This is a genomic window from Novosphingobium sp. BW1, assembly GCF_008107685.1.
GTDB lineage: Bacteria > Pseudomonadota > Alphaproteobacteria > Sphingomonadales > Sphingomonadaceae > Novosphingobium.
On the sequence record NZ_VIRF01000092.1, the window covers coordinates 1 to 56,131 of the forward strand.

Annotated in this window: 53 protein-coding genes, 1 tRNA gene and 1 other RNA gene (1 of these 55 cut by a window edge); 31 read left to right on the forward strand and 24 right to left on the reverse strand. The window is 64.9% G+C overall.

The window, feature by feature from the left end:
• On the reverse strand, positions 1-885 hold an 885-nt coding region (locus FMM79_RS19290; protein WP_371710965.1), incomplete at its 3' end, for a tetratricopeptide repeat protein.
• 274 nt (positions 886-1,159) lie between these two features.
• Between FMM79_RS19290 and FMM79_RS19295 the strand changes: the two genes are divergently transcribed.
• Complete coding sequence (locus FMM79_RS19295; protein ID WP_039391344.1) at positions 1,160-1,879, forward strand: ParA family protein; 720 nt, start codon at positions 1,160-1,162, stop codon at positions 1,877-1,879.
• Positions 1,880-1,919: 40 nt separating this feature from the next.
• Positions 1,920-3,311, forward strand: a complete 1,392-nt coding sequence (locus FMM79_RS19300) for an SPOR domain-containing protein (protein ID WP_148629137.1) — start codon at positions 1,920-1,922, stop codon at positions 3,309-3,311.
• Positions 3,312-3,577: 266 nt separating this feature from the next.
• Here FMM79_RS19300 and FMM79_RS19305 read toward each other — a convergent pair whose 3' ends face one another.
• Together FMM79_RS19305 and FMM79_RS19310 are read right to left on the reverse strand one after the other, a co-directional pair.
• Positions 3,578-4,825, reverse strand: coding sequence for a dihydroorotase family protein (locus FMM79_RS19305; protein ID WP_148629139.1), 1,248 nt, complete (start codon positions 4,823-4,825; stop codon positions 3,578-3,580).
• Entirely contained in the window at positions 4,822-5,802 is a 981-nt protein-coding gene (locus tag FMM79_RS19310) for an aspartate carbamoyltransferase catalytic subunit (protein ID WP_148629141.1), read from the reverse strand. Before FMM79_RS19310 ends, FMM79_RS19305 begins: the two co-directional genes overlap by 4 nt.
• A 147-nt stretch (positions 5,803-5,949) precedes the next feature.
• Between FMM79_RS19310 and sppA the strand changes: the two genes are divergently transcribed.
• Entirely contained in the window at positions 5,950-7,863 is a 1,914-nt protein-coding gene (sppA, locus tag FMM79_RS19315; protein WP_148629142.1) for a signal peptide peptidase SppA, read from the forward strand.
• An 8-nt stretch (positions 7,864-7,871) separates the two neighbouring features.
• Here sppA and FMM79_RS21500 read toward each other — a convergent pair whose 3' ends face one another.
• Entirely contained in the window at positions 7,872-8,030 is a 159-nt protein-coding gene (locus FMM79_RS21500) for a hypothetical protein (RefSeq protein ID WP_162853568.1), read from the reverse strand.
• A gap of 188 nt (positions 8,031-8,218) precedes the next feature.
• Between FMM79_RS21500 and FMM79_RS19320 the strand changes: the two genes are divergently transcribed.
• From FMM79_RS19320 to clpX, 4 genes are all read left to right on the forward strand, one after another.
• Positions 8,219-8,303 (forward strand) — tRNA-Leu (locus FMM79_RS19320).
• A gap of 93 nt (positions 8,304-8,396) precedes the next feature.
• A complete protein-coding gene (tig, locus tag FMM79_RS19325) occupies positions 8,397-9,977 on the forward strand; it encodes a trigger factor (RefSeq protein WP_148629144.1) in 1,581 nt (526 codons plus the stop codon).
• A 698-nt stretch (positions 9,978-10,675) separates the two neighbouring features.
• Positions 10,676-11,341, forward strand: coding sequence for an ATP-dependent Clp endopeptidase proteolytic subunit ClpP (gene clpP / locus FMM79_RS19335; protein WP_039391357.1), 666 nt, complete (start codon positions 10,676-10,678; stop codon positions 11,339-11,341).
• A gap of 111 nt (positions 11,342-11,452) precedes the next feature.
• A complete protein-coding gene (gene clpX, locus FMM79_RS19340) occupies positions 11,453-12,751 on the forward strand; it encodes an ATP-dependent Clp protease ATP-binding subunit ClpX (protein WP_148629148.1) in 1,299 nt (432 codons plus the stop codon).
• Between the two features lie 247 nt (positions 12,752-12,998).
• Here clpX and FMM79_RS19345 read toward each other — a convergent pair whose 3' ends face one another.
• Both FMM79_RS19345 and FMM79_RS19350 read right to left on the reverse strand, forming a co-directional pair.
• Complete coding sequence (locus FMM79_RS19345; protein ID WP_148629150.1) at positions 12,999-13,601, reverse strand: nuclear transport factor 2 family protein; 603 nt, start codon at positions 13,599-13,601, stop codon at positions 12,999-13,001.
• Positions 13,602-13,725: 124 nt separating this feature from the next.
• Positions 13,726-14,724, reverse strand: a complete 999-nt coding sequence (locus FMM79_RS19350) for a cation diffusion facilitator family transporter (RefSeq protein WP_148629208.1) — start codon at positions 14,722-14,724, stop codon at positions 13,726-13,728.
• A 351-nt stretch (positions 14,725-15,075) separates the two neighbouring features.
• On the opposite strand from FMM79_RS19350, the gene FMM79_RS19355 reads away from it, so the two are divergent.
• Positions 15,076-17,580 (forward strand): TonB-dependent receptor, encoded by a 2,505-nt coding sequence (locus FMM79_RS19355; RefSeq protein WP_148629151.1) that lies wholly within the window; start codon positions 15,076-15,078, stop codon positions 17,578-17,580.
• A gap of 252 nt (positions 17,581-17,832) precedes the next feature.
• Here FMM79_RS19355 and mtgA read toward each other — a convergent pair whose 3' ends face one another.
• From mtgA to FMM79_RS19380, 5 genes are all read right to left on the reverse strand, one after another.
• The gene (gene mtgA / locus FMM79_RS19360) at positions 17,833-18,498 is read right to left on the reverse strand and encodes a monofunctional biosynthetic peptidoglycan transglycosylase (RefSeq protein ID WP_148629209.1); all 666 of its coding nucleotides are present in this window, start codon (positions 18,496-18,498) and stop codon (positions 17,833-17,835) included.
• A gap of 99 nt (positions 18,499-18,597) precedes the next feature.
• A complete protein-coding gene (locus FMM79_RS19365) occupies positions 18,598-19,905 on the reverse strand; it encodes a diguanylate cyclase (protein ID WP_148629152.1) in 1,308 nt (435 codons plus the stop codon).
• On the reverse strand, positions 19,824-20,363 hold the full coding sequence (locus FMM79_RS19370) for a hypothetical protein (protein WP_162528562.1): 540 nt from the start codon (positions 20,361-20,363) through the stop codon (positions 19,824-19,826). The genes FMM79_RS19365 and FMM79_RS19370 overlap by 82 nt, the downstream gene beginning before the upstream one ends.
• A 147-nt stretch (positions 20,364-20,510) precedes the next feature.
• Positions 20,511-21,416: an RNA polymerase sigma factor RpoH gene (rpoH, locus tag FMM79_RS19375; RefSeq protein ID WP_148629156.1), complete on the reverse strand. Its 906-nt coding sequence runs from the start codon at positions 21,414-21,416 to the stop codon at positions 20,511-20,513.
• Between the two features lie 98 nt (positions 21,417-21,514).
• The gene (locus tag FMM79_RS19380) at positions 21,515-22,459 is read right to left on the reverse strand and encodes an RluA family pseudouridine synthase (RefSeq protein ID WP_148629158.1); all 945 of its coding nucleotides are present in this window, start codon (positions 22,457-22,459) and stop codon (positions 21,515-21,517) included.
• 18 nt (positions 22,460-22,477) lie between these two features.
• On the opposite strand from FMM79_RS19380, the gene FMM79_RS19385 reads away from it, so the two are divergent.
• From FMM79_RS19385 to rnpB, 4 genes are all read left to right on the forward strand, one after another.
• Positions 22,478-22,894: a M67 family metallopeptidase gene (locus FMM79_RS19385; RefSeq protein WP_148629161.1), complete on the forward strand. Its 417-nt coding sequence runs from the start codon at positions 22,478-22,480 to the stop codon at positions 22,892-22,894.
• A 99-nt stretch (positions 22,895-22,993) separates the two neighbouring features.
• A complete protein-coding gene (locus tag FMM79_RS19390; RefSeq protein ID WP_148629163.1) occupies positions 22,994-23,650 on the forward strand; it encodes a histidine phosphotransferase family protein in 657 nt (218 codons plus the stop codon).
• A 70-nt stretch (positions 23,651-23,720) separates the two neighbouring features.
• A complete protein-coding gene (locus tag FMM79_RS19395) occupies positions 23,721-24,425 on the forward strand; it encodes an N-acetylmuramoyl-L-alanine amidase (RefSeq protein WP_148629165.1) in 705 nt (234 codons plus the stop codon).
• A 9-nt stretch (positions 24,426-24,434) separates the two neighbouring features.
• An RNA gene (gene rnpB / locus FMM79_RS19400) (RNase P RNA component class A) lies at positions 24,435-24,899 on the forward strand.
• 28 nt (positions 24,900-24,927) lie between these two features.
• Here the strand turns inward: rnpB and FMM79_RS19405 are convergent.
• Positions 24,928-25,731, reverse strand: a complete 804-nt coding sequence (locus FMM79_RS19405; RefSeq protein WP_148629167.1) for a metallophosphoesterase — start codon at positions 25,729-25,731, stop codon at positions 24,928-24,930.
• 239 nt (positions 25,732-25,970) lie between these two features.
• Here FMM79_RS19405 and FMM79_RS19410 point away from each other — a divergent pair, with 239 nt between their 5' ends.
• From FMM79_RS19410 to FMM79_RS19435, 6 genes are all read left to right on the forward strand, one after another.
• On the forward strand, positions 25,971-26,405 hold the full coding sequence (locus tag FMM79_RS19410) for a VOC family protein (RefSeq protein WP_148629169.1): 435 nt from the start codon (positions 25,971-25,973) through the stop codon (positions 26,403-26,405).
• Between the two features lie 143 nt (positions 26,406-26,548).
• Positions 26,549-28,003, forward strand: a complete 1,455-nt coding sequence (locus tag FMM79_RS19415) for a glycosyl transferase family protein (protein WP_240339317.1) — start codon at positions 26,549-26,551, stop codon at positions 28,001-28,003.
• A complete protein-coding gene (locus FMM79_RS19420) occupies positions 28,000-29,235 on the forward strand; it encodes a hypothetical protein (protein ID WP_148629171.1) in 1,236 nt (411 codons plus the stop codon). The genes FMM79_RS19415 and FMM79_RS19420 overlap by 4 nt, the downstream gene beginning before the upstream one ends.
• Before the next feature lie 81 nt (positions 29,236-29,316).
• The gene (locus FMM79_RS19425) at positions 29,317-30,231 is read left to right on the forward strand and encodes a sulfite exporter TauE/SafE family protein (protein ID WP_148629173.1); all 915 of its coding nucleotides are present in this window, start codon (positions 29,317-29,319) and stop codon (positions 30,229-30,231) included.
• On the forward strand, positions 30,228-30,992 hold the full coding sequence (locus tag FMM79_RS19430; protein ID WP_148629175.1) for a TIGR02186 family protein: 765 nt from the start codon (positions 30,228-30,230) through the stop codon (positions 30,990-30,992). The genes FMM79_RS19425 and FMM79_RS19430 overlap by 4 nt, the downstream gene beginning before the upstream one ends.
• A gap of 131 nt (positions 30,993-31,123) precedes the next feature.
• The gene (locus FMM79_RS19435) at positions 31,124-32,812 is read left to right on the forward strand and encodes an ATP-binding protein (RefSeq protein WP_371710966.1); all 1,689 of its coding nucleotides are present in this window, start codon (positions 31,124-31,126) and stop codon (positions 32,810-32,812) included.
• A 70-nt stretch (positions 32,813-32,882) separates the two neighbouring features.
• Here FMM79_RS19435 and FMM79_RS19440 read toward each other — a convergent pair whose 3' ends face one another.
• Both FMM79_RS19440 and FMM79_RS19445 read right to left on the reverse strand, forming a co-directional pair.
• Positions 32,883-34,310 carry an MATE family efflux transporter gene (locus tag FMM79_RS19440; RefSeq protein WP_148629179.1) on the reverse strand — a complete coding sequence of 476 codons (1,428 nt, stop codon included), beginning with the start codon at positions 34,308-34,310 and terminating at the stop codon, positions 32,883-32,885.
• 42 nt (positions 34,311-34,352) lie between these two features.
• Positions 34,353-35,096: a 7-carboxy-7-deazaguanine synthase QueE gene (locus FMM79_RS19445; protein ID WP_148629181.1), complete on the reverse strand. Its 744-nt coding sequence runs from the start codon at positions 35,094-35,096 to the stop codon at positions 34,353-34,355.
• A 251-nt stretch (positions 35,097-35,347) separates the two neighbouring features.
• Between FMM79_RS19445 and FMM79_RS19450 the strand changes: the two genes are divergently transcribed.
• Positions 35,348-35,941 carry a twin-arginine translocation pathway signal protein gene (locus FMM79_RS19450; protein ID WP_148629183.1) on the forward strand — a complete coding sequence of 198 codons (594 nt, stop codon included), beginning with the start codon at positions 35,348-35,350 and terminating at the stop codon, positions 35,939-35,941.
• Positions 35,942-35,946: 5 nt separating this feature from the next.
• Here the strand turns inward: FMM79_RS19450 and FMM79_RS19455 are convergent, their stop codons facing one another.
• Positions 35,947-36,222 (reverse strand): allantoate permease family MFS transporter, encoded by a 276-nt coding sequence (locus FMM79_RS19455; RefSeq protein WP_148629185.1) that lies wholly within the window; start codon positions 36,220-36,222, stop codon positions 35,947-35,949.
• 254 nt (positions 36,223-36,476) lie between these two features.
• Positions 36,477-39,203, reverse strand: coding sequence for a valine--tRNA ligase (locus FMM79_RS19460; protein WP_148629187.1), 2,727 nt, complete (start codon positions 39,201-39,203; stop codon positions 36,477-36,479).
• 217 nt (positions 39,204-39,420) lie between these two features.
• Here FMM79_RS19460 and FMM79_RS19465 point away from each other — a divergent pair, with 217 nt between their 5' ends.
• From FMM79_RS19465 to FMM79_RS19485, 5 genes are all read left to right on the forward strand, one after another.
• A complete protein-coding gene (locus FMM79_RS19465) occupies positions 39,421-40,533 on the forward strand; it encodes an MlaE family lipid ABC transporter permease subunit (RefSeq protein ID WP_148629190.1) in 1,113 nt (370 codons plus the stop codon).
• The gene (locus FMM79_RS19470; protein WP_148629192.1) at positions 40,530-41,408 is read left to right on the forward strand and encodes an ABC transporter ATP-binding protein; all 879 of its coding nucleotides are present in this window, start codon (positions 40,530-40,532) and stop codon (positions 41,406-41,408) included. Before FMM79_RS19465 ends, FMM79_RS19470 begins: the two co-directional genes overlap by 4 nt.
• Before the next feature lie 9 nt (positions 41,409-41,417).
• Positions 41,418-42,356, forward strand: coding sequence for an MlaD family protein (locus tag FMM79_RS19475; protein ID WP_148629193.1), 939 nt, complete (start codon positions 41,418-41,420; stop codon positions 42,354-42,356).
• A 19-nt stretch (positions 42,357-42,375) separates the two neighbouring features.
• Entirely contained in the window at positions 42,376-43,026 is a 651-nt protein-coding gene (locus FMM79_RS19480) for an ABC-type transport auxiliary lipoprotein family protein (RefSeq protein WP_240339318.1), read from the forward strand.
• Positions 43,027-43,552: 526 nt separating this feature from the next.
• On the forward strand, positions 43,553-44,143 hold the full coding sequence (locus tag FMM79_RS19485) for an outer membrane protein (RefSeq protein ID WP_148629194.1): 591 nt from the start codon (positions 43,553-43,555) through the stop codon (positions 44,141-44,143).
• Between the two features lie 227 nt (positions 44,144-44,370).
• On the opposite strand, the gene FMM79_RS19490 is transcribed toward FMM79_RS19485, so the two are convergent.
• The 6 genes from FMM79_RS19490 to crcB are packed head-to-tail and all read right to left on the reverse strand — an operon-like array spanning position 44,371 to position 48,506.
• Entirely contained in the window at positions 44,371-45,135 is a 765-nt protein-coding gene (locus FMM79_RS19490) for a hypothetical protein (protein ID WP_148629195.1), read from the reverse strand.
• A 31-nt stretch (positions 45,136-45,166) separates the two neighbouring features.
• Positions 45,167-45,871 carry an ATP12 family protein gene (locus FMM79_RS19495; RefSeq protein WP_148629196.1) on the reverse strand — a complete coding sequence of 235 codons (705 nt, stop codon included), beginning with the start codon at positions 45,869-45,871 and terminating at the stop codon, positions 45,167-45,169.
• Between the two features lie 6 nt (positions 45,872-45,877).
• Positions 45,878-46,129, reverse strand: coding sequence for a hypothetical protein (locus tag FMM79_RS19500; RefSeq protein ID WP_148629197.1), 252 nt, complete (start codon positions 46,127-46,129; stop codon positions 45,878-45,880).
• A complete protein-coding gene (locus tag FMM79_RS19505; RefSeq protein ID WP_148629198.1) occupies positions 46,126-46,776 on the reverse strand; it encodes an HAD-IA family hydrolase in 651 nt (216 codons plus the stop codon). The genes FMM79_RS19500 and FMM79_RS19505 overlap by 4 nt, the downstream gene beginning before the upstream one ends.
• A 59-nt stretch (positions 46,777-46,835) precedes the next feature.
• Positions 46,836-48,098 (reverse strand): RluA family pseudouridine synthase, encoded by a 1,263-nt coding sequence (locus tag FMM79_RS19510; protein WP_148629199.1) that lies wholly within the window; start codon positions 48,096-48,098, stop codon positions 46,836-46,838.
• A gap of 3 nt (positions 48,099-48,101) precedes the next feature.
• Positions 48,102-48,506, reverse strand: coding sequence for a fluoride efflux transporter CrcB (gene crcB, locus FMM79_RS19515; protein WP_148629200.1), 405 nt, complete (start codon positions 48,504-48,506; stop codon positions 48,102-48,104).
• Between the two features lie 268 nt (positions 48,507-48,774).
• On the opposite strand from crcB, the gene rpsU reads away from it, so the two are divergent.
• The 7 genes from rpsU to FMM79_RS19550 all read left to right on the forward strand — a co-directional run bounded on the left by rpsU (position 48,775) and on the right by FMM79_RS19550 (position 55,192).
• On the forward strand, positions 48,775-48,981 hold the full coding sequence (gene rpsU / locus FMM79_RS19520; RefSeq protein WP_039391404.1) for a 30S ribosomal protein S21: 207 nt from the start codon (positions 48,775-48,777) through the stop codon (positions 48,979-48,981).
• 233 nt (positions 48,982-49,214) lie between these two features.
• Positions 49,215-49,739 carry an FKBP-type peptidyl-prolyl cis-trans isomerase gene (locus FMM79_RS19525; protein WP_148629201.1) on the forward strand — a complete coding sequence of 175 codons (525 nt, stop codon included), beginning with the start codon at positions 49,215-49,217 and terminating at the stop codon, positions 49,737-49,739.
• A 16-nt stretch (positions 49,740-49,755) separates the two neighbouring features.
• A complete protein-coding gene (locus tag FMM79_RS19530) occupies positions 49,756-50,292 on the forward strand; it encodes an FKBP-type peptidyl-prolyl cis-trans isomerase (protein WP_148629202.1) in 537 nt (178 codons plus the stop codon).
• A gap of 263 nt (positions 50,293-50,555) precedes the next feature.
• Positions 50,556-50,858: an Asp-tRNA(Asn)/Glu-tRNA(Gln) amidotransferase subunit GatC gene (gene gatC, locus FMM79_RS19535; RefSeq protein WP_148629203.1), complete on the forward strand. Its 303-nt coding sequence runs from the start codon at positions 50,556-50,558 to the stop codon at positions 50,856-50,858.
• Between the two features lie 106 nt (positions 50,859-50,964).
• On the forward strand, positions 50,965-52,449 hold the full coding sequence (gene gatA, locus FMM79_RS19540) for an Asp-tRNA(Asn)/Glu-tRNA(Gln) amidotransferase subunit GatA (RefSeq protein WP_148629204.1): 1,485 nt from the start codon (positions 50,965-50,967) through the stop codon (positions 52,447-52,449).
• A 1-nt stretch (position 52,450) separates the two neighbouring features.
• On the forward strand, positions 52,451-53,947 hold the full coding sequence (gatB, locus tag FMM79_RS19545) for an Asp-tRNA(Asn)/Glu-tRNA(Gln) amidotransferase subunit GatB (RefSeq protein WP_148629205.1): 1,497 nt from the start codon (positions 52,451-52,453) through the stop codon (positions 53,945-53,947).
• 846 nt (positions 53,948-54,793) lie between these two features.
• Positions 54,794-55,192, forward strand: coding sequence for a VOC family protein (locus FMM79_RS19550; protein WP_148629212.1), 399 nt, complete (start codon positions 54,794-54,796; stop codon positions 55,190-55,192).
• A gap of 338 nt (positions 55,193-55,530) precedes the next feature.
• Here the strand turns inward: FMM79_RS19550 and FMM79_RS19555 are convergent, their stop codons facing one another.
• Positions 55,531-55,830, reverse strand: coding sequence for a hypothetical protein (locus FMM79_RS19555; protein WP_148629206.1), 300 nt, complete (start codon positions 55,828-55,830; stop codon positions 55,531-55,533).
• Between the two features lie 20 nt (positions 55,831-55,850).
• The coding region annotated (locus tag FMM79_RS19560) for a pitrilysin family protein (RefSeq protein ID WP_148629207.1) crosses the window boundary (this coding region is incomplete at its 5' end): on the reverse strand, positions 55,851-56,131 show 281 of its 1,397 nt. The annotated region continues 1,116 nt past the right edge of the window.

Here is a 56,131-nt window from a genome sequence, read left to right on the forward strand (position 1 = left end):
GGTCGGAGGTGCGGGGGTGTTTGATCCGAACGCGACGCGGGGGGCTGGCCATGCGTTGGTTGCAGGTGCAGGGGGGGTGCTCCCGGCGGCCGGGCGCGTGTAGTCGGCGCCCGCCTCGGCGGCGCTTGCGCCGCGGGCGCGTGTGGCGGCTTGTACGAGAGGATCGGGCTCGCGGGAGGCGGTTTTCGCCCTTGGAGCGGTGTCCTGCGAAGGGCCAGCAAGTTCGTTCGCGGCGACCTGACGTGTGCGCTCGGCCCGGCTCACCTGCGCGAGCTCCTGCGCGCGCGCGATGCCTTGTTGGCGCTGTTCGAGCGGAATGTACCCGTCCATCTGCGCGAGGGCCTTGGTTGCCTGGGGGAGCCCGTCCTGGCGGGCCAGTGTCAGCAGGGCATAGGCCTCGACCCAGTCCTTGGACACAAAATCGCCGTTGAAGTGGGCAATGCCAAGGACGTACTGCGCGCGCGGATCGCCGCGCCTCGCGGAAGCCTCGATGTAAGGCAGGGCTGCCTCGCGTTCGCCCTCCTGGAAAAGGAGCAGGCCATAGATGTCGGCGGCCTGGACATGGCCAAGCGCGGCGGCACGCCCATAGAGACTACGTGCTTGGTCAAGGTCCTCGGGGACGCCGCGTCCCAGCTTGTAAGCCTGGGCGAGGTTGAACAGGGCGTCGGGATCGTTCTGGGTGGCGAGGGGCTGCCACAAGGCGACGGCCTCGGCGTAGTTTCCGGCGGACCAGGCATCGACGCCTGCCTTGACGTCTGCGCGTGCCGCATCGTCTGTGCCCTGCGCCGCGTTCGCGGACGGGCTTGCGGCGAGCAGCGCCAAAGCGGCGAATCCTCCCGCGAGCGCGCGACGAAGCGGAAAGTCGGGGCGGCGACGGTTGATCAAGGCTGGTCCCTTCACGAATCTCATGGCGCAAGCATAGGAGGGCGCGCGACTTTTGTCCTCGCCTGCGAAGCCGCAAGGTGCTGCAGGCAATCTGTATGGGGCCGGTATAAGGCCGGGTTAGAAGAAAAGTCCGCGACAAAAGCCGCGTAAAAGCCGGGCTGCACAGGTCAAGTGTGCAAAATTTACGCTAATTAACGGTAAATTAGGAACGGTCTGCGATTCCAGTTCCGACATTCTTCAGACCCTGCTTCGGGGTTTTCGTGGGGGACCGACTTTGCGAGTACTGGCACTGGCTTCACAGAAGGGCGGATCGGGCAAGACGACTCTGTCCGGTCACCTTGCCGTTCAGGCGCAGCGTGCCGGCGCAGGGCCGGTCGTTTTGATCGACATCGACCCGCAGGGTTCGCTCGCCGACTGGTGGAACGAGCGCGAGGCCGAACTGCCCGCTTTTGCGCAGACCACCGTTGCGCGCCTCGCCAACGATCTCCAGGTGCTTCGCCAGCAGGGCTTCAAGCTCGCGGTGATCGACACCCCGCCTGCCATCACCATGGCGATCCAGAGCGTCATCTCGGTGGCCGAGCTGATTGTTGTCCCGACCCGTCCCAGCCCGCACGACCTTCGCGCCGTGGGCGCGACGGTCGATCTGTGCGAACGGGCCGGCAAGCCGCTGATGTTCGTGGTCAACGCGGCGACCCCCAAGGCGCGCATCACCGCCGAAGCCGCGGTTGCGCTCTCGCAGCACGGCACGGTTGCCCCGGTCACGCTGCACCAGCGCACCGACTTCGCGGCCTCGATGATCGACGGGCGCACAGTGATGGAAGTGGACCCCAACGGACGCTCCTCGCAGGAGGTGGGTGCGCTGTGGAACTACATCGCCGACCGTCTGGAAAAGAACTTCCGCCGCACCGTCTTCGCTGCGCCTGGCCAGAGCGCTCCGGCGCAGGGCATGGCTCGCCCGGTCGGTGGTTTCGGTCGCCGCGTCGCGGGCTCGTAAGAGCGCCCGCACCCGCGACTCATCGACGAGGAACTGCCGGATGTCCCGAGTGAACCTTACCCCGCGCCAGGCTGGCCTTGCCGCTTGTTCCGCGCTTGCCGCGTCCTTGCTGGGCGGCTTCGTCAGCCACGCCGCGCTTGCGCGCAGCGAGGCGGAAACCGTGTCGAGCGAGGCTTACGTCGCAGAGGTTTCCAAGGACATCCTCAAGGCCGAGAAGCGGGTCGAGCGATCGTTTGAATCGGCCTCGCGACGCAGCGACCTTGCGCACACCTATCTGGCTGCAGGGCGCTTCCTCTCAGCCGAGATGACCTTCCGCGACGCGCTCGCGCTGGGCGATGAAGACCCGCGCACCGCGCTCGGCCTCGTTCTTTCCAGCATTGGTGCAGGACACAACGCCGATGCGCTGCGCGTTCTGGCGCAGTGGCGTGACCGCATTCCGGCCAGCGATCTTGGTCTGGCCGTCGCGCTGGCCGGGCGTCCGAGCCAGGGGGTCGCGATTCTCACCGATGTCGTGCGCGGGGGAGAGAATACCCCCAAGTCGCGCCAGAACCTGGCCTATGCCTACGCTCTGAGCGGTCAGTGGGCGCAGGCGCGGATCATCGCCTCGCAGGACGTTCCGGGGCACCAGCTTGATGCGCGACTGGGCGAATGGGCTCGCCGCGCACGCGATGCCGACAGCGGCCTGCGTATCGCAGGACTGTTGGGCACGCCGCTCGATGTGCGCGATCCCGGCCAGCCCGTGGCGCTTGCCCTGAACGGCCGTTCCGAGGGCGCGACTCTCGCCGAGGCAGACGCGGTTCCGCGGTCGCTGGCGATGAAGGACACGCCGGTCAAGGCAAAGGACACGCCGGTCAAGGCAGAGGCGGAGCTTCCGGCTCTCGCGGCAGCCGCGCCGGTAGCTCCGACCTTGCGTGCCCCGGCCAAGGCCGACATCGAATCCATTCCGGCTCCCAGGACCGAGGCCGTGCTTGCCGTCGCGCCCGAGACCGCCGGTTCGGTCCGCTTCGTGTCGACGCCTGTCGTTCAGCGTTTGCCCGAAGTGCGTATGGGCGGTTCGGTTTCGGCCAAGGCTCCTGCCGATGTCTCTGCCCCGGTCCGCACCGCGTTGGCGGACAAGGCAAGTGCCGAGGGCACGCACCTCATTCAGCTTGGCTCGTTCCGCACGATGGAAGGCGCCGAGCGCGCCTGGGGCATTTTTGTGGCGCGCGATCCGCGCCTCAAGAACCACACCATGCGCATCACCGAGGCCGAAGTCGCCGGGCGCCGCTACTTCCGCGTGGCTGCGGAAGGTTTTGACGGGCGCGCGGCCAAGTCGATGTGCGCGGCGGTAAAGAACCGCGGCGGTGGCTGCTTCGCCTACGCCGAGACGCGCCCGCTGCCCGGAGCGCTCCTCGCTCGCAATTCAAGCGCTGTGCGCCACGCGCGCCGCTAATCTGTTTCAACCAGTTCCATGTGAACCTGAAGGCCATCGCTCCCCCCGGGGGGCGGTGGCCTCTTTTTTGGGGCTGCTAACGAGATCGGGAGGGAAGTTGCCGACTTTCAAGGGCGCATCGCCCCTTGCCCCCGGAATCGGCGACCTCACGCTTCCTGGTCACCTTGGCGCGCGGAAGGTGAGGTAGGCAGTTCGGAGAACCCGAGGGCGATGGCCCTCGGATCAGTTTTTACGTTTTCGTGCCTGTTCGGCTCCGTGGAGAAGGCTTAGGCCACCTTGGTCTTGAGCGTCATGCCGCCCTTGAACAGCGCGAGAACGCGGCCCTGGACCGGCTGCTTGTCGAAGGGGGTGTTGCCCGCCGTCGCGGCCATCTTGTCCGAATCAACGATCCAGGGGCGGTCGGGATCGATCACCGCGATGTCGGCCTCGGCGCCCACTTCGAGGCGTCCAGCAGGCACGCCCAGGAGCTTTGCGGGGGTCGCGGCGAGGAGATCGAAGGCACGGGCCATGTCGATCACGCCGTCGCGCACCAGGTTCATGGTAAGCGGAAGCAGCGTTTCGGCCCCGGCGGTACCGGGCGCGGAATCGGCAAAGGGCAGGCGCTTATCCTCCGAGCCGCGCGGGTCGTGGCCCGAGGCGATCACGTCGATGGTGCCATCACTGATGGCCGCGATCACGGCCTTGCGGTCCTCCTCGCAGCGCAGCGGCGGGGAGAGGTGGGCGAAAGTGCGGAACTGCGCAACGGCGAGGTCCGAGAGCATGAAGTAGCCGGGCGACACGCCCGCGGTGACCTTGAGGCCGCGGGCCTTGGCTGCACGCATGAGGTCTAGCCCCCCGCGCGTGGTCACATTGCGAAAGTGGATGGCCGCGCCTGCCAGTTCGGCAAGGGCGACGTCACGCGCGATGGCGATGGCTTCGGCTTCGGCCGGGGCACTGGGCAGGCCAAGGCGCGTCGCGATCTCTCCCGCAGTCGCCACGGCCTTGCCGGTGATCCCGGCGTCCTCGGCGTGGGCGATCACGGTCATGCCCAGCATCGAGCAGTACTGCAGAAGCCGCAGCATCGTACCCGAATCGCCGATCCAGCGGCGCCCGGTGGCCACGGCTTTCGCGCCCGCATCGCGCATGAGCGCGATTTCGGCGAGCGCTTCGCCTTTCAGTTCACGCGTCGCGCCGCCCAACGGGTGGACCCAGAAGTCCGGCTTTCCCGAAAGCGCGGCGAAACGCACACGCGAGGGAATGTCGAGCGGGGTCGGCTGGTCGGGCATCAGCGCCGCGCGGGTGATCCCGCCGAAGTGGAAGGCGGGCTTGTCGATGGCAAAGACGCCCAGGTCGACGAGGCCAGGGGTGACGAGACGCCCGCGCGCATCGTGGACGGTGTCGCCCTCCCGCGCGGTGACGTCCGGGCCCATCTCGGTGATAAAGCCGCCCTCGGCGCGCAGGGTGCCCTCGGCAATGGTGCCGTCAGCGTGGAGGATGCGCCCGTTGCGGATCGTCAGTGGTGCGTGCTGGCTCATGCCCAACCCTCCATCTTGCGTCCTTTGCGGGTGAGCACTTCGAGGCAGGCCATGCGCATGGCAACGCCCATCTCGACCTGGGTGGTGATCTGCGAGCGGTCGATCATGTCGGCAACGTTGCTTTCGATCTCGATGCCTCGATTCATGGGGCCGGGGTGCATGACCAGCGCGTCGGGCTCGGCCAGCTTGAGACGCTCCTGCGAGAGGCCGTAGAGGTGGCGGTATTCGCGCGGCGAGGGGATGAACTGACCCTCCATGCGCTCCATCTGGAGGCGCAGCATCATGACTACGTCCGAGCCTGCCAGCGCGGCGTCGAAGTCGTGGAAGACCTTGACGTTCATGCGCTCGATGTCGGCAGGCATGAGCGCGGGCGGGGCGCACACACGTACGTCCGCGCCCAGCGAGGTCAGGCACAGGATGTTCGAGCGCGCGACACGGCTGTGCAGGATGTCGCCGCAGATCGTCACGCGAAGGCCGTTGAAGGCGCGCTTGGCGTGGCGGATGGTAAGGGCATCGAGAAGCGCCTGCGTCGGGTGTTCGTGCTGCCCGTCGCCTGCGTTGAGGACCGGGCAGTCGACCTTGTCGGCGATGAGCTGCACCGCGCCGGAACTGGAGTGGCGGATAACGATGGCATCGGCGCGCATGGCGTTGAGCGTCATGGCGGTGTCGATGAGGGTCTCACCCTTCTTCACGCTCGAGGTGGCCACCGCCATGTTTACGACGTCGGCGCCCAGGCGCTTGCCCGCGATCTCGAAGCTGAGCAGAGTGCGCGTCGAATTCTCGAAAAAGGCGTTGATGATAGTCAGCCCCGACAGGACATCGCGGCGTTTTTGCGCTCCCCGGTTTAGTTCGACCCACTGTTCCGCCTCGTCGAGGAGGAACCAGATCTCATGGGGCGCAAGGCCGGCGATACCGACAAGGCCGTCGTGCGGGAACGCGGCGCGGCCTTCGGGATAGGTATATTCTGAAGCTGTCATCGAAGACAGGGCCTTAGGCCCGCTCCTGGTCCCACTCAAGCCCCATTCGCACGACGCTGGTCGGTGTGTGTCGGACACCGGGCGAAGAGGCCCTTTCGCAGCGGCGGTCAGGGCGCTAGGTTCGGTCGATTTTATCCGGGAGTTCCAATGCAATTCGCCTCCAAGGTGTGGAAGCTGCTGGTCGGCATCAAGGACGCGCTCGTCCTCCTTTTGCTGGTCGGCTTTTTTACGGTGCTGTTCGGCGCGCTGAGCCTGCGTCCGACGCCGGCAAAGGTGGAGGGCGGCGCGCTTCTGCTCCAGCTCGATGGTGTCCTGGTCGAGGAAAAAAGCACGCCCGACCCCTTCCAGCTGCTGCTCGCGCAGCAGGCGCCGGTGGGCGAATACCCGGTGCGCGATGTCGTGCGCGCGCTGGAGAGCGCGGCAAAGGATGAACGGATCACCGCAGTCGTGCTCGACCTCTCGCGCTTTCTGGGGGGCGGGCAGGTCCACGAACGCGCGGTGGCCGCCGCCATCGACGAGGTGCGCGCGGCCAGGAAGCCGGTGCTCACCTTTGCCAACGCCTACGCCGACGACGGGGTGATGCTGGCCGCGCACGCGAGCGAGGTCTGGGTAGATCCCATGGGGGCGACCTTCGTCTCCGGGCCGGGGGGAAACCACCTGTTCTACAAGAACCTGTTCGACCGCTTCGGCGTGAAGGCCCACGTCTACCGCGTGGGTACCTACAAGAGCGCGGTGGAGCCCTACCTGCGCGCCGACATGTCGGAGGCGGCCAGGGCCAACTACGAGGACATCTACGAGGCGCTGTGGGACGGCTGGAAGGCCGATCTCGCCAAGGCGCGTCCCAAGGCGTCGGTCGCGCAGATGACGCAGGACCCGGCGGCCTGGATCGCGGCGGGCAAGGGGGATCTGGCCGATGCCTCGAAGGCGGCAGGGCTTGTCGATCGCATTGGCGACAAGACCGAGTTCGAGCAGCGCGTGGCGAAGATTGTCGGCGAGGCGAAGGGCACGGACAAGGCCGACCATGCCGCGCGCTACCGCCACACCGCGCTTGGGACATGGCTCACCGCCAATCCCGCTCCCACGAAGGGGGAGGCGATCGGGGTGGTCACGGTGGCGGGCACCATCGTCGATGGCGATGCGGGGCCTGGTACTGCGGGGGGGGATCGCATTGCGCGCCTGCTCGATGACAATCTCGACAAGGGTTTCAAGGCGCTGGTGGTGCGGGTCGATTCCCCGGGCGGATCGGCCATGGCCTCCGAGCGCATTCGCCGCGCGATCCTGCGCTACCGCGCGAAGAAGATCCCGGTGGTCATCTCGATGGGCAACCTGGCCGCGAGTGGGGGCTACTGGGTGTCGACGGCAGGCGAGAGGATTTTTGCCGAGCCCGACACGCTCACAGGATCGATCGGAGTCTTCGCGGTCGTCACAAGCTTTGAGAAGACGCTGGCGGACCTGGGCATCACATCGGACGGCGTGAAGACCACGCCGCTGTCGGGCGAACCGGACATCCTGGGCGGTTTCTCGCCGGAAGTGGAGGCGCTTCTGCAAGGCTCGGTCGAATCGACCTATGCCAAGTTCCTGGGCGTTGCCGGCAAGGCGCGCGACATGTCCCCCGAAGCCGTTGACGCCGTGGGGCAGGGCCGGGTCTGGACGGGGCGCGAAGCGATGGAACGCGGTCTTGTTGATGAAATGGGCGGACTCGATGCTGCGCTCGCCTATGCCGCGAAAAAGGGCGGCCTGGGCAACGAGCCCTGGCATGCGCAGTACCTCGCCGAGCCTGTTGATCCCTTCGATTCGCTCCTGGCGCAGGTCCTCGCCCGTCCTTCGGGCGAAGAGGCGGCGATCTCGGACTACGCCGCGCTGGCCGCGCGGGTCCATGCGCGGCGGATGGAGCAGGCGGGCCGGGCGGTCCAGGCGCTTGCCGGGACCAGCGGCATACAGGCCTACTGCCTTTCCTGTACTGCGGTGGATGGCGCGCTTTCCGGCCCGCCGGGGCCCACCCTGACGGCTGGATCGGGCGGGCTCGGCAGCTGGCTGCGGATTCTCACGGCCGGGTCGTAAGAGGGCTTCTAAAGGCTCGGCAATTCGGCTGGCCCTGTGTCCGGGGCGTCGGTGTCGGGCCCGGGAAGGGGAGCCTCATCGGGCACGGGCGCAGGGCCTGGGTCGCTGGGTACGGGCGGGGTTTCGGGCGGTGTCTGGCCGGGCGTATCGTCGGGACGGGTTGCCATCTGGACCTCCTCGCTATGGCCTCGCCACGCACGGCGAGACTTGTCTCCTCGAAGTGGGGAGGGGGGATTTAGCCTGCAAGGCCCCCTCTTTCCGGAGATGCGCCGTGGCCAATGCGACTCGCGGAGCTTGCCCTTTTGCGCGTGGCCTTATAAGGGCACGTCCCTTGAGTTTTAGGCTTCATCCGAATGCGGGCGTGGCGGAACTGGTAGACGCGCCAGATTTAGGTTCTGGTATCGCAAGATGTGGGGGTTCGAGTCCCTTCGCCCGCACCAGTCCGTCGCGCATGGCCGGATGTGGCATGCGAATCGGTCGCGCCCGGCATTTGGCCGTGCACGGCTCCACGGATTGCACAGGAAGGCATTGAGATGCAGATCGTCGAAACGACCAACGAGGGCCTGAAGCGCGCCTATACGGTGACCATCCCGGCCACCACCATTACCGACCGCATCGAGGGCGAGATCAAGAAGATCGCTCCGCAGGTGCGCATGCCCGGTTTCCGTCCCGGAAAGGTTCCCGCCAACCTCGTGCGCAAGATGCACGGCGATGCGATCCACCAGGACATGCTCAATAACGTCATCCGCGAAGCGATGGACAAGCTGGTTGCCGACAACGCGCTGCGTCCCGCAATGAACCCCGACGTCTCGCTCGGCGAAGGCTACGAGCAGGGCAAGGACGCGGAACTGAGCGTCGCGCTGGAAATCCTTCCCGTGATCGACACCCCCTCGATCGAAGGCCTGAAGCTTGAAAAGCTGACCGTTCCCGTCGCCGAGGACGCCGTCACCGAGCAGGTCGAGAAGATCGCCAGCCAGCAGCAGCGTTTCGAGACCAAGGACGGCGAAGCCGAGGACGGCGACCAGGTCATCTGCGACTTCACCGGCAAGCTCGACGGCGAGCCCTTTGAAGGTGGCGCGGCTGAAAAGCAGCCGATCACGATCGGTTCGGGCATGCTGATCCCGGGCTTCGAAGAGCAGCTCAAGGGCATCAAGGCCGGTGACGAACGCGTCATCACCGTGACCTTCCCCGAGGACTACCAGGCCGCGCACCTCGCCGGCAAGGAAACCACCTTCGACATCGTGGCCCACGAGATCAAGGCGCCGGTCGAGAGCACTGTCGATGACGAGTTCGCCAAGCAGCTCGGCCTCGAAAGCCTCGAGCAGCTTCAGGGTCTCATCAAGGGCCAGCTCGAGCAGGAGACCGCCGGTCTCACCCGCACCGCGATGAAGCGCCAGCTGCTTGATCAGCTCGCCGCGGGTCACGACTTCGACGTGCCGCCCTCGATGGTCGAAGCCGAGTTCAACCAGATCTGGCAGCAGCTCGTACAGGAAGCCTCGAACGAGGAAGATCCCGAAGCTGCGCTCAAGGAGATCGAGGACGAGAAGGACGATTACCGCAAGATCGCCGAGCGCCGCGTTCGTCTCGGCCTGCTTCTGTCGGAAATCGGCCAGGCCAACGGCGTTGAAGTGACCTCGCAGGAAATGTCGATGCTGGTCTCGCAGGCTGCCCAGCAGTACCGTCCGGAAGACCGCCAGCGCTTCATGGAATACATCCAGCAGGACCCCATGATGGCCGCTCAGCTGCGCGCGCCGCTCTATGAGGACAAGGTCGTCGACTTCCTCATCGAGAAGTCGGAAGTGACCGAGCGTGAAGTGACCCGCGAGGAACTTCAGGCGGCGATCGAGGCGGAGGAAGGCGAAGTCGAGAAGGCCGACGCCAAGCCCGCCAAGAAGGCGCCGGCGAAGAAGGCCGCTGCCAAGAAGGCCGACGACGCCGAAGCCGGTGACGACGCAGCCGAAAAGAAGGCCCCGGCCAAGAAGGCTCCGGCCAAGAAGGCCGCTGCCAAGAAAACCGAGGATGGCGAAGCCAAGCCCGCCGCCAAGAAGGCGCCCGTCAAGAAGGCTCCGGCCAAGAAGGCCGCTGCCAAGGACGAGGCTGCCAAGGAAGACTGATCGCGTTCGCGGGGGCTGACCCCCGCGTTCGATCGCCTCACGAAGGCCCGGCATGGTCATCATGCCGGGCCTTCTTGCGTCCGGGCTTCAAGCTTAATTGGCGAGTTGAGCGGGAGGGGCGGTCGCTGGCGATCCAGCCGTAGCCGACTCGCGTCAGCCTGAGCGTGTCGAGCGCAAAGCTTCGGGCGCGCAGGTGGGGCCGGATTCTGGACGCTGTGAAATGGTTGTCCGGATCGTGTTCGGCCCAGAACAGGTTAGGGCAGGCGCGCGAAAGCGTGCGGGAGCCTTGCGGGGCAAGGGTGAAGCCCAGGTGTCGGGCCACCTCCCGATAGGCGAAGGGCACGACACGGGCGTTGTCTGTAGGGGCATCGCGATGAGATCGGCGTTCCAGGGGGGGCGCCCTGCCGTGGCGCACGCTTTCACTTCGAAGTCATGCGTTGTCTCCGGGGCCGGCCCGGCAGCCCGGTCTGTACGTTGACCGGGAACTATCCGGATTCGGTCGCCCCGCTTGTGTGGTGGGCAGTGCAAGCAGGCCTGTCAATTTCCCCCGCTTCAGGCGTCCGAGTGCGGGACGGAGCGGGGTGGTTTCGGCAATTGTGGAGCAATTGTCGCGATCCATACACCGATTGATGGGTTTATGCCCTTGAACATCGGGATGGGGCACGCGAAATAAGGCCGGCAACCAGATGAGGAATCCCATGCTCGACCTGTTTGGCGCGTCAGGCGCTCAAGGAAAATTCACAACCGATCCCGTGACCGGCGCGCTCGTGCCGATGGTCGTCGAGCAGACCAGCCGGGGTGAACGCAGCTTCGACATCTATTCGCGCCTCCTGCGCGAGCGCATTGTATTTGTTACCGGCCAGGTCGAAGACCACATGGCCTCGCTGATCGTCGCGCAGCTGCTGTTCCTGGAATCGGAAAATCCCTCGAAGGACATCTCGATGTACATCAACTCGCCGGGCGGTGTCGTCACGGCGGGCATGGCGATCCATGACACCATGCAGTACATCAAGCCGCGCATCTCGACCGTGTGCATCGGCCAGGCCGCCTCGATGGGCAGCTTCTTGCTCGCGGCTGGTGAGCCGGGCATGCGCATCGCGCTTCCCAATGCGCGCATCATGGTGCACCAGCCCTCGGGCGGCGCGCAGGGAATGGCCTCGGACATCGAGATCCAGGCCCGTGAGATCCTGCGCATGCGCCGCCGCCTGAACGATCTCTACGTGAAATACACGGGCAAGTCGCTCGACGAGATCGAGAAGGCGATGGACCGTGACACCTTCCTCGAGGCCGAGGAAGCCTTGGCCTTTGGCCTGGTCGACAAGGTCTTCGAGACCCGTCCCGACGCGGACAAGCCGGAGGGCTAATCGCCTCCCGGGCGTGGACTGGGAGGGGCCGGAATTGGCGGATCGGTCCCTTCACTCCCTGTCAACGTTGACCGCCTAGGATTGCTAAACCGCCCCCGTCCAAGGTAGACTCTGCGAGTCGCCCAAGATGGGGCCTTTAGATGGAATGCGAAGAAATTGAGCGGATCTGACGCGAAAAGCACCCTGTACTGCAGTTTCTGCGGGAAATCGCAGCACGAAGTGCGCAAGCTGATCGCGGGACCCACGGTCTTTATCTGTGACGAATGTGTCGAGCTGTGCAACGACATCATTCGCGAAGAGACGAAGGCGGGGATCGCGGGCAAGAAGGATGGCGGCGTGCCGTCCCCCCGTGACATCTGCGAGACGCTGAACGACTACGTGATCGGCCAGGAGCGCGCCAAGCGTGTCCTGTCGGTAGCTGTCCATAACCACTATAAGCGCCTCAAGCATGCGGGCAAGCAGGGCGACGTCGAACTGTCGAAGTCGAACATCCTGCTCGTCGGGCCGACCGGCTCGGGCAAGACCCTTCTCGCCCAGACGCTGGCCAAGACCTTCGACGTGCCCTTCACCATGGCCGACGCCACCACGCTGACCGAAGCCGGTTACGTGGGCGAGGATGTGGAGAACATCATCCTCAAGCTCCTGCAGGCGTCCGACTACAATGTCGAGAAGGCGCAGCACGGCATCGTCTACATCGACGAGATCGACAAGATCAGCCGCAAGGCCGAGAATCCGTCGATCACGCGCGACGTGTCGGGCGAAGGTGTGCAGCAGGCTCTGCTGAAGCTGATGGAAGGCACCACGGCCTCGGTCCCGCCGCAGGGCGGGCGAAAGCATCCGCAGCAGGAGTTTCTGCAGGTCGACACCACGAACATCCTGTTCATCTGCGGTGGCGCCTTCGCGGGGCTCGAAAAGATCATCGGCGACCGCCTCCAGAAGCGCTCGATCGGCTTTGGCGCGCATGTCGCTGATCCCGACAAGCGCCGCGTGGGCGAACTGCTCCAGAAGAGCGAGCCCGAGGATCTTCTCAAGTTCGGCCTCATCCCGGAATTCGTTGGCCGTTTGCCAGTCATTGCGACGCTTGAGGACCTCGACATTGCCGCCCTGGTGATGATCCTCAAGGAACCCAAGAACGCGCTGATCAAGCAGTACGCTAAGCTCTTCGACCTGGAGGACGTCGAACTGACGTTCACCGACGAGGCGCTCGAGGCGATCGCCCAGAAGGCGATCGACCGCAAGACCGGCGCGCGTGGCCTGCGTTCCATCGTCGAAGGGCTCCTGCTCGACACGATGTACGACCTGCCGACCGAAGAGAACATCGCCGAAGTCGTCGTTGACGGTGACGTGGTGGCGGGCCGCAAGGAGCCCGTCCGCGTCCTCAAGGGCGACAAGGCCGAGGAAGCCGCCTGACCGGCACGCTTCCCGCCTGAGCGGAATTCCGAAAAAAGGGCCCGGGGATCGCAGGATCTATCCGGGCCTTTTTCATGGGAGCGGGCCTTGCGTAATTGAAAGGAACAGATCCGAGGGCCATTGCTCCCGGGCTACCCATCCCGTCTAGCCCACGTCCGGCGCGCCAATCTCGGGCCGACAGAGGTGAGGTTACCGATCCCGGGGGCAAGGGGGGATGCCCCCTTGAAAATCTCTATCTTCCTGCGGCTTAGCGTCCTTCCATCTGCGGCCCGGCAATCGCCACGGCGCGGGGTGGAGGCGTTTTGCGAAAAGGTTCGGGAGTGTCGTCCAGGTGTGCCCGGCGGATGACCTTGCCGTCCTGCGTGACGGTCATCTCCTGCGAGGTCGTGGTCTTGAGTTTCCAGCCGTCCTCGCCGTGGACCCAGGTGTCCTCTGCACGCGCGATCATCTCCATCGCGTGGCCGCGAACCTGTGCGCTGGCGGTCATGGTCTGGAGTACCCTGGCCTCCGTGCCATCGAGGGTAATGGCCTTGATCGTGGTGCGGGTGTCGCGGTCGGGATCGGCCGGGGCTCCCTGCAACTCGGCGATCATCGCCTCGGTATCAAGCGTGCGTCCGCTAAGTTCGGTGCTGGTGAAGCCGGGGGCAAGCAGGGCCTGGATGCGTGGGGCCGAGCGCTGCTCCATTGCGTGCCTGAGTTCGTCGTAGCGCTGCTGAAGCTCGGCACGTGCGGTGTCGGCCTGCAAAGCAGGCGCGTCCTGTGAGGTCGCAGCAAGGCTTGCGCCGGTGGGCACGGCAAGGCCGAGAAGAGCGCAGCTGGCAAGCAGCGATTTTACGGGAAGCAACGGCATGGACGGGCGGCTCCTTGAACAGCTTTGCGCATCGGTTCGCCGGGACGGCGCGACCGGATGGGAGCATCAATGCGCCAGAGGTCGCGCGGTGCCGCCTGCGCCGACGAGGCGGCTCATTCTTGCGTCAGACCGTGTCGGGGCCTGCGAGCGCACAGCTTTCGGGGTGCCCGATCTCGATCTGGATCGTGGGATGGCCAATGCCGAAGTCGTGTGCCAGCTGCTCGGCGATGGCGGCGAGAAACTCGTCGTCGGCGGGGCCATCGGGCTTGACGAGATGGGCGGTGAGCGCGGTTTCCGTGGTGCTCATCGGCCAGACGTGAAGGTCGTGGACATGGCTAACACCGGGTTGGCTTTCGAGCAGGCGGCGGACCTTGGCGATGTCAATGCCATCGGGCACGGCGAGCATGCCCATGCGCAGCGAATCGCGCAGGATGCTCCAGCTTGACCAGGCAATGACCAGAGTGATGACGAGTGAGGTGATGGGATCCAGCAGGGCGATGCCGGTCGCCCAGATGAGGCCGCCCGCGATGACCACACCGGCCGAAACGGCGGCGTCGGCCATGAGATGGACAAAGGCGGCGCGCAGGTTGAGGTCCGACTTTGAGCCCTTGGCGAAGAGCAGCGCGGAGAGTGCGTTGATGGCAATGCCGATGGCCGCCACCACCATCATCGTGGTGCCCGCGACCTGGGCGGGTTCGAACAGGCGCCGCAGGGTCTCGACCAGGATCGCGCCGACCGTGCCCCACAGCAGTGCCGCGTTGGCGATCGAGGCCAGGATGGACGAACTCTTGAGGCCGTAGGTGAAACGCTCGGACGGCGGCCGTGCGGCCAGGATGGCCGCGGCCCAGGCCAGCAGCAGCGAGACCACATCGGTCAGGTTGTGCCCGGCATCGGCGAGAAGCGCGATGGAACCGCTGACGAATCCCGCGATGGCCTCGACGATAACGAACACCACGTTGAGACTGACGGCAATGGCAAAGGCCATGTTCGCACCGCCCGGAGGAGGGCCGTGGTGGTGGCCGTGCCCATGGCCATGGCCATGGCTATGCCCATGATCGTGACTATGAGAATGCCCGTGGTGCCCATGGGCGTGCGGGGGTGTGGCTAAGGTCTCGTGTTCCATCGCAATTGTGTCTCTCATGCCACGTCGGGGCGATTCAACTGTTGTTGTAACATGTCATTCACAATTCCCGCTTTCTCCAGACGGCGGATAAGAGAACTTGCCTCGTGACATTTTTGCCGCAGTGCAAAAATATGCATCAAAAAATAATCTCTAAAAAACAACATCTTGTTTTGATCAATTGGATGATAACCCGCTTCGGGTTGCAAAATTGCGCCGTTGCAGCAGCAAATGGCTCCCAACCGTCAGAAAGCTGTCATATGTCACTGCGCATAGCCACCGCAGCGCATGCAGTGGCTCACAAATCCCATCGCATGTTGAATTTACCCAGTCTGACACCTTCAGGGGGCACTGATGAAGTTTAGTTCTGTTCTCAACACCGCGACGAGCGCGCTTGCCGTCGGTGTTGCTTTCCTCGCCGTTCCGGCCTTCGCGCAGTCGACGGGTTCGGTCGACTTCGAAGAGGACGCGATCGTCGTTACCGGCCTGCGCGCCGAAGACGTTGCCGGTCTCGAGATCCCTGCGACCCCGAAGGCCAAGCAGGTCCTGACGTCGGAGCAGATCCAGCGCGCCCGTCCGGGCCAGACGATCAACGACATCATCAACCTGGTTCCGGGCGTCAGCTTCCAGAACAACGACCCCTGGGGCTCGATGGGTGGTGGCTTCACCATTCGCGGCTTCGGCGCGGACCGCGTGTCGCAGACCCTCGACGGCCTGCCGCTCAACGACTCGGGCAACTACGCGCTCTACTCGAACCAGCAGGTCGACACCGAGATTCTGGAATCGGTGAACGTGAACCTGGGCGTCACTGACGTCGACAGCCCGACGGCGTCGGCTTCGGGCGGTACCGTCAACATCCGTACCCGCACCCCGGGCGACGAATTCGGCGTGTTCACCACGATGACCATCGGTGACGTGCTGTCGCCGGGCAGCTACTCGGACAGCCTCTACACCCGTGCGTTCGGCATGATCGACACCGGGGACTTCACCGGCGCGGGCACCAAGGCTTTCGTGTCGGCGAGCTATCAGAACTACGGTGTGCCCTACAATCCGTACGGCCGCGTCGACAAGACCCAGCTCAACGCCCGCATCTACCAGGATCTGGGCAGCAACGGCGACTTCATCTCGGTGGCGGGCCACTGGAACCAGAATCGCAACAACTTCGCCGGTTCGGAAGATGTCAGCGATCTGCTGGAATATTACAACGGCAACCTCAGCAAGCGTGATCGCTTCTCGATCTACGCCAAGGACGCTGAAGCTCCGTATCCCTGCTCGGTCCCGGCGGGGCAGGTCTATGGTGCTGGCGGCGTCGCCGGCGAGAGCGAGCGCTATGATGACCGCAACGGCTGCGGCGCGCCCTTCTACCGCCGCTACAACCCGTCCGACACGGGCAATATCCGCGGTTCCTCGCGCTTCACGCTGTCCGACGGCCTGCTCCTGACCGTCGATCCGAGCTACCAGTACGTCAAGGCCAACGGTGGTGGCCCCGACGATCTTCGCGAAGCTTTCTTCACGGTCGACGGTGTCAACTACACCGGCGCGTTCAACGGCGGCTACTACTTCGGTCGGGACCTCAACGGCGACGGCGATACGCTTGACCGCGTTGCGGGCAACGACCCCAGCCAGACCCGCACCGACCGCCTCGGCGTCATCGCCAACCTGATCTGGGAAATCAACGACGACCACCGTGTCCGCGTTGCCTACACCTGGGACCGTGCGCGTCACCGCCAGACCGGCCAGATCACCCCGATGCTGGCCAACGGCGAGCCGAGCGATGTCTTCGCGATCGACAACGCGCTGCTCGACCTCAACGGCGAGGAAGTGAACAAGCGTGACCGTCTGTCCTGGGCAATCCTGCATCAGGTTTCGGGCGAATACCGTGGTACCTTCGGTGATTTCACCGCCGTTCTGGGCCTGCGCGCGCCGTTCTTCACGCGTCGCCTGAACCAGAACTGCTACACCACTTCGATCAGCGGCTATGTCGACTGCCCGACCCCGGGTCAGGACATGACTGCCTACGAAGCGGCCAACCCCGACTACGCTCGTCCGCAGTCGCGCAAGTACACGTACGACAAGCTGCTCCCGAACGTTGGCTTCACGTACAACTTCCTGCCGACCGCCTCGGTCTTCGCGAACTACGCCAAGGGCCTCTCGGTTCCCGGCACCGACCCGTTGTACGACTCGCTCTATCTGGCTGATGGCGACTTCGCCCGTCCGGTTCCTGAGACGACCGACAGTTTCGACGTCGGCGTTCGCTACCGTGAAGGTCGTATCACCGCGCAGCTCGCCGGCTGGTACACGCAGTACAAGAACCGTCTGGCCTCGGCCTTCGACCCCAACGCCAACAACGGCGAAGGCGCAACGGTCTACCGTAACCTCGGAACGGTCGACAAGTGGGGCGTCGATGGCTCGATTGCTTACCAGCCGACCGACAACTCGCTCATCTACATTTTCGGTTCGTACAACGACTCCGAGATTCAGGATGACGTAGTAACGGCGGATGGGGTCATCGCGACCGCAGGCAACATGGAGTCGGGTTCGCCCAGCTACTCCTACGGTGCCCGTGGCCAGATTGCCTTCGGCGCTCTGGAACTGGGTGGCCAGGTCAAGCGTACCGGCAAGCGCTGGCTGGACGATGCGAACACCACGCGCGTACCGTCCTACACGCTCGTCGATCTCGACGCGCGCCTGATCATCGGCGAAGGCCCGACGGGTGGCGATGTTGCACTGCAGCTCAACCTCACCAACCTGTTCGACGAATACTACGTCGGCTTCTTCGGCGGCTCGCTGAATGGCGAGAGCTTCGCCCAGATCGGCGCTCCGCGCGCGGGCAGCCTGGCGCTTTCGGTCGGCTTCTGATCCTGCTCGATCAGGACGAACGGCACGAAAAAAGGGGAGGGGCTTTCGAGCCTCTCCCTTTTTTTGTACCGTACCATGGCATCGGGACGCGAAGAACAGGCAAGTGGGCCATCGCGACCTCAACCTTCTTGGCGAAGCTGGCAGGAGAGCCCCGAGGTGGACAGTTCGGGGAGCCCGAGGGCAATGGCCCTCGGAACTATCCTGTTATCTTCTCAGCCAAAGAGCGGTGAGCCGCGCGTTGGGCTCAGGGGCTTATTCGTAGACGCAGGCGTCGAAGCCGCTGTTGCGCACGGTGCCGATGCGCGCCGAGATCGTGTTGCCATAGCGGCGGGTAAAGCCGGCCGGGTTCTTGACGCTGCGGGTCTTGGGGCTGGGCAGGGCCGCGGCCATGCGCGCGGCCTGGAGCGGCGTGAGGCTGGCGGCGGACTTTCCGAAATAGCGCTGTGCGCCCGCTTCCACGCCGTAGGTGCCGATGCCGGTTTCCGCGACGTTGAGGTAGACTTCCATGATCCGGCGCTTGTCCCACAGGTGCTCGATCAGGAACGTGAACCAGACTTCCAGGCCCTTGCGCGCATAGCGGCTCCAGCCCTCGCCCTGCCACAGGAACACGTTCTTGGCGGTCTGCTGGCTGATCGTCGAGCCACCGCGCAGTCGCCCGCCTTCGGCGTTGCGCTTCATCGCGTTCTCTATGGCTTCAGTGTCGAAACCATTGTGGGTGCAGAACTTTCCGTCTTCGGCCGCGATTGCGGCGGCGACCATGTTGCGGTCGATGTCGGAAAGCGGTGTCCAGTCCTTGGTGATGCCGTTTGCGTCTGTGAGCATGGTGATCGTCACTGGGACCGGCACGAAGCGGTAGAGCAGCGTGATCCCTGCGCTCAGAAGTAGGAAGGCAAGCACGATCTTGAGCAGCAGACGCATCGGGGCAGGGGCTTTCCGCATGGAAGAGAAACAAATGCGGGTGATAAACGCGCGGTGCAGGAGCGTCCAGCGCCGCGCATGTGGGTCTGGGGGCTGACCCTAGCTGGCGACAGGTTCCAGCTGGCCTTGATCACGCGGCGTTTCGTTGCCCGGCGCGGCGAGGACCACGCGGTCTCGGCCTTCACGTTTGGCGCGGTATAGCGCGGCGTCGGCCTTGCGGTAGAGATCGCGGAAGACTTCCCCGGGGATGGCGGGGCAGACGCCGACGCTGACTGTCATGGCAAGGCCGGGGATCGGTGGCATGACGGTGCCCCCGGCATCGGGGTCGCCGGGCCGCGCGGAGGCAATGGTGCGGCGCAGGTCCTCGGCGATCATGGCCGCGCGAAGCGCAGCGGGCCCGCTCAGGAGCAGGGCGAATTCTTCACCGCCCAGGCGCGCTGCGATGCAACGCTCATTTTCGCGCGCGGCTAGGGTGCGCGCGAGCGTGACCAGCACATCGTCCCCGGTGTCATGCCCGTAAGTGTCGTTGATGTGCTTGAAGAAGTCGATGTCTAGCAGCAGCAACGCGGCGACCTCGCGTCCTTGGCTGACTTCGGCGAGGATAGGCTCGATCATCTCGATGAAACCGCGCCGATTGCGCAGCGAGGTGAGGGGATCGCGGCGGGCCAGTTCACGGGCCTGAGCCTCGGCGCGTCGGGCGGCCGCGTGCTCCTGGCGCAGCCGCGCGTGGGTGCGCGAGGCGGCCGCGGCCAGCCACAAGGTCTGCCAGGCCGCGGCGAAGATCACCATGAGCTGCGGGCCGCCGCCCCGGAACAGTGTGCTCGATCCGACGAAATCGGCCGTGCTGAGAAGGATGATCGGGAAGATCCAGGCCGTGGCGAAGTTACGCGCCTCGGCCGAACCCTTGCGCGAGGCGAAGGCGAGGCAACCGCCCACGCTCAGCATCGTCACCATCAGGAGCACCCCAATGATCGCGGCGAGCAGGTCGACAGGACCGTTGCGGATGAAGGAGACGGGAAGGCCGAACAGGGAACACAGTGTCGCCAGGGTCAGCACCGTGCGGCGCACGAGGCGGGGGACATCGCGCGTGCCGATCGAGGTGATCGCGCTGAATGTCGCGAAGGTAATGGCAAGGCAGGCAAGGGCTGAGCACAATTGCGCCGAGAAGGCGCCGGCAAGGCAGGGCACGAGCATCAGGTGCGCCTGCGACCAGATCGTGCCCCACAGCAGCATCCCCCCCGACCAAGCCGCCTGCCAGAGCGGAAACTGGCGCCGCAGCGAGATGGCGAGGACCGCGTTGTAGAGCGTGCCGATCAGGAGCAGCGTCAGCGCACCACCGACCCACAGGGCAAGCGTGGTCGTCCGGCTGGCGGCATCGTCGCGCTCCACAAGGCGCAGGCGCAGCATGTCCTGGCTGGCCAACCGGGTGAAGTGGAGGACGATTCCCCGAAGGGGGCCGTGCGCACCGGGGGCGCGAATTCAAGCTGGCCGCCGATGCGCCAATGCCCGGCAAAGTCCCCGTTGCGCACGCTTTGGCGTTCGCGCGCACCGTCTGCATAGAGGAAGGTGACATCGAGCTGGTCAAAACGCGAGTAGTGGACGAGCAGTGCAGGTTCCTCTGCAATGTCAGCGGGCAGGTCCTGAGCGGGGATGCGCAGCCACAAGCTGCCGTCCTGGTAGGCCTGTGGTGTATCTGTGCAGGAAAATTCGGTCGGCAGCGCATTTGCGGACTTGGGCTGAGGGCTGCTGGCATGGCACAGGTCTGCCCCATTGAAGACCTGCGCCCGCGTGGGCGATGCACCCGCAAGCAGGGCTGCTCCAGACACGGCCAGCAGGGTTGCGCACAGCGCCCGGATAATGCGCAAGACAGTCAACATCTTGCGCGAGTGCGTACACACTCCTCCCGGCGTTGGTTAGGTATAGGCGAGCCACGAAATCTGATCTGCAGACATGAAAAAGGCCGGGGTTACCCCGGCCTTTTCGTTGCTGGTGTCCCGAGGCGGGCGCGCGGATCAGGCCGCGGGCAGGAGCTGTTTGTCAGTGGCGATGCGGTTCATCGCCTTTTGCAGCTTTTCAAAAGCGCGCACTTCGATCTGGCGCACGCGCTCGCGACTGACGTTGTAGACCTGGCTCAGTTCCTCAAGCGTCTTGGGGTCTTCCGACAGGCGGCGCTCGGTGAGGATGTCGCGTTCACGCTCGTTGAGGGCGTCCATAGCCTCGACGAGCATGTCGTGGCGCACGGTCTTTTCCTCAGCCTCGGCGACGATCTCGTCCTGCAGCGGATTGTCATCTTGCAGGATGTCCATCCACTGGCCTTCGCCTTCCTCGCGCAAAGAGACATTGAGCGAGGCGTCGCCCCCCATCATCATGCGGCGGTTCATGTTGACGACTTCGGTCTCGGACACGCCCAGCGTCGTCGCGATCTTGGTCACGTCGTCGGGGCGCAGGTCCGAATCTTCGTAGGCGTCGAGGTTCTTCTTCATCCGGCGCAGGTTGAAGAAGAGCTTTTTCTGCGCGGCGGTGGTGCCCATCTTTACGAGGCTCCACGAACGCAGGATGTACTCTTGAATAGAGGCCTTGATCCACCACATAGCGTACGTGGCAAGTCGGAAACCGCGATCGGGTTCGAACTTCTTCACGCCCTGCATGAGGCCGATATTGCCTTCGGAAATAAGCTCGGAGACGGGCAGGCCATAGCCGCGGTAACCCATCGCGATCTTCGCGACTAGGCGCAGGTGACTGGTCACGAGCTGGGCTGCGGCGTCGGAATCTTCATGTTCCTTGTAGCGCTGGGCGAGCATGTATTCCTGCTCGGGCTTGAGCACCGGGAACTTGCGGATCTCGGCGAGGTAGCGGTTGAGGCTCTGCTCACCGCCCAGAGCCGGGATTGCCGGTAGGTTTCGTTGGGTGTTGCTCACAGTTTCCGTCCTTCTTTTCGGTCGGCGCGCGGTCTAAGACCCTTCGCTAGGCATCTTAACTTGCGGCCACCTGTTCATCATAGCACACAAATCCGATTTCAAAGTCGCAATTCGTCGATCAGGGTCCGCATGTCGTCGGGCAGAGCGCTCGCGAAATGCTCGTTGTTACCTGTAACGGGATGGACGAAGCCGAGTTCCGCAGCGTGGAGAGCCTGCCGCGAAAAAGCGAGTCGGGATAGGAGGACCCGGAGGGGCTTTGGTGTGCGTCCATATACAGGATCACCCAATAACATGTGCCCGATTGACGACATGTGAACACGCACCTGGTGGGTGCGCCCCGTCTCCAGGCGGCATTCGATCAGGCTGGAGTGGGCAAGATTTTCCAGCGTACGGTAATAGGTGACGGCGTGCTTGCCGCGTCCGTCCTCGACAATTGCCATCTTCTTGCGGTTCTGGCTCGAGCGCGCGATGGCGCCGCGTACGGTGCCCGCGGCCGGGACCGGGCGTCCGGCCACGACCGCCTTGTAAGTCCGGGTGATCGAATGATCGGCAAACTGCGCAGCCAGACCTTCGTGCGCGCGGTCGGACTTGGCGATGACCAGGAGCCCCGAGGTGTCCTTGTCGATGCGGTGGACGATGCCCGGGCGCGCGACCCCGCCGATTCCTGAGAGCTGGCCCCGGCAATGGTGCAAGAGCGCGTTGACGAGCGTACCGTCGGGATTACCTGCGGCGGGATGGACGACCAGCCCGGCGGGCTTGTCGATCACGATCAGCCACTCGTCCTCGAAGACGACGTTGAGCGGGATGTCCTGCGCAATTGCCTCGGCAGGCGCAGCCTGAGGTACGGCGATCGCAAAGGGTGTTCCAGCTGCGACCTTCACCGAACCCTGGCTGGCGGGCTTGCCATCCAGCGTGATATGGCCCTCAGCCAGCAAGGCCTTCACGCGCTCGCGCGAGAGGCCGCTCGCCTCGGCCAGCGTCTTGTCGAGGCGGCCTCCGGGCGGCGGGATAAGTCCTTCGAGGATGTTTTCGCCACGCTCCATGGGCGCTAGCCTTCGGCCATGGATATCGACGTGACAAGAGAGGTGCTTGAAACGCTCCACAGGCTGGCCGCGGCCGCGCACCCGCACGAATGCTGTGGGCTGCTGCTGGGCGCGCCCGGCAGCCGGACGGCGGCCGAGGAGCGCGAGTGCATCGTCGCCGTATTGGAGAGTGCCAATGTGGACCCCTACCCGGCGATCCGATTCGCGATCGATCCGCTGATTCTCCTTAGGGCGCACAAGGCCGCGCGGACGGGTGGCCCTTCGGTGCTGGGCTACTACCATTCCCATCCTACGGGAAAACCGGCGCCATCCGTCACGGATTGTGAACATTCCACCGGCGATTGTCGCATATGGGCGATCGTTGCCGGGGACGATGTTGCTTTCTGGCGCGATCGTGGGAATGGCTTCGATCCGCTCGCCTTTCAGGAGGTGTGAGGCCGCGCTCTTTACTTCGCGCACGGCCTCTCCATCTGGAGGGACCATCCATCACATCCCTTGCGGCTTCGCGACACCAAAAACGGAAAGACGATCATCATGACGACGAGTTCGCTCGACCTTGCCAGCCTGCTGTGTTCGCGCCTGTGCCATGACATGCTGAGCCCCGTAGGGGCGCTGTCGAACGGGCTGGAACTGCTCGCTGACGAGAAGGACCCGGAAATGCGCCAGCGCTGCTTCGAACTGCTGGAGCAGAGCGCGCGTATCTCGGCGGACAAGCTCAAGTTCTTCCGCCTCGCCTATGGCGCGGCAGGTGGTTTTGGCGAGCATGTCGCGGTGGCCGAGGCGCGCGCGCTGGTCGATGCGCTGGTCGCCAGCAACGCGCGCATCACCGTCAACTGGCAGGTTTCCTCCGCCGCGCTGCCCAAGAGCGCGATCAAGACGCTGCTCAATTTTGCCATGTTCGGGATCGAGGCGCTGCCGCGTGGCGGTACGCTGGATCTCGCGGCCGAGTGGCGCGCGGGCGAAGCGGGCGGACACACCGCGGAGATCGTCGTGCGGGCGGCTGGCCCGCGAATCGCCTTCGATGCGGCGGTGGGGCGCGCCCTTGAAGGAACGCTGCCCGAGGAAGAGCTGACCAGCCGTACCGCGCCCGCCGCGATGCTGCACCAGCTTGCGCAAGGGGCTGGCGGGCAGATGCAGTTTGCCATCGAGGAGGATGCCCTGATATTGGGAGCGGTGCTGGTCGACGACTGATCCCCGAACGTGGCAACGTAGGTCTCGGGGGTGGCACCGGTATGATGGCGCGAAGGAGCGATGGGCGACGATGAACCGATGGCTGGTCAACAGGTTCGTGCAATCGCCCAACTGGAACGAGCGCAAGCGCCCGATCCGCATGGTCGTCCTGCATTACACCGGGATGCAGAGCGCCGAGGAAGCTCTCGAACGCATGTGCGATCCGGCCGCCGAGGTCTCTGCCCACTACATGATCGACGAGGAGGGGATCGTCACCTCGCTCGTCTCCGAAGAGAACCGCGCCTGGCACGCGGGGCGTTCGTACTGGCGCGGCGAAAGCGACGTGAACTCGGCCTCGATCGGGATCGAACTGGTTAATCCGGGGCATGAGTGGGGCTATCGCCCGTTCCCCGAGGCGCAGATGGATGCGCTTCTGCCGCTTCTCGCCGACATTCTTGAACGGCACGATATCCCGCGCGCCAATGTGGTCGGGCATTCCGACATCGCGCCTGCGCGCAAGCAGGACCCAGGCGAACTTTTCGACTGGGGGCGGCTGGGGGACCTGGGCCTCGCGCTTGAGATCCCGGCGGCGCGCATGAACCTGTTCTACGACAATCCGGGCAAGTTCTATCTCGCGCTCGAACGCTTCGGCTACGACATCACCGATGGGCGCCCGGCGGTTATCGCGTTCCAGCGCCGCTGGCGCCCCGGACTCATCGACGGTGAGATTGACGGGGAAATCGGAGGCATCCTGTTCGAACTCCTGTTGGAGCGCGACACCGGCCGTGCTAGGTGAACGTCCGTGCCGGGGAGCCGGGCAGCCGCGGGTAGGTGTCTCGTTTCTTCAAGACGCCTGCGCGAGGAAAGTCCGGGCTCCACGAAACAAGGGTGGCGGGCAACACCCGCCGGACGAGTGCGGTTTTCAGGCCGTGCGAAGTTCAGGGACAGTGCCACAGAGAGCAGACCGCCGATGACCCCCGCTTCCTCGTGGAGTGACGGGAACAGGTAAGGCTGAAAGGGTGCGGTAAGAGCGCACCGCGCTGCCGGTGACGGTAAGCGGCATGGTAAACCCCACCCGGAGCAAGACCGAATAGGGACTGCGCGCCATCTTGAATGGCCGGTCGGTTTCGGGCCGAGGCAGTCCGGGTTGGTTGCTTGAGCGCATCCGCAAGGATGTGCCTAGAGGAATGGCTGCCGCCGCGGCGTAAGGTCCCTCCTGAAAGGGAGACCACGCCAGGCACAGAACCCGGCTTACAGGCTCCCCGGCACACGAGGTTTTCTGGACAATGCGAGGCCTCTCACACCGCGACTGTGGCGCCTGTATGGTGATTCTCGTGAGTCCCGTCATCGGCGGTGAGGTACCAGCGTTCGGTGCCCTCGATCCCGACGGCGGTCAGCGTGCCGTGAATATAGGCACCGGTATCGACGCCCAGGCGATTGTCGCGCTCGTCGGGCTCCTCGGTGATCGTGTGGCCATGAACCACAAAGCCGCCGAAGTTGCCCGTGTGGCTGAGGAAGGGCTCGCGGATCCAGCGGCAGTCGCTGCCCAGCTGGGTTTCGATGGAGACACCTGGGCGCAGCCCTGCGTGGACGAAGATGTAGTCGCCAATGCGCACGAGCTTGCGGAAGCTGCGGATGAACTCGAGATCCTGCTTGGGAATGTGCCGGCGCGCCGCGTCCCGCAGTTCATCAATCTCCATGTCGGCGATCGTTTCGGGGGCAAGGCCGTAAGAGGCCAGCGTTTCCAGGCCGCCGAAGCGCAGGAAACTGCGCAGCGCCTTGCTGTCCTCGAGGCTGGTCAGGAGCATTTCCTCGTGGTTGCCGCAAAGGATCTCGACGTGCCGCTCCTTGGTCAACTGGCGCGCTCGCGCGATAACCCCGGCGCTGTCCTGGCCGCGATCGATCAGGTCGCCCAAGAGAACGAGGGTCGTCTGGGCAGGCTCACGCGCGGCCTCGTCGTGCGCGATCGTCTCGAGCAGCTTTTCGAAAAGGTCGAGGCGTCCGTGGATGTCGCCGATCGCGTAGACACGCTCTTTATGCGGCAGCGATGGCCTTTGCGCGGGTGTCGGATTGGCGAAGAGTTTTCGAAGTGTTCCAAGCATGAGCCCGCCATTCATAGGTTTGCAGTCTGGGAGGGGCAAGAGTGGGTTGATCCATAGTGACGTACGTGTCGGGCATGTGGCCGCGAAGACGCACCTTGGTGGCTTTGGTCTTGGTCGTGGCTCCGTGATTGGCTAAAGCAGGTGCCGAGGGCGGGGTCCGATCCGAGCGGCAGGTGACGCTGCCCCTGTTCGGACGCTCCGTACCCTCTTCTCCCTCCAGACCAAGGATAGCTTTTTTCGTGACCCGCTACCTCCACACCATGATCCGGGTGACCGACCCCGATGCTACGATCCGCTTCTTCAATCTCATCGGTCTTGAGGAAACCCGCCGTATCGAAAGCGAGCAGGGGCGCTTCACGCTGATCTATCTCGCGCCCAAGGGGCAGGAGGAAACCGAGGTCGAGCTGACCTGGAACTGGCCCAACCCGGATGGGACGCCCGCGGAGACCTACACCGGTGGCCGCAACTTCGGTCACCTTGCCTTCCAGGTCGAAGACATCTACGCGACCTGCCAGACACTGGCGGATGCGGGGGTGACGATCAACCGCCCGCCGCGCGATGGCTGGATGGCCTTCGTGAAGACTCCGGACGGAATCTCGATCGAATTGCTGCAGGATGGCAAGCTCGAACCGAAGGAACCCTGGCTCAGCATGGAGAACACCGGCTCCTGGTAATAAAGAGCCTGAAAAAGAGAGGCAGCCGAATAGGTTTCGCCTCTCCTTTTTTCTTTAAGGGTTAACTTTCCTTCATACCCCAATATTACGGGTTTGATATTAACCAGTCTGGCCTAGGCTTTTCCCTAAGCATTGAGGGGGCGGTGCATGTGCGCGCCTACGTGCCCAAACGTGCGACGGGGGTGATCGTGGCGGAACTGGAAGCTGTGAACACGGTAGTGGCCTGGCTCGAGACTTTCGAGCGAGAACTCCTTTTGTTCTGCGCGTTCTGGTTCGTGCTGGGCGCACTCGACGACCTTCTGGTGGATGGCCTGTGGATCGCCATCAAGCTTTGCGGTAAGGCGCGCGAGGGTTCGATCACGGCCCTGCAGGCCCGTGCCCCGCTACGCGCTGAGGCGGCCATCCTTATTGCGGCCTGGCAGGAAGAGCAGGTCATCGGGCATACCATCCGGCATGCGCTCGGCGTCTGGCCGCAACAGGGCTACATCCTCTATATCGGCTGCTACGCGAACGATCCGGGCACCATCACGGCGGCGATGGCGGCGGCGGGGGGCGATCCGCGCGTGCGGGTCGTGATCCATGCCAGCGCTGGGCCCACGACCAAGGCCGACTGTCTGAACCGCCTCTACGCCGCGCTGTGCCTCGACGAGGAGCGCCGCGGCGCGCGCTTTGGTTTTCTCGTGCTGCACGATTCCGAAGACATGGTCTATCCCGCCGAACTGGCGGTCTATGATCGGGCACTGGCTACGGCCGATTACGTGCAGTTGCCGGTTCGTCCCGAGCCGGTGCGTGGGTCGCGCTGGGTCAGCGGCCATTACTGCGACGAGTTTACCGAGTCCCATGCCAAGGGGATGGTCGTGCGCGATGCCCTGGGCCTCGGGATCCCGGCCGCGGGGGTGGGATGCGCCTTTGGCCGCGCGATGCTGGATCGTATCGCCAGAGTGCGCATGGCTGGCGACGTGCAGGGGCCCTTTGCCTGCGAATGCCTCACCGAAGATTACGAGATGGGGCTGCTCGTGCAGCGTGAGGGGGGGCGCTCGCGGTTCCTGCGGGTGCGAGATGCCGATGGTGAACTGGTGGCGACACGGGCGTGTTTCCCGGCCAGCCTGCAGGCCTCAGTCCGGCAGAAGACGCGCTGGATCCTGGGGATTGCCTTCCAGGGCTGGGATCGGCTCGGCTGGGACGCGCGGCTGCGCGATGCCTGGATGGCCTTGCGTGACCGGCGCGGGCCTCTGTCCGCGCTCGTGCTGGCCTGTTCCTATGCGCTGCTCCTGACCGAGACGCTTCTGGCCGGGGCCTGGCTGGGCGGTGTCTATACCCGTGCGCCCTTCCCGCCGCTTCTGGAGGGGCTGCTGGTCGTGTGCATGTGGGCCTTCGCCTGGCGGGTGGCGAACCGATTTGCCTTCACCGCGTCCGAATACGGCCTTGGCGAGGGGCTTTGCGCAATTGCCCGGATACCTGTGGCGAACGTGATCGCGATCATGGCCGGGCGCCGCGCTCTTGCCGCTTATGTGCGCAGTTTGCAGGGCACTATGCCGACCTGGGACAAGACTCAGCACGCCGAGCACGCGGCCCATCACCGCAGAGCGGGCGCATGACCGCGGCGCGGCGCAACCGGGGGCAGCCCCTCGTCGTGTTCGTGGCCCTTGTCGCCGGGTGGTTGGGAGGACGTGTTGCCGCATTGGACCCGGTCTCGCTCTTGACCGTGGGCGCGCCGCGAACAGTGGCGACGGGGTCGGATCAGGGGGCCTCGCACAAGGCGCATCCGGTTGGTGAGGGCGGGCCCCTGTGGCTGGCAGGGCCCCAGTCGTTTGCGCAGATCGATCCTGCGCTCGGCGGATCGGAGCAGAGGGCGCAGATGCCCGCCGGGATCGATCTTACCGAACTCGTGGCGGTCCTGCTCGACACCCGGCGGGTGACGCTGGCGGCGCACAGGGGACCGGCTCGCGCGGCGCTCCCGCAGGAGGAAGGCCGCAGGCTAGGCCGTGGCAGGCTGGGATCAGGTGGCGGAGATGGGTACTACCTCGCGCCCGGACGCATGGGGTTTGGCGAGGAGGATCCCATGCCGCCCGGCTACGCTCCGGCACCCTCGGGCGATGCTCTGCCGGGCGTCAAGGCGGCCGCCTCGTCCGGCGCAGGACAGGATATTGCACGCGACGGGCGGGCAAGACCACGACGCTGGTCGGCTGATGCCTGGGCCCTCGTGCGCGGAAAATCGGCCAGTGGGCTGGGCGCCGCGCCCCTCCCGCCAACCTATGGCGGGAGCCAGGCAGGGGCGGTCCTGCGGTACCGTCTGGCACTCAAGAGCGCTCTGCAGCCCCAACTCTACATGCGCACAACATCGGCGCTGGGCGAGGTGTCCGAAACCGCGGCCGCGCTTGGTGCATCGGCACGGCCTGTGCCGGGCCTTCCCTTCGATGCGGCACTGGAGGGGCGGCTGGTCAACGGGATCGGCGGCAACCGGGTTCAGGCTGCCGCGCTGGTGAGCACCCGTCTCGCCCCGCTGCTTTTGCCCGGCGATCTCAGGGGCGAGGCCTACGGCCAAGCGGGTTACGTGACTGGCAGGTACGCGACCGCGTTCGGGGACGGCCAGGCGCGTCTCGACAAGGGGGTCGTGAGGGTCGGCAAGGTGGAGGCGCGTCTGGGGGGCGGTGTCTGGGCGGGCGCCCAGAAGGGGGCCTGGCGTGTCGATGCAGGCCCCTCGGCGATGATCACGATGCCGCTCAACAAGAAGATGTTTGGGCGGCTCGCGCTTGACTGGCGCCAGCGCGTGGCTGGCGATGCCGAGCCCGGCTCGGGCCCTGCCGTAACCCTGTCGGCAGGTTTCTGAGACTTTATCGCGCTTTCGGGAACCTGAGGGGGCACAAGCGCCTTTTCACGCAAGCCCCGCTGCGGTAGCGAGAAAAGCGGTATGGACGTCTACCTTCCCATCGCGAACCTTTCGGTCAACGGCTTTGTCATCGTCGGGCTGGGGGCACTCACGGGTATCCTCTCGGGGATGTTCGGCGTGGGCGGCGGCTTCCTGACTACCCCCTTGATGATCTTCTACGGAATTCCGCCCACCGTCGCGGCCGCCTCGGCCGCCAGCCAGGTGACCGGGGCCAGCGTTTCGGGCGTGTTCTTCCAGTCGCGCCGGGGCGGTGTAGACTACCACATCGGGACGGTGATGGTGGTGGGCGGCATCATCGGCACCGGGATCGGCGCGCTGCTTTTCCGGCTGCTCGAGCGGATCGGCCAGATCGATACCGTCATCAGCATTCTCTATGTCCTGCTCTTAGGTTCGATCGGTGGGCTCATGGCCAAGGAGAGTATCCAGGCGATCCGGGCCGAGCGTTCGGGCAAGAAGATCGCCGCGAAGAAGCGACGCCACCATCCCATGGTCGCCAGCTTGCCGATGCGCTGGCGCTTCTATCGCTCGGGGCTCTACATTTCGCCGCTCGCCCCGTTGCTGCTGGGCTGCGCAGTAGGCATCCTGACGATGCTGATGGGCATTGGCGGCGGCTTTATCCTGGTTCCCGCGATGCTCTACATCTTGGGCATGAGCGCCAATGTGGTGGTCGGCACGAGCCTGTGGCAGATTCTTTTTACCACCATAGCGACGACCATGATGCACGCGCTCACCACGCAGGCAGTCGACATCGTCCTGGCCTCGATGCTGCTGTTCGGTTCGGTCACGGGCGCGCAGGTCGGCTCGCAGTTTGCCCAGAAGAGCAGCCCTGTAAAGCTGCGCCTGGTGCTGGCGGTCATCGTTCTGTTGGTTGCGTTGCGCATGGCGTTCGGCCTCACCTACATCCCCGACGATATCTACACCGTGGCGCCGCTGTGAACCGGCTGCTTGTCTGCCTTCTGGCGCTGTGCGCGCTGGTGTTCCTGGGCGGCGCGCGCGATCCCATTCTCGTGCCCGAAGTCTCGCAGCACCAGATCAACCTGCAGCAGGGCTTCAATGGCACCGACCTGTTGCTGTTCGGAGCGGTGCTCACGCCCGAAGGTTCGCGCGCGGCGCAGGACTACGACATCGTCGTCGTGCTCAAGGGACCGACCCAGTCGGTGGTGTTGCGCGAGAAGCAGAAGGTTGCCGGGATCTGGGTGAACGCGGCGAGCACCGAGCTGCGCTCCGCCCCGTCCTACTATGCCGTCGCCTCGACCCGGCCCATTGCCGATATCGTCGATGAGAAAACCGCCGCGATCTACGAGTTGGGCCTGCAGTGGCTGCAGCTCTCGCCCATCGGCGCGATCGATCCCGAGGAGCAGGCCCGCTTTTCTGCTGGCCTCGTCGCGCGCAACGTTGATGCCGGGCTCTACCGCGAGGACGAAGGCGGGGTAAGCGTGAGCGAGCAGGTCCTCTACCAGGCGCGCATCCGCCTGCCCTCGCAGGTGCCTATCGGGCGCTACACCGCCGAAACTTTCGCGATCAGCGAGGGGCGCGTGGTCGCCTCGGCCAGCAGCGAGGTCGAGGTGCGCAAGCTCGGCATCGAGCGCGCCATCGCCGATTTTTCGCAGAACTGGGGCTTCGCCTATGGTCTTCTGGCCGTCTTCGTTTCGGTTGGCATGGGCTGGCTCGCGGGCCGCCTCTTCGCCCTCGTCTGAACCACGGGCTGAGAGGGCTGGAAAGCGGCCCTACAAGGCATCGGTTTAGGCTTACATTAACTGCCTGCCTTCTAGGCTGAAAACGATAACAGGTTTCGGTTTTCAGCAGCTTCCGGTGTGCGATGAATCAGATGGATATGGGTGGTTTGGGTGCGGCCCCGGGCGGAGCCGGCGCGCAGGCGCCAACTCTGCAGGCAAGCGCCTTGCAGGTCAGTTCCTCGGCGCGTGAGCCGATCGGTTACATCGTCGAGATCGGCGGTTCGGGCAGCCGTATCGCGTTCGACCTGGGGCGCCTCACCGATATCGCCCAGGAAGAAGACCCTTCGGTTTCGATCTCCGGGCAGGTCGGTAGCCAGGTCAAGGTGCGCGTGGGCAATGGCTGGCTCCTTGCCAGCGTGCGTAACCAGAAGCAGGACGGGAATGTCAGCGGGGGCATCGTTGCCGATGTCGACTTCCTCGGCGAAGGCGAGGAAGAACGCCTGACCGGCCGTATCCACGGCTTCCGCCGGGGTGTTACGGCCTACCCCATTCCCGGAGCGCCGGTCTACCCTGCGACCAGCCAGGACCTCCAGCAGATATATTCCAGCGACGGACGCGCCAGCATTGGCATAGGTAAGGTCTTTCCCACCAAGGACATCCGTGCGGGCCTTTATGTCGACGCGCTGCTGGGCAAGCACTTTGCCCTTCTTGGTTCGACCGGCACCGGAAAGTCCACCAGCGCCGCGTTGATCCTTCACCGGATCTGCGAACACGCGCCCGAAGGCCACATCATCATGGTCGACCCGCACGGCGAGTACTCGGCCGCGTTCCGCAATTCGGGTATCATTCTTGACGTCTCGAACCTGCAGATGCCCTATTGGCTGATGAACTTCGAGGAGCATTGCGAGATACTTCTCTCGACTCATGGGGATGATCGGCAGCTCGATTCGGAGATTCTCGGACGCGCGCTGTTGGAAGCCCGCTCAAAAAACCGATTGGCCGAGAAGCTGGGCAAGCTGACCGTGGATTCGCCCGTCCCCTACCTGCTCTCGGACCTCTCCAACATTCTCAACAACGCGATGGGCAAGCTCGACAAGGGGCACTCCAGCGCCCCCTACATGCGCATCAAGAACCGCCTTGATGAGCTCAAGACCGACCCGCGCTACCAGTTCATGTTCTCCGGCATGCTGGTGGGCGACACGATGACCGACTTCATCGGCAAGATCTTCCGCCTGCCCTCGCACGGGCGGCCGATCTCGATCATCGACGTGTCGGGCGTGCCGACCGAGATCACCAGCACCGTGGTTGCCGTGCTCTCGCGCCTCGTTTTCGACTTCGCGGTCTGGGCACGCGATGAACAGACCCGTCCGATCCTCCTCGTCTGCGAGGAGGCGCACCGCTACGTCCCCAACGAGCGCAACGCGGATGGCTCCTCCGTCGGGCGCATTCTATCGCGCATCGCCAAGGAAGGGCGTAAGTACGGTATCTCGCTGGGCCTCATCACCCAGCGTCCCTCGGACCTTGCTGAGGGCGTGCTCTCGCAGTGCGGCACGATCATCTCGATGCGCCTCAACAATGACCGCGACCAGGCCTTCGTGCGCGCGGCTATGCCCGAAGGCGCGCGCGGTTTCCTCGATTCGATTCCGGCCCTGCGCAATCGTGAGTGCATCATCTGTGGTGAGGGCACCGCGATCCCGATGCGCGTGCGCTTCGACGATCTGGAGGAATACAAGCGCCCGGCTTCAGCTGACCCGTCCTTCACCGACCTGTGGAGTCAGGCGGGCGGCGAAGAGGACATGGTCATGCGCACCGTCCAGCGCTGGCGTGCGCAGGGGCGCTGACCTCTCAACTCCATCCGCACTTGAAGAGACAGGGCGCGCGAGGGACTTCCCTTCGCGCGCCCTTCGTTTCTCAGCGGCTCTTTCGCCAGTCGACCATGCGGTAGTACGCCATGGTGAGCGCCACGGTGATTACCGAGCCGAACGGGAAGGACCACCAGACTGCATCGCCTGCCAGCTGCGGTTCGAGCAGGTAATAGAAGCCCAGGCGACCCGGGTAAAGCCCGATGCCCATGATGATGAGCGGGGCAATGACGACGCCGTAGGCACGCAGTGTGCCCTGGATGATCATCGTGACCGAGACGATCACGAACGAGGCGGTGCAGATCAGCTGGATGTGTTCGGCAATTGGCATGGCCGGGCTGTCCCAGCCCAGGAAGAGCGAGAGCAGCGGACGGTCGAAGCCCACGATCAGCGCAGCCATGGCCGTTGTCAGCACGAGGTTGGCGATCATGCCGACATTGGCCACCGCATCGACGCGCTGGTGGTCGTTCGCGCCGATCGCCTGAGCGACCATGGCGCTGACCGCGGTGCCCATCGCGAAGGCGGGCATCTGCAGGTAGTTCCACAGTTGCAAGGAGGCGCCGTAGGCTGCTGACGCGTTGAGACCGAGCTGGTTGACGAGGCCGATCATGATGAGCCCGGCCGAGGAGACGAGCAGCATCTGCGCGCCCATCGGCAGGCCCTTGGTGACGATATAGGCAAGCTCGTCGCGGCGCGGGCGCAGGAAGCCGAGTTCCGGGCCGCGCAGGCGCATCGGCAGGTCATGGCGGTAGATACGCCAGATGAGGAAGACGAGGCCGCCCAAATTCGCGATGGCCGTCGCGATGGCCGAACCCGCGATGCCCAGCTCGGGCAGCGGTCCCGCGCCCATGATGAGCACCGGGTTGAGGCCGATGTCGAGCAGGACGACCATGATCATCGCGTAGAGCGGGCTGCGCGAATCGCCCGCGCCGCGCATGCCCATGGACACCATCATCGAGACCGAGCCGAAGGGCAGGGTGATGAAGATTACCTGCAGGTAGGCAAGCGCCTGGGCCTTGCTGGCGCCCGGCGTGCTCATCAGTTCGAGCAGGGTTTCGGCAAGGAACCAGCCGGCAAGGCCGGTGAGCGCGGCGACCACCGAGCAGAAACCGACACCGCTGCCAAAGGTGCGGCGCGCGGCCACCAGGTCACGCGCGCCAAAGCTTTGCCCGACGCGCACCGTGGTCGCCATCGAGAAGCCGAAGACGGCGGCAAAGAGCAGAAACATGATGACGTTGGCGTTGGCGGTCGCGGCCAGCGCGCTTTCGCCGATCAGGCGCCCGACCCAGATCGCGTTGACCGAGCCGTTGAGCGTTTGCAGCACGTTGGAAAGCAGCATCGGGAGCGAGAAGAGCATCAGCGTCTTCAGGATCGGGCCCTGCGTCAGGTCGCCCTGCATCGCCCCGGCCTTGGGCGGGTGGGCGGCGTCCTCACCCGGTTCCCATTCCCCTTCGGGTATCGGCGATGCTTCGTTCATATATCCCCCAGATGCGGTGCCCGCGGTGCGATCGTGCATCGCTCAGGTGCCGCGCGTGTCGCCCCACAGGTGAATGTGGAGGCGGTCGGTAAAGTTGAACCCGTGGTCCGCGCATAGATCGCCCAACCAGCGTGCCCGCGCGCGCAAGGTCGCGCTGTCGCGCCCTTCCGGCATCAGAAAAACGCGCGAAGGCAGGATGGAGTGGGTCGCGACAAGACCAAGAACTTCTTCGATGTCTGATCGCTCGGCGATCACGAACTTGAAGAAGGCGCGCGGATCGGCGGCGTAGGCGGACAGGCGCTCGGGGAGGAGCGCAAGGCTGGCCGGGTTGCCGCTGTGCGCCAGTTTCGGGCTGACGTTGAACTGGTCGATCAGGGGATCAAGCGCGGGGGGGGGGACGATCGACCCGTTGGTCTCGATCTCGACGTGGAATTCGGGGCGCAGGTCTTTCAGCGCGGACACCATGCGCGCCAGCGCCGCGCCCTGGAGCAGCGGTTCGCCGCCGGTGAGGACAAGCCGGTCGGGCTTTAGCGCGGCAATCATCTGCGCGACCTCGGCCTCGTCCCGCTTCACCTGGTTGGCCTCGCGCGCGAAATCAAGGCCATCGGTGTGCGGGCGGTTGTCGCCCGAAAAGCGCCAAGTGTAGGCGGTGTCGCACCAGTGGCAGGCCAGGTTGCAGCGCGAGAGACGCACGAAGGTGCTGGGCTTGCCCACGCTTGCCCCTTCGCCCTGCAGCGAGGCGAAGAGTTCCGGTTCTCCGGGGGTGGTGGTGGCAAGGGTCAGCATGGCGGGCGCTTCAGTCGCGAAAATGGGTTGGTTACGGGGTGGGGCAAGTTGACACGGTTGACACTGTCCAGGGGTGGTACTTGCAAGGCCGCCCAAGAGGCGCTTTTGCGCGGTTTTGCAAGAAAAATCGCGGGCAGGGCGGCATGGCCAAGACTGTGTCAGGTTTGGGGCGTGTAGGAAAATGCTTTTGCTTTCCCACCTTCCGATATTACCAACACAGATATTGGTGATAATCGAGCGGAGGCGAAGACATGGCGGGACTGGGACGGGCGCTGGTGGGAATCGCGCTGGTGTTGAGTACAGGGGCCGCCTCGGTCAGCACCGCCGCCGTGGCGGCCGAAGCAGTGGCAAAGCCATCTCTCGTACCCGCCGACTTCGCGGTGCCCAAGCGCGCTGTGGGAGAGGGCTTCCAGATCGTGCCGCTTGGCCCCGAACTCGCCGCAATCGACAAGGCGGCCTACATGTCCTCGATTGCGCACCTCCAGCAGACCTTTACCCGCAGCACGGCCTGGCCCCACGAAGGCATCACCGATGCCGAGGCCATGACCGACATGGAGACCGAGCAGGCGCGCTTTGAGGGCCGCATTTCATTCGCCTACGCGGTCCTGACCCCGGACGGCACGCGCGAACGCGGCTGCGTCTATGTCCAGCCCAGCCCCGTCCCCGGCTACGACGCGGTGGTGCGTCTGTGGGTGACCGAGGCCGAATACGAGGCCGGGTTCGAGGACGAACTCTACGCCTTCGTGCCCGGCTGGATCGAAAAGGACTGGCCCTTCGCCAGGGTGGCTTATCCCGGTCGCAGCATAGACTGGGCGACGTGGGACGCGCTTACCGCCAAAAACTGAGCGTTTCAGCCGCCGGGGTGCGGGGGGAGGTCCTTGCCCTCGGCGCGCTCGCGGTTGAGGCGCTCGACGATCAGCTCGATCTCGTCCGGGTTCAGGATCCAGGCGCGGGTCTTGCGGCCGGGCTTGAACACAGGCCGCGTCAAGAGGATGCGCGCCTGCTCCTTGGCAAAGGGCTTGAACAGCGAGAAGTGCATCACGCATTCGAGGAACGATCCAATCACCGGCGTCTTGCCGTCCAGATCGATGAGCGTTGCGGGCTGGTCCCAGGGAATGTCCATCATCGCTTCCGCCTATCTTGTGAGGACGCAAAAGCAAAGCGGAGCCAGAAAAGAAGTGGTCCGAGGGCCATCGCCCTCGGGCTCCCCAAACTGTCTATCATGGTTCATGCCTGCCGCGTGCGGCACGAACTGCGGGGGCCGGGTATACCGGGTCAAGGGATGGGTAATCCCTTGAATCTCCTTTTCTTCTTTCAAACAGAAAGGCCCGCGAAGCGTATCCACTTCGCGGGCCTTCCGGCATTCCATGGGACTTTACCTTACCCCAGACGCTCCAGCGCGGCGGCGAGGCGCTGCGCTTCGGCGGTGTGGTGGGCGTGGTCGGCGCGGGCCTTCTCGACCGCTTCGGGCTTGGCCTTTTCCACGAACTTGGGGTTCGAGAGGCGCCCGTCGAGCGACTTGGCTTCCTTCTGCGAGGCCGCGAGCGCCTTTTCGAGGCGGCTCCTTTCCGCCGCGATGTCGATCACGCCTTCCAAGGGAATGGCCAGCATCGCATCGCCCGCGCCCACCTGCAGGACCGGGCCTGCGGGGGCCGCGTCGAAGTGGATCGCATCAAGACGCGCGAGGCGGTCGATCACGGTGGCGTTGGCGTCGATGATGGCGCGCGTCGCGTCCGAGACGTCCGCGATGTAGGCAGTAAGGCGCGCGCCCGGTGCAATGCCCAGTTCCGCCTTGGCGCCGCGCAGCGAACCGATCAGCGCGATCAGCCATTCGACCTCGGCCTTGGCGGCGGTATCCACGCTGGCTTCGGGTGCGGGCCAGAGGGCCACGATCAGGTCGGTCTCGCGCGCGCCCATCTTGGACCACAGCTCTTCGGTGACGAAGGGCATGAAGGGGTGGAGCATGACGAGGATCTGGTCGAGCACCCAGCCGGCAACGGCGCGGGTTTCTTCATCGAAGTTGCCCTTCACCAGTTCGATGTACCAGTCGCAGAAGCTGTCCCACACGAAGTGGTAGATCGCGTTGGCAGCCGCATCGAAGCGCATGTCGGCCATGGCCCTGTCAAGCTCGGCCACGGTTTCGACGACTTCGCCGATGATCCAGCGGTTGACCGCCGAGGTCGCCTTGGGCGCGGCGAGCGAGGTCGAGGCGGCGACGCCGTTCGACTGGCAGAAGCGCGCCGCGTTCCACAGCTTCGTGGCGAAGTTGCGGTACCCCTCGATGCGCTTGTCATCCATCTTGATGTCGCGGCCCTGGCTTTCCATGGCGGCCATGAAGAACCTGAGCGCGTCGGCGCCGTACTGGTCGATGAGGCCGAGCGGATCGACCACGTTGCCCTTCGACTTTGACATCTTGGCGCCATCGGCGGCGCGCACGAGACCGTGGAGGTAGAGCTTCTTCCAGGGCACCTCGTCCATGAAGTGGATGCCCTGCATCGCCATGCGCGCGCACCAGAAGAACAGGATGTCGAAGCCCGAAATCAAGAGGTCGTTGGGGTAGTGCTTGGCAAGAAGGTCGGTCTTCTCCGGCCAGCCCAGCGTGGCAAATGGCCACAGCGCCGAGGAGAACCAGGTGTCGAGCACGTCCTCGTCGCGGGTCAGCGCCACGCCTTCGCCCGCAAGCGCCTGCGCGGCCTCTTCGGTTTCGGCGACGTAGACCTTGCCATCTTCGGCGTACCACGCCGGAATGCGGTGGCCCCACCACAGCTGGCGCGAGACGCACCAGGGCTGGATGTTGTCCATCCAGTTGAAGTAGGTTTTCTCCCAGGCCTTGGGGACGACTTCGATCTGCCCGTCGCGCACCGCCGCGATGGCGGGTTTGGCGAGCGTTGCCGCATCGACGTACCACTGGTCGGTCAGCCAGGGCTCGATCACCACGCCGCCACGGTCGCCATAGGGGGTCTGGATGGTGCGCGGTTCCGCGTCCATCTCGGTGGTTTCGGTCTCACCGTCCTTGGTCGTCTTGGTGACGACGTGGGGGATGAGGAAGCCCAGTTCCTTCATTTCCGCAACAATCGCCTCGCGCGCGGCGAAGCGCTCCATGCCAAGGTACTTTTCGGGGACGAGGCCGTCCTGCGTCTGCACCACGTTGGCGTCGGCATCGAACATGTTGAGCATCTCGGCCGGCTTGAAGCCAGCGCGCTTGCCCACCTCGAAGTCGTTGAAGTCGTGGCCCGGCGTGATCTTCACCGCGCCCGAGCCCAGTTCGGGATCGGCGTGCTCGTCGGCGACGATCTTGAAGCGGCGCCCGGTGATCGGCTGGAGGATCTCCTTGCCAATGACGCTCTTGTAGCGTTCGTCCTCGGCGTTCACGGCAACCGCCATGTCGGCCAGCATCGTTTCGGGGCGGGTGGTGGCGACCTCGATGAAGTCCTGCCCGTTATCCAGGGTCACGCCGGCGGCGAGCGGATACTTGAAGTGCCAGAAGCCGCCCTTGACCTCCTTGGTCTCCACCTCAAGGTCGGAGATCGCGGTCTTGAGCTTGGGGTCCCAGTTCACCAGCCGCTTGTCGCGGTAGATGAGGCCCTCTTTGTGGAGGTCCACGAAGACCTTGACCACGGCCTGTGTAAAGTGCGGGTCCATGGTGAACTGCTCGCGGCTCCAGTCCATCGAGCAGCCCAGGCGGCGCAGCTGGCGCGTGATCGTGCCGCCGCTCTCGGCCTTCCATTCCCAGACCTTCTCGACGAAGCCCTCGCGCGAATAGTTCGTGCGCTTGTCCTGGCTCGCTTCCATCTGGCGTTCGACCACCATCTGCGTGGCGATACCCGCATGGTCGGTGCCCACGACCCACAGCGCGTCCTTGCCCTTGAGGCGCTCGTGACGGATCACGATGTCCTGCAGCGTGTTGTCGAGCGCGTGGCCGATGTGCAGCGAACCCGTCACGTTGGGCGGCGGGTTGACGATCGTAAAGGGTTGCGCATCGGGGCGCTCGGGACGGAAGAGGCCGGTCTCTTCCCAGTGCGCGTACCAACGGGCCTCGATCGCGGCAGGATCGAAGGTCTTGTCGAGGGTGCTTTCCGGCGTGGTTTCGGGCGTGGTCTCGGTCATGCGCCGGGCTTTGCCAGCGCCTTTCCCCTTGCGCAAGCGGCCAGTTGCACGATTGCAACTGCAAGCGGTTTCCACTGCCGCAGTTTTGCCTTATCGGCCTGCCACATAGCGGAGAACGATTGGCGCGATGCGCGGACCTGCCGCGCATTTCGTCGCAGACCGGGAACCACTTGCCGGGGAGGGTGTTCTCCCCCATTACGGGCGCACACGAGACAACATGCGACAATGGGCTGATTTCACGGTGTCGGAGAGCGACGGGGGCAAGGCGCCGGTACTGGCGTTGAGCGGATCCCTGCGCGTCCACGCCATCGGCGATCTGGAAAAGCGCCTCAGGGAACTCGACGGCACCTATTCGCGCCTCGATATTTCGGGCCTTACCGACATCGACACCACCGGCGCCTGGCTGGCGCTCGACTTCGCGCACGAACGCGGGATAGAGATCGCCGGGGCGAGCGACCGCGCCAAGCGCCTGTTCGCGGCGATCGGCGATGTCGACGATCCCGATGCCAAGCCCGAGCAGTTGTCCTTCCTGCGGCGCAGCGTAGGCGAACTGGGGCTGCTGGTCAGCGGCTGGGGCCGCGGCTTTGGGCAGACGGTCGGGTTCCTGGGCGAACTGATCTGCGCCTTTGGCACCACCATCGCGCATCCCTCCCGCTTTCGGGGCAAGGCGCTGGTCCATCACATGCAGCACGTGGGCGTCAATGCGCTGTGGATCGTGGGCCTGATGAGCTTTCTCATCGGCATCGTCATCGCTCAGCAGGGCGCGGTCCAGCTCGCCCAGTTCGGCGCGGAATTCTACACCATCAACCTGACGGGCCGCCTTTCCATGCGCGAGCTTGGCGTGCTGATGACCGCGATCATGGTCGCGGGGCGCTCGGGTTCGGCCTTTGCCGCGCAGATCGGCACGATGAAGCTGACCGAGGAAGTTGACGCGATGCGTACCATTGGCGTCTCGCCGATGGAGGCGCTGGTCCTGCCGCGCGTGCTCGCCGCGATGATCATGATGCCGCTCCTTGGCTTCTACGCCGCGATCTGCTCGATCATCGGGGGCGCGTTCATTTCGAACTTCGCGCTCGACATTCCCTTCTTTGCGTTCCTGCGCCGTACCCAGGAAGTGGTGCCGCTGACCGACGTCTGGATCGGCTTTATCAAGGCCCCGGTCTTCGCGCTGATCGTGGCGCTTGCGGGCTGCTATCAGGGCATGCGCGTCTCGGGCAACGCCGAGGAAGTGGGCACGCGCACAACGCAAGCCGTGGTCACGGCGATCTTCACCGTGATCGTGCTCGACGCCTTCTACGCCGTATTCTTCACGGAGCTCGGCTGGAAATGACCGATCTTACCGACGATTATACGGGCGACTACCCGATCGAGGTGCGTGGCCTCACCAATGCCTTTGGCGAGCACGTCATCCACGAGGAGCTGGACCTCAAGGTCCGCCGGGGCGAAGTGCTGGGCGTGGTCGGCGGCTCGGGCACCGGAAAGTCGGTGCTGATGCGCTCAATCATCGGGTTGCAGCAGCCGTCTGCCGGCGAAGTCGAGGTGCTGGGCCATGACATGATGGCAGGCGGCGTTGAGGACGACATCGACATCCGCTCGCGCTGGGGCGTGCTGTTCCAGGGCGGCGCGCTGTTCTCCACGCTCACCGTGGGGGAGAACGTGGAAGTGCCGCTCAAGCAGTTCTACCCCGAGATTTCCGATCACCTGCGCGAAGAGATCGCGCGCTTCAAGGTGCGCCTGTCGGGCCTTCCCGACGAGGCCGCCTTCAAATTCCCGAGTGAGCTTTCGGGCGGCATGAAGAAGCGTGCAGGTCTGGCCCGCGCGCTCGCGCTCGATCCCGAACTGCTCTTCCTCGACGAGCCGACCGCAGGGCTCGACCCCATCGGCGCGGCGGCTTTCGACAATCTCACGCGCGAGCTGAAGGAAACGCTGGGGCTCACCGTCTTCCTCATCACCCACGACCTCGACACCCTCTACGCGATCTGCGACCGCGTGGCGGTTCTGGCCGACAGGAAGGTGATCGCGGTGGGCACGATCCCCGAGCTCCTCGCGCTCGACCATCCCTGGATCCAGGAATACTTCAATGGCCCGCGCGGGCGCGCCGCGCTGGCGGGTAAGGAGGACCCCCGGATCGACGCCGCCGTCGAGGACGCGCCTGAAGGCGCGGACACGGGCGGGAGTGACACAACCCGAGAAGCGGGGGCATAAGGCACAACCATGGAAACCAAAGCCAATCACGTCTGGGTCGGGGCCGTCACCCTCATCCTGCTGGCGCTCGCCGCAGGCTTCGTCGTCTGGCTGGCACGCCTCAACGAGGGCAACCAGCAGCAGTACGACATCTTCTTCACCCAGTCGGTCGACGGGCTGGCGCTGGGCTCGGAGGTGAACTTCTCGGGCGTGCCGGTGGGCCAGATCTCGCAGATCGAGCTGTGGCCCAAGGACCCCAGCTTCGTGCGCGTGCGCGTCAAGGTGAACGAGCGGGTGCCGATCACTGTGGGCACCACCGCCACGATCCAGGGCAGCTTTACGGGCGTCTCGGACATCCAGCTCGAAGGCGCGGTCAAGGGCGCCCCGCTGCTGGAGGAACCCGGCCCTGAAGGCGTGCCGGTCATCCCGACCAAGCGCGGCGGCTTCTCCGAGGTGCTGGCCAACGCGCCGCTCCTGATGGAGCGCCTCGCGACGCTGACCGAGAACCTCAACCAGCTGATGTCGGCCGACAACCGCCGCTCGATCACGGGCATTCTCGCCAACACCGAGAAGATGACCCGCGATCTTTCGCAAGCGACGCCGCAGATGCGCGGCGCCATGGCCGAATTGCAAGGTACGCTCGACCAGGCGACCAAGACGCTGGCCGCCTTCGAGGGCGTGGCCAACAAGACCGATGACCTGCTCGGCTCGAAGGGCACCTCGCTTGCCGAGCAGATGCGCAAGACCTTGAAGTCCGCGCAGGAATCGATGGATCAGTTGAACGAGACGATGGCCCATGCGCAGCCCGCGCTGGATCAGGTCTCGCAAAGCACGCTGCCCGCCGCCGAATCCGCGATCCGCGACCTTCGTGCCACCAGCCGGGCACTGCGCAACGTGACCGAAACAGTCGAGGAACAGGGGGCCGGTGCCCTGCTCAAGGGCCAGAAACTGCCCGACTACAAGCCCTGAGCCAGGCAAGGACGAAACGATGATGACGATGAAGAGCCACTCCTGGATATCCTCCCCCGCGCGCGCGCTGGCTTTCGGGCGCGGGCGACTCGGCGGGGCCGTCGCCACGGCAAGCCTCGCGCTGGCGGGCTGTGTCAGCTTTGCGCCCGATGTGCCCGACACGCTGATCCGCCTGACCCCCGAGCACACCGCGCCCGCAGGCTCGGTCTCGCGCGGCAAGCTCTCCGATGCGATCGTCGTGCTCGAACCTGAGACCGAGCGCAGCCTCGAAGCGCTGCGCGTGCCCGTGCAGATCGACCCGGCCAATCTCGCCTACCTCAAGGGTGCGGGCTGGATCGAGAAGCCCACACGCCTGTTTCGCGCGCTTCTTGCTGAAACGATCCGTGCCGACACCGACCAGATGGTACTGGAAGGCGCGGACTACGAAGTGAAGGGGAAGACCTTCATTGGCGGACGTCTGCGGGACATGGGTTATGACGTGCAGACCAGTTCGGTTGTCGTGCGCTACGACGCCGTGCGCTGGCAGCGCGGCAACGAGGACCTGGAGCGCCGGCGCTTCGAGGCGGTCGTACCCGGCATCGCGCCCGAGGCCGAGGCCGTGGGCCCCGCGCTCAACCGCGCGGCCAACCAGGTCGCGGGCGAAGTCGCCGCCTGGGTCAAGGAAGGCTGATCGCCGCCGCGACGATCGTTCGCGCAGGATAAGGCAGGGGCCCCGCTTCGAAAGGAGCGGGGCCCTTGTCGTTTTTGGCGGACGCTTAGCGGCTCGCGGCGTGTCTGAAGTGCTTCCCAGTCGTCAGGTTGCATATGCGCATGCAGGCGCTGCAAGCCGACTCGATGGAGCCAAATCACGCAAAACCGATGATGTGGGGGGGATGGGTGATTCGCTGGGTTGCAGAATTGTAAACAGGAAGTTCCGCAATATCAAAGACATGGGAGTTCATTCTGCGAATTAAAGACCCGGCATGACAAAAAAATGACAGCCGCTCGGGGTAAAATTGGCGTGGGCCGCATTTTGGGCGGAAAGCTGCGCTGCGCGCACATGTGTCCACAAGTCGGGGTGTGATTCCAGGGACACAGTTTACAGGGGCGACCGGGCGGAAGGGGAGCTTGGGTATTGCGCCGGGGAGATCGAGGCGTATGTGGCAGCGGCCCGCTGGCCACGTGACCAGATAAGGGCAGATTTTCAGGAGTTTACAATGAAGAAGATTGCTCTTCTCGCTGCCAGTGCTGCACTGTTCGCCTTTCCCGCTGCTGCCAACGCCCAGGCGTTCGTGCAGATCGAAGGTGGTCTCGACGTGGCGCAGCAGGGCGGCGAATCCGAGGCGGGCATTCAGTACGGTGTGTCGGCCGGTTACGATTACGACCTTTCGAACGGCATGTTCATCGGTGTGCAGGGCAGCTACGGCGACAGCTCGGCCCGTGAGTGCGCGCATGACATGTTCGAAGCCAACGACCGTCTGTGCCTTGAGGCACGCCGCGATCTGGCCGCCGTCGTTCGCCTCGGCACCCAGATCGGCGCGCGCAACAAGCTTTACGTGCTGGGCGGTTACACCAACACCCGCGTCGGTCTGAGCTACAAGGGCGAGACGGCTGATGCCCTTCTCGACGCGATCGGTGGCTTCAGCGACGCTGGCGCGCACGAGACGCTCAACGGCTTCCGCCTCGGCGCGGGCTATGAGTACGACGTGACCAGCAATCTCTTCATCAAGGCGGAATACCGCTACTCGAACTACGGTTCGGACTTCAGCCGCCACCAGGGCGTGCTGGCTGTCGGCACCAAGTTCTGATCCTTCTTGCAGGCTCAAGAAGAGGGCCCGCTCCGGTTTCGACCGGGGCGGGCTTTTTTCATGTCGGGGAGAGGGAAGAAAGGAAAGCTTCAAGGGGCCATCGCCCCTTGATCCCAAAGCGGGCAACCTTGCCTTTCTCAGCCTGCGGTGTGCGAAAGCCCTGAGGTCGACAATTCGGGGAGCCTGAGGGCGATGGCGCTCGGACTTTTTCCTGACTGCGTTGCTTTTCAGCCTTGCCCTTCGATCCGCGCCACGATGTCGGCCAGCCATGCGCGCGGGGCCTGGGCGCGGCCGATGTCGCAGATGAATTCCTGCCCGCGCTTTGCAGAATCGAGGCGGGGGCCGTGCTGGGCACGGGCGCGTTTCCAGCGTTCGGGCCGTTCGTGGTAGGTAAGGCCGCGGCGTTTGAGCCAGGGCGGCACGTCCCACAGGTTGAGCGGGCCGCCCGGCACGGTCAGGCGCAGGGCCGGGGCGGCGGTATTCGCGCAGGCGCCAGGTCCGATCCACAAGGTATTGTTGGCGCTCCATTCCCCGATCTCGTGGGGATGGGGACGTGGCGGTTCGGACCAGTCGGGGTGGGCGCGCAGGTCCTCAGGCGCACCTGCCATGCGCACCTTCATATGGGCAAAGATGCGGTGGTGGCGCTCGCCCGTCTCCGGGTCGGCGAAGAGGCCGAAGAAGAGGAAATGGTCACCCACTCCCACGCCGTGCCGGGCGAGATGTCCCTGCGCGGCGCCAAACTGGCCGAACCAGCACAGCGCCTCGCCATCCGGCGAGAGGCCGAACATCGGGTCGTCATGGCACAGCGCGTCGGCGGCAATGCGCCCGCGCGTTACCTCCTCGACCAGAGCGCTCAGCCCGCGCCGGGCGTAGGTCGTGGCCGAGCGCCCCGGCGTCGGGATGGGAAGCGAGACGGGCGTACTGCCCACGATGGGCGAGGGGACCCCGCCTGCCGTAGTGTCGAACCCCTTGCGGCTGAAGACGATCTTCATGCGCGCCGGGCAGGCGGACAGGGCCGCGCGATCAGTGCGCCTTTGCGAGCCTGGCGACGCGCATGGCAAGTTCGAAGGCGGCAAGGCGCGCGGCGCGGTTCTCGGCCGCCTCGGCGTCCTCGCCCCACAGTTCCACTTGCCAGTCTTCTTCCAGGTTCGCCGCCTGCCACAGCGCGGCGGCATCGGCGCCCTCCTCCAGCGCGGCGAGCGCGATGATGAGCGAGGCGGCAAGGCTTGCCATCATCTTGAGCGCGGCGAGGGTGAAGGCATCGTGGCGCGCCAGTTCCTCGGCGATCCGCACCAGCGTTTCCTCCGGGTGCGGGCGGTGAATGATGCCTGAGATGCGGATGAAGCGCACATCAAGGCGCGTTTCCATGGCGGTCAGGAGCGGCTCCCACACCTCCAGCTGGCGCTTGTAGAGCGCTTCGTCGGGATCGGCGCGGTAACACAGCGTGTCGGTCTCGGCGTAGGGCAGCAGCTCTGTGAGCGCGGTCTCGCGCTGGGGCGCCACGGCGTCGAGCGCGAAGTCGACAAGGTCGCGGGTGACGAAGCGCGCGGTGTCGATTTCCTCACCTTGCGCGGCCCACTCGGCGGCGAGTTCCTCGGCCAGCGCCTGGCTCGGTACGATTTGCGGGCGGCCGCCTGCTGTCTTGATCGCGCGGCCATCGAGACGCACGCACCAGCCCGAGCCGTCCTCAAGCGGGGTGGCGGTCACTTCCTTGTAGAAACGTTTCACGAAACTTCAGCTCTCTGGTTGGTCGCCCGGTCGGCTGCGCCACTTACGGGCGAGGAGGGCGGGGATGAGGAAGAGGTCGAGAAGGCCATTGGCGACAAGGACATAGCCCAGCGCCGGCGGGGCGGGGGCAAAGAGCCCGCCCTTGGCAATGAGGATGCCCACGACCACGCAGACAACGCCCAGAAGGCGCACGCCCTGGATGACGAAGAAGCGCCGCGCGGCGGGATCGGGTTCGCCAGAGGGGGAGGGTGTGCTCATGCCAGCAAGTGCGCGCGCAGCTTGTCCGGCGTGTCGGCGACAAATTCCGCGCCCGCCTTCATCAGCTCATCGGGCTGGTGGTAGCCCCAGTCGACGCCCACGCCGCGCACCCAGGCCGCTTTCGCCATCTCCATGTCGTAGGCGGTGTCGCCGATCATCACGGTCTGTTCGGCGTTGGCGCCCGCCTCGAACATGGCCTCCTCCAGCATTGCAGGGTGCGGCTTGGAGGGGTGGCGGTCGGCGGTCTGGAGGCTGACAAAGAGCTCGGCAATGCCGTTGCCAGCAAGGCAATGGGCAAGCCCCCGGTCCGACATGCCGGTCGCGATTGCGAGCGTCCAACCGGCGTCCTTCAAGGCCTCGAGCGTCTCGCGGATACCCTCGAAGAGCGGCTGCGAGACGCGGCCCTCGGTGCGGGCCTGGCGGAAGGCCTGCTTGTAGGTCTCGGCCATGGTGTGCTGCTGCGCGCCGTCGCTTTCAGGGAGCAGCGCGCGCATCGCCTGGGGCAGTGAAAGGCCGACCGCGCGGCGGATCGTGGCGCGCGGCGGCGCTTTCAGATCATGCGCGACGAAGGTGGCCTCCATCGCCTCGCAGATCGCGGCCTGCCCGTCGATCAGGGTGCCGTCGCAATCGAAGACCGCCAGCTTCATCGGCGCGTTTCCTTTCTCAGCACTTGGGCGTCGGCACGTGGGGCCTCAGCACCTGGACCTCAGCGCTTGGGCGCCTTGCCCTTGGGGATGGGGCTGCCCTTGCCCTTCTTGGGCCCGGACTTCTTGGGTACGCGGGTGCCCGGAGGGCCCTTGTGACCGGCCTTGGCGAGACCCTTGCCCGGCACCTTACCCTTGCCGCCGCCCGCGCGCGGGGGCCGGGCGCCTTCGTCCGAACGACCGGTGGTGCGGGTGCGGCGCTCGCCCCGGCGTTCCTTGCGGATCTGCTTGGAATGCTGCTTGGCCGCGCGCTTTTCATCGTCCTTGGTGAAGGGCGCGGGGCCGGGGGGCAGCTCGGCACCGTCCGCCTCGTCGAAGCCGAGATTCTCCATGGAATTGGCGAAGTGCTCGGGCAGCGGCGCGGTCACGTCAAGCGGGGCGCCATCGGGGTGCTCGATGATGAGGCGGCGCGCGTGCAGGTGCATCTTGCGGCTGATCGTGCCGGACAGAAACGCGTCCTGCCCGCCGTACTTGCCATCGCCCACGATCGGGTGGCCGATCGCGGCCATGTGGACGCGCAGCTGGTGGGTGCGGCCCGTGAGCGGGTGCAGTTCGACCCAGGCGGCGCGGTTGCCCGCGCGGTCGAGCACGCGGAAGCGGGTACGCGCGCTCTGGCCGTTCTCTTCATCGACATGCATCTTCTCACCGCCCGTGCCCGGCTGCTTGGCGAGCGGCAGTTCGATCATGCCATCGTCGATGTTGGGCACACCCATGACCAGCGCCCAGTAGATCTTCTTGGCGGTGCGCCCCGAAAAGCGCTTGGAGAAGTAGGCCGCGCTGCCCGGCGTGCGCGCGATCAGCAGGACGCCCGAGGTGTCCTTGTCGAGACGGTGGACAAGACGCGGGCGCGGGCCGTCGGGGGCATAGGCGTCGAGCAGGCCATCGACGTGCTGCTTCATGCCCGAACCGCCCTGCGTGGCCAGGCCCGGAGGCTTGTTGAGGACGATGGCGGCGCGGTCCTGCGTCAGCACCATCTGGTCGGCGAGTTCAAGTTCCTCCTCGCTCAGCTCGCGCTTGGGACGCGGCGCCTTGCCGCCCGGCTTGGCTTCGCCGCCCGGCGGCACGCGCAGGACCTGGCCTGCGGAAAGGCGCGTGTCCACGTCCGCGCGCTTGCCGTCGACGCGGATCTGGCCGGTGCGCGCCCAGCGCGAGACCATTGCGAAGCCGACCTTGGGCAGGTGGCGCTTGAACCAGCGGTCGAGGCGTACGCCCTCGTCGTCGTGGCCGACGGTGAACTGGCGGACGATGTCGTCGTTACCGGCCATGAATTAGATGCTCCGCATGATAAGGAGGCCCAGAAACAATCCGGCGAACCCTGCGAGAAGCGAGGCGCCGACATAGAACGCGGCAAGGGCAGGTTGCCCGCGTTCGAGGATGGTGATGAAGTCGAGGCTGAACGAGGAGAAGGTGGTGAACCCCCCGAGCAGGCCGACTGCGAGAAACAGCCGGGTGCCTTCGCCGTGGCTCCCATAGCGTGCAAGTGCGCCGATGAGGAGTCCCATGAAGAGGGAGCCCAGCACATTCACGGTGAGCGTGCCATACGGGAAGACTCCCGCGCGCGCGGGGCCGAGCGCAGCGGTCCAGGCGCGGCCGACAAGAAACCGCAGCCAGGCGCCGGTTCCGCCGCCCAGCGCCACGTAAAGCGAGGCGGCAAGGAAGGAGGGTTGGGGCATAGAGGCCCGCCTTACCCGCGATTCGCGCAATTTCCAATCGCTGCTTGCGCCGCTTCGGGGGTGGCTAAAGCCCGGTTCTTGGCGGTTTCGCGGCTTTTGGGGAGTCTTTGCGGTTGTCTTTGGTGTGTCACTTTGATATTGGCGCGACCAACCCAGTCGGACCTTTAGCGGGATTCGGCGCTTTTGGTTCCATTTGATTCGCGGTCCGTCTCGCCATGTAGGAGGTGTGGGGCGGGCTTCGTTCGTATTTTTGAGGTGTGGTAGTTTTATGCAGATCATGGTTCGCGACAACAATGTTGACCAGGCCCTTCGTGCGCTCAAGAAGAAGCTGCAGCGTGAAGGCGTCTACCGCGAAATGAAGCTGCGTCGCCACTTCGAGAAGCCGTCGGAAAAGCGCGCCCGCGAAAAGGCCGCTGCCGTGCGTCGCGCCCGCAAGCTGGAGCGCAAGCGCATGGAGCGTGACGGCGTCAAGTAAGGCGACGTTTGCCGAACGTGCACCTGTTGGTGCGCGTTCGGGCACCTCGATAACGGCGTCGGGCTTGAATGCCGGGGCCGCTTGAGCCATGAGGGCGCGACCGTAACCGGTTCGCGCCCTTGGTGCATCTGGCAACCCTTGAAAAAGGTGGCTTTGCGCAGAGGCTTGGGGGCGCTATCTGCGCACACGTGCCGAGTCTGCGGCACGCATTCGTCACGAGGCCACACGATACGATGACTGAGATCACCCGCGTCCCGCTCCAGCCCGTCAAGAAGGGCTCCCTGTCGAAGATCTGGGTGGGCGCGCTTGCTCTCGCGCTGGCTGGTGCCAGCGTCGCCTATGCCGCGATGCCCGCGCAGGTTCACGTCAAGACTCTGACCGAAGGCCACGGCCCCTCGCCGACGACCGAGGACATGGTTCTCATCAACTACAAGGGCACGCTTCCCGACGGCAAGGTCTTCGATGAAGCCAAGCAGGTTCCCATGGAGCTGGACGGGGTGATCCCGGGCTTTTCAACCGCGTTGCAGAAGATGCAGGCGGGCGGGAAGTACACCGTCGATATCCCTTCCGAGCTTGCCTATGGCGATAAGGGGCAGGGCGAAATCGCACCCAACACCGACCTGACCTTCGAAATCGAGCTGCTCGACTTCCGCAGCAAGGCCGAAATCGAACAGCAGCAGCGCATGATGCAGCAGATGATGCAGATGCAGCAGATGCAGGGCGGCGCTCCGGGCGCACCCGAGGCTCCGTCCGAGTAATTCGGAGCTTCCCGCGATGAAAAGCATCACGACCGCTGTGGCCGCCCTGGCCGCGGCGGTCTTGTTCGTTCCGGCAGGCCCCGCTGCGGTGCAGGCCCGGGAGGCCGCAACCACCGCGGTTCCCCCGGAGGAGGCCGAACCCGAAGTCGTCGTCGAGACGCTCCAGGAAGGCAAGGGTGATCCGCCGCCTGCCGGCTCCTTCGTGCTCGTCAACTACAAGGGCATGTTGACCGATGGCACCGTGTTCGATGCGAACGAGCGCGTGCCGATGGACCTCAACGGCGTCGTCCCCGGCTTTGCCCAGGGGCTCATGCAGATGAAGCGCGGCGGGCGCTACCGCCTGACCATCCCGCCCGAACTGGGCTACGGTGCCCGCCAGTCCGGCCCGATCCCCCCCAATTCCGAGCTCGTCTTTGAAGTCGACCTGATCGACTACAAGACCCCCCACGACATCCAGCTGATGATGGCCAAAATCCGCGCGCAGCAGGAAGCCGCCGCCAAGGCGCGCATCGAGGCCGCGCAGGGAAAATCCAAGGACGAGCCGAAGAAATGAAAGATCCAAGGGGCCATCGCCCCTTGACCTCCAAACTGTCTGCCTCACCGTTCTTAGCCAGCGTGAAATAAGAGCCTTGAGGTCGCTGGCTTGGGGAGCCCGAGGGCGATGGCGCTCGGAAACATTCCTTTGACTTCTGACCCCTGTTCCAGGCCTGCCCCTCTCCCGCTTGAAGCGCGGGGCCGCCGGTGCTAGCGGCTTTGGCCTGATGCGCGGCGCCTGTTCGCCGCCGTGAAGAGAACAACCTTTAAAAAAGGAACGTCATGTCGGTCGATACCGCAACCGTTGCGAAGATCGCGAGCCTTGCCCGCATCAAGGTGACCGAGGGTGAGCTGGAGGCGATGGTGCCCGAGCTCAACGGGATCCTCAACTGGGTCGAGCAACTCGGCGAGGTCGATACCTCGAATGTCGAGCCGATGACCGCGGTGATCCCCAACACGCTGCGCCTGCGTGAGGACGTGGTCGATGCCGATCCGCTGACCGGTGGCGGCAAGCGCGAGGAAGTCCTCGCTAATGCGCCAGTGGCCGAGCACGGCTTCTTCGGTGTGCCCAAGGTCATTGAGTGACCTGGCGGGCATCCACGCAACCTTTCGTCCTTCCCGCACAGGCGGGAAGCCCGCTTGCTATCTGCCCTGCGGCGCGCACTCGCGCCCGGGCGACAGGTGAGAACCAATGACCGATCTTACAGAACTTGGCGTCGCACAGATCCGCGACGGCGTGAAAGCCGGTGACTTCACCGCCGTGGAAGTGGCCGAGGCGTTCAACGCCAACGTCGCGGCCGCGCAGGAGGCCCTGAACGCCTTCATCGTCGCCACCCCCGAAAAGGCGCTCGAAGCCGCGCAGGCCACCGACGCGAAGCGCGCGAAGGGCGAGGACCTGGGCAAGATGGGCGGCGTGCCCATCGGCATGAAGGACCTCTTTGCGACCTTCGACGTGCAGACGACGGCGGCCAGCCACATCCTCGAAGGTTTCAAGCCGCAGTACGAATCGACCGTGTCGCAGAACCTGTGGAACGCGGGCGCTGGCATGCTGGGCAAGCTCAACCTCGATCAGTTCGCGATGGGCTCCTCGAACGAGACCAGCTACTTCGGAAACGTGATCTCACCTTGGCGCAAGCAGGGCTCGAACGCGCAGCTGGCACCGGGCGGCTCCTCGGGCGGTTCGTCGGCGGCTGTGGCGGCGCGTCTCGCTCCGGCGGCGACCGGCACCGACACCGGCGGTTCGATCCGGCAGCCCGCCGCCTTCACCGGCACCACCGGCATCAAGCCAACCTACGGGCGCTGCTCGCGCTGGGGCGTGGTGGCCTTTGCCAGCTCGCTCGATCAGGCGGGCCCCATGGCCAAGGACACGCGCGACTGTGCGATCATGCTCGAAGCCATGGCCGGGTTCGATCCCAAGGACGCGACCAGCCTCGATCTGCCCGTCCCCAACTGGGAGGAGCTCCTCTCGGCCGACCTTTCGGGCAAGACCGTGGGCATTCCGCGCGAATACCGCATGGACGGCATGGACGCGGAAATCGTCGCGCTGTGGGATCAGGGCGTGGCTTGGCTCAAGGACGCGGGCGCGAAGGTGATCGACATCTCGCTGCCGCACACAAAGTACGCGCTGCCCACCTACTACATCATCGCGCCGGCCGAGGCCTCCTCGAACCTCGCGCGCTATGACGGCGTGCGTTACGGCCTGCGCGACCTTCCCGAAGGCGCGAACCTTCAGGACATGTACGCGGCCACCCGCGCCGCCGGTTTCGGCGAGGAGGTCAAGCGCCGCATCCTGATCGGCACCTACGTGCTGTCGGCGGGCTTTTACGATGCCTATTACACGCAGGCCCAGAAGGTTCGCACGCTCATTTCGCAGGACTTCCAGAAGGCCTTCGAGGAATGCGACGTGATCCTTGCGCCGACGACCCCGACGCCGGCCTTTGCGCTGGGTGAGAACGTCGACGATCCGCTTTCGATGTACCTCAACGACGTGTTTTCGGTCCCCGCCAGCCTCGCGGGCCTTCCGGCCATGTCGGTGCCCGCGGGGCTCTCGAAGGACGGTCTGCCACTGGGTCTTCAGATCATCGGCAAGTCCTTCGATGAACAGGGCGTACTCAACGCCGGTCTCGCGCTTGAGGCGCGCGCACAGTTTACGGCCAAGCCGGAGAAGTGGTGGTAATATGAGCACCTATCGCATTCAGGGCGCAACGGGCGAGTGGGAGGTCGTGATCGGCCTCGAAGTCCATGCGCAGGTCTCCTCGCAGGCCAAGCTGTTCTCGGGCGCGGCGACCGAGTTTGGCGCCGAGCCCAACACGCAGGTCGCGCTGATCGACGCGGCCATGCCCGGCATGCTGCCCGTGCCCAACAAGGAGTGCATCCGCCAGGCGGTGCGCACCGGCATGGCGATCAACGCGCAGATCAACAAATACTCGCGCTTCGACCGCAAGAACTACTTCTACGCCGACCTTCCGCAAGGCTACCAGATCAGTCAGCTCTACCACCCGATCGTGGGTGAGGGCGAGCTGGTCATCGAGGCCGACGAGAAGGCCGGGATCCCCGAAGACAAGGTCATCGGCATCGAGCGCATCCACGTCGAGCAGGACGCGGGCAAGCTGATGCACGATCAGCACCCGACGATGTCCTATGTTGACCTCAACCGCGTGGGCGTGGCGCTGATGGAAATCGTCAGTCGTCCGGACATGACCTCGCCGGCCGAGGCGGGCGCGTACCTCTCGAAGCTGCGTACGATCCTGCGCTACGTCGGCTCGTGCGATGGCAACATGGACCAGGGCTCGATGCGCGCGGACGTCAACGTCTCGGTGCGCAAGCCGGGCGAGGAACTGGGCACCCGTACCGAGACCAAGAACGTCAACTCGGTGCGCTTCGTCATGCAGGCGATCGAGCACGAGGCGATGCGCCAGGTCGACGTGCTGGAAGCGGGCGGCAAGATTGTGCAGGAAACGCGCCTGTTCGATCCCAACACCGGCTCGACCCGTTCGATGCGTTCGAAGGAAGACGCGCACGATTACCGCTACTTCCCCGATCCCGACCTGCTGCCGCTGATCCTGGAGGACGACTTCCTCGAGGATTGCCGCAACTCGCTTCCCGAGCTGCCCGATGCGAAGAAGGCGCGCTACGAGACCGAACTGGGCCTCTCGGCCTACAACGCACAGGTGCTGACCGCCGACGTCGACACCGCCCGGTGGTTCGAGCGCCTGCTGGCCGAGACCGCCAAGGCTTCGGGCAAGGCGCCGGCCGAGGTCTCCAAGCAGGCGGCCAACTGGCTGATCTCCGAGCTGTTCGGCGCGCTCAACAAGCTGGGCACCAGCCTTGAGGAATCGCCTGTAACCCCTGAAAAGGGCGGCGATCTCCTGGCGCTCATCGCCAAAGGCACGATTTCCGGCTCCGCGGCCAAGCAGGTCCTTGAAATCATGCTCGACACCGGCGACGAGGCCGAAGCCATCGTCGAGCGCGAAGGCCTGAAGCAGGAGTCCGACACGGGCGCCATCGAGGCCGAGATCGACAAGGTCCTCGCCGCTAACGCCGACAAGGTCGAGCAGTACAAGGGCGGCAAGGTTGCCCTCTTCGGCTTCTTCGTCGGCCAGACGATGAAGGCCATGAAGGGCAAGGGCAACCCGCAGGTCGTCAACGAGATCCTGAAAGCCAAGCTCGGCTGATCTGGCCCTTCCAGCACATGAAAAAGCCCCGCCGGAGCGATCCGCCGGGGCTTTTTCGTTGGTCCGTCACATGTGCGCCCACAGGACGTCGCCACCAGCGCCAGAATAAGGCCGCTACGCGTAACCCCCTGCGAAGAACGGGAAGGCAAAGCCAATGCGAGGGCCATCGCCCTCGCGCTCCCGAAATCGGAGAGGGTACGCCCTTTCGACATCAATGTGCCCACCTTCGGCCTGGCGCCCTAGTTGGTCATAGGATGATGGTCCGAGCGTCCCGATTTGCCGACTGTCCGTTTCCTTCCGTGCGGCGTATGTACTGCTTGGATGAAGATCACCGTTCCTCACATTCAGGCGAGCGCGCGTAAAAGACGTGCTTCAAGCAATCCTCTCGTCAAATGAATGGGCTCGCAACGCTCGGTCATTCCCGATCTCAGATTACATGGACGGCCGCGAGCCGTTCCGCCGGTTCTTCGACATCTATGAAGGTCGGGATGGTGAAGATTGGCTCGGCATTCTGGAATAGGCGATCCTCGAAGAATTGCGTGCGAGTGGCGCGTCACTAATCGCCGACGAGGGCTCCGTGACCCGGATCATTGATAGGCTGGAACGCCACCCAGCTGTATTTTCTTGAGCCTAAACGCGCTCATTGTCGCCGTCCAGCACCTCAATTCCATTGCTCGAATGCGGTCACCTGTTCCGCTTGGGCTAAGCCTCGAGCGCGAAAAAGCGGCCGGTCTGCTAACGACCGATAGCGGACATTATAGGGCCGGGAGTGACTGCGGGTTACGTGCCTGTTAGGTGAGACCGCTAATGGCGATCGGAAGTCGATCAGCCTTCAGGAGAGTATGCGTGCTTTTTCACACCATGGTCGGATCGAACGACATTGAGCGATCCAAGCGCTTCTACGACACGGTGCTCGGCACCTTGGGTGCAGGGGAAGGGACGCGGAACATCGCCGACAGCGGCCATATCCGTCTGATCTACAATAACGGCAACGGAACCAACTTCATCGTCAGCCAGCCGATCAATGACGAACCGGCAAGCGTCGCCAACGGCAGCACGGTCGCCTTTTCCTGCGACTCGCCCGAGCAGGTGAAGCAGCTTCACGATACCGCCGTTGCCGCTGGCGGAACCTCGATCGAAGCTCCGCCCGGACCACGCGAAACTGCCTCCATGGGCACCATCGAACTGGCCTATTTTCGTGACCCCGACGGCAACAAACTGTGCGGAATTCATTTTCCTGCCTGATCGGTCCAGCATGGGTCTGCTTCTAAACTAGCGGACTTCGATCATGCGATCCCGCGAATGTCCGCTTTCCACCCCATCTCGGTCATGGGAGCACGCTATAGCTTTGCCTGAAAGCGGACAGGCAGCTGACAGCACTTTCTGTCGAAATGCGGAAATTCCGCTACCGGCCCCTCTTCGCCCGCGCTCTTGAATGACCAGGGGCGGGCGTGGCCGAGTTTGGGGAGCCCGAGGTCGATGGTCCTCGGACGGGACTTCTTTTCGGTTTGTCCTGTTAACTCTCTGCCCTGATTGGCCCATCGCAACAGGAAAACGCGCCATCTCCGGGCCTGGGGGCGGGATTAGCCGATGCGCGTGCCCTTCAGGTCCATCGTGCCGAAGAAGCCGGCCTTGATCGTACCGTCCAGGTCATCGCCGGTGATTGTGGCCTTGCAGTCGAGTTCGATCTTCATCGGGGAGGTCATCGTCATCTTCCAGCGCAGCGTGTCGCCCGCGATGGTGCCGTCCTCAAGGTCCATCGCGCCCAGATCGCCCGAGATCGTGCCGGTGAAGCTCTCACCTTCGGGCACGACGGTAAGCACGCCCTTCTGCGTGCCCAGCGGGGTCTTCGTGGTGCATTCGTAGCGTCCGGCTACTGACATCGTATTCTCTCCCTTGTCGCTTATTCGCTGTCCGTGGTGGGGGCAGGCAGGACCTCGACAGGCAGGCCGAGGTTCTGGAGCTGGGGCTCGACCACGGAGCGGTCTCCCACGACAACGAAAGTCAGCGCGCCCGGTTGCAGATAGGCCTGCGCGGCGGCGCCAATGTCATCGGCGTCGATGCGGCGGTAGGTCTGCGCCAGCGTCGCGTAGTAGTCCTCGGGGCGGCCGAGGCGCACGTTCGTGCGGATGGCGTTATCGACCGCGGCGTTGGTTTCGAACTGGTTGGGAAGGCCCCGGATCG

Coding starts and splice junctions, on each gene's coding strand:
- FMM79_RS19460 (WP_148629187.1), bottom strand. CDS start 39,203: ATGACCGAGACCACGCCCGAAACCACGCCGGAAAGCACCCTCGACAAG.
- FMM79_RS21500 (WP_162853568.1), bottom strand. CDS start 8,030: ATGGCAACCCGTCCCGACGATACGCCCGGCCAGACACCGCCCGAAACC.
- FMM79_RS19365 (WP_148629152.1), bottom strand. CDS start 19,905: ATGCTGCGCCTGCGCCTTGTGGAGCGCGACGATGCCGCCAGCCGGACG.
- rpsU (WP_039391404.1), top strand. CDS start 48,775: ATGCAGATCATGGTTCGCGACAACAATGTTGACCAGGCCCTTCGTGCG.
- sppA (WP_148629142.1), top strand. CDS start 5,950: ATGCAATTCGCCTCCAAGGTGTGGAAGCTGCTGGTCGGCATCAAGGAC.
- FMM79_RS19435 (WP_371710966.1), top strand. CDS start 31,124: ATGGATATGGGTGGTTTGGGTGCGGCCCCGGGCGGAGCCGGCGCGCAG.
- FMM79_RS19380 (WP_148629158.1), bottom strand. CDS start 22,459: ATGGAGCGTGGCGAAAACATCCTCGAAGGACTTATCCCGCCGCCCGGA.
- FMM79_RS19390 (WP_148629163.1), top strand. CDS start 22,994: ATGACGACGAGTTCGCTCGACCTTGCCAGCCTGCTGTGTTCGCGCCTG.
- FMM79_RS19310 (WP_148629141.1), bottom strand. CDS start 5,802: ATGACAGCTTCAGAATATACCTATCCCGAAGGCCGCGCCGCGTTCCCG.
- FMM79_RS19485 (WP_148629194.1), top strand. CDS start 43,553: ATGAAGAAGATTGCTCTTCTCGCTGCCAGTGCTGCACTGTTCGCCTTT.
- FMM79_RS19405 (WP_148629167.1), bottom strand. CDS start 25,731: ATGCTTGGAACACTTCGAAAACTCTTCGCCAATCCGACACCCGCGCAA.
- FMM79_RS19510 (WP_148629199.1), bottom strand. CDS start 48,098: ATGGCCGGTAACGACGACATCGTCCGCCAGTTCACCGTCGGCCACGAC.
- FMM79_RS19470 (WP_148629192.1), top strand. CDS start 40,530: ATGACCGATCTTACCGACGATTATACGGGCGACTACCCGATCGAGGTG.
- FMM79_RS19425 (WP_148629173.1), top strand. CDS start 29,317: ATGGACGTCTACCTTCCCATCGCGAACCTTTCGGTCAACGGCTTTGTC.
- FMM79_RS19300 (WP_148629137.1), top strand. CDS start 1,920: ATGTCCCGAGTGAACCTTACCCCGCGCCAGGCTGGCCTTGCCGCTTGT.
- FMM79_RS19305 (WP_148629139.1), bottom strand. CDS start 4,825: ATGAGCCAGCACGCACCACTGACGATCCGCAACGGGCGCATCCTCCAC.
- FMM79_RS19530 (WP_148629202.1), top strand. CDS start 49,756: ATGAAAAGCATCACGACCGCTGTGGCCGCCCTGGCCGCGGCGGTCTTG.
- FMM79_RS19385 (WP_148629161.1), top strand. CDS start 22,478: ATGGATATCGACGTGACAAGAGAGGTGCTTGAAACGCTCCACAGGCTG.
- FMM79_RS19395 (WP_148629165.1), top strand. CDS start 23,721: ATGAACCGATGGCTGGTCAACAGGTTCGTGCAATCGCCCAACTGGAAC.
- FMM79_RS19490 (WP_148629195.1), bottom strand. CDS start 45,135: ATGAAGATCGTCTTCAGCCGCAAGGGGTTCGACACTACGGCAGGCGGG.
- FMM79_RS19445 (WP_148629181.1), bottom strand. CDS start 35,096: ATGCTGACCCTTGCCACCACCACCCCCGGAGAACCGGAACTCTTCGCC.
- FMM79_RS19420 (WP_148629171.1), top strand. CDS start 28,000: ATGACCGCGGCGCGGCGCAACCGGGGGCAGCCCCTCGTCGTGTTCGTG.
- FMM79_RS19350 (WP_148629208.1), bottom strand. CDS start 14,724: ATGGAACACGAGACCTTAGCCACACCCCCGCACGCCCATGGGCACCAC.
- FMM79_RS19505 (WP_148629198.1), bottom strand. CDS start 46,776: ATGAAGCTGGCGGTCTTCGATTGCGACGGCACCCTGATCGACGGGCAG.
- FMM79_RS19355 (WP_148629151.1), top strand. CDS start 15,076: ATGAAGTTTAGTTCTGTTCTCAACACCGCGACGAGCGCGCTTGCCGTC.
- gatA (WP_148629204.1), top strand. CDS start 50,965: ATGACCGATCTTACAGAACTTGGCGTCGCACAGATCCGCGACGGCGTG.
- FMM79_RS19345 (WP_148629150.1), bottom strand. CDS start 13,601: ATGCCGTTGCTTCCCGTAAAATCGCTGCTTGCCAGCTGCGCTCTTCTC.
- mtgA (WP_148629209.1), bottom strand. CDS start 18,498: ATGCGTCTGCTGCTCAAGATCGTGCTTGCCTTCCTACTTCTGAGCGCA.
- tig (WP_148629144.1), top strand. CDS start 8,397: ATGCAGATCGTCGAAACGACCAACGAGGGCCTGAAGCGCGCCTATACG.
- FMM79_RS19555 (WP_148629206.1), bottom strand. CDS start 55,830: ATGTCAGTAGCCGGACGCTACGAATGCACCACGAAGACCCCGCTGGGC.
- crcB (WP_148629200.1), bottom strand. CDS start 48,506: ATGCCCCAACCCTCCTTCCTTGCCGCCTCGCTTTACGTGGCGCTGGGC.
- FMM79_RS19465 (WP_148629190.1), top strand. CDS start 39,421: ATGCGACAATGGGCTGATTTCACGGTGTCGGAGAGCGACGGGGGCAAG.
- FMM79_RS19525 (WP_148629201.1), top strand. CDS start 49,215: ATGACTGAGATCACCCGCGTCCCGCTCCAGCCCGTCAAGAAGGGCTCC.
- gatB (WP_148629205.1), top strand. CDS start 52,451: ATGAGCACCTATCGCATTCAGGGCGCAACGGGCGAGTGGGAGGTCGTG.
- FMM79_RS19455 (WP_148629185.1), bottom strand. CDS start 36,222: ATGATGGACATTCCCTGGGACCAGCCCGCAACGCTCATCGATCTGGAC.
- FMM79_RS19475 (WP_148629193.1), top strand. CDS start 41,418: ATGGAAACCAAAGCCAATCACGTCTGGGTCGGGGCCGTCACCCTCATC.
- gatC (WP_148629203.1), top strand. CDS start 50,556: ATGTCGGTCGATACCGCAACCGTTGCGAAGATCGCGAGCCTTGCCCGC.
- FMM79_RS19440 (WP_148629179.1), bottom strand. CDS start 34,310: ATGAACGAAGCATCGCCGATACCCGAAGGGGAATGGGAACCGGGTGAG.
- FMM79_RS19450 (WP_148629183.1), top strand. CDS start 35,348: ATGGCGGGACTGGGACGGGCGCTGGTGGGAATCGCGCTGGTGTTGAGT.
- FMM79_RS19500 (WP_148629197.1), bottom strand. CDS start 46,129: ATGAGCACACCCTCCCCCTCTGGCGAACCCGATCCCGCCGCGCGGCGC.
- clpP (WP_039391357.1), top strand. CDS start 10,676: ATGCTCGACCTGTTTGGCGCGTCAGGCGCTCAAGGAAAATTCACAACC.
- FMM79_RS19480 (WP_240339318.1), top strand. CDS start 42,376: ATGATGACGATGAAGAGCCACTCCTGGATATCCTCCCCCGCGCGCGCG.